The organism is Kitasatospora sp. NPDC059795 (assembly GCF_042732175.1).
GTDB lineage: Bacteria > Actinomycetota > Actinomycetes > Streptomycetales > Streptomycetaceae > Kitasatospora.
This window is the reverse complement of the sequence record NZ_JBHWID010000013.1, coordinates 1-55281: the sequence shown is the minus strand read 5'-3', so window position 1 is coordinate 55281 and position 55281 is coordinate 1. Positions and strand designations below refer to the sequence as shown.

General features: G+C 72.4%; 52 protein-coding genes, 3 pseudogenes and 1 riboswitch (1 of these 56 only partly in view). Of the genes and pseudogenes, 19 read left to right on the top strand and 36 right to left on the bottom strand.

What is annotated here, in order from left to right:
- From ACFV4P_RS24915 to ACFV4P_RS24880, 8 genes are all read right to left on the bottom strand, one after another.
- Window positions 1–829 carry the 5' portion of an ABC transporter permease gene (locus tag ACFV4P_RS24915; RefSeq protein ID WP_380474641.1) on the bottom strand. It extends 68 nt beyond the left edge of the window, so only the first 829 of its 897 coding nucleotides appear in the window; the start codon lies at window positions 827–829; its stop codon lies off the left edge, out of view.
- Window positions 826–1887 (bottom strand): ABC transporter ATP-binding protein, encoded by a 1062-nt coding sequence (locus ACFV4P_RS24910; RefSeq protein WP_380474639.1) that lies wholly within the window; start codon window positions 1885–1887, stop codon window positions 826–828. Before ACFV4P_RS24910 ends, ACFV4P_RS24915 begins: the two co-directional genes overlap by 4 nt.
- Before the next feature lie 154 nt (window positions 1888–2041).
- A complete protein-coding gene (locus ACFV4P_RS24905; protein ID WP_380474637.1) occupies window positions 2042–3031 on the bottom strand; it encodes a hypothetical protein in 990 nt (329 codons plus the stop codon).
- On the bottom strand, window positions 3028–3909 hold the full coding sequence (locus ACFV4P_RS24900) for a hypothetical protein (RefSeq protein WP_380474635.1): 882 nt from the start codon (window positions 3907–3909) through the stop codon (window positions 3028–3030). The genes ACFV4P_RS24905 and ACFV4P_RS24900 overlap by 4 nt, the downstream gene beginning before the upstream one ends.
- Window positions 3906–4796: a hypothetical protein gene (locus tag ACFV4P_RS24895; RefSeq protein ID WP_380474633.1), complete on the bottom strand. Its 891-nt coding sequence runs from the start codon at window positions 4794–4796 to the stop codon at window positions 3906–3908. Before ACFV4P_RS24895 ends, ACFV4P_RS24900 begins: the two co-directional genes overlap by 4 nt.
- Before the next feature lie 34 nt (window positions 4797–4830).
- Window positions 4831–5772 (bottom strand): hypothetical protein, encoded by a 942-nt coding sequence (locus ACFV4P_RS24890; RefSeq protein ID WP_380474631.1) that lies wholly within the window; start codon window positions 5770–5772, stop codon window positions 4831–4833.
- A gap of 199 nt (window positions 5773–5971) precedes the next feature.
- Window positions 5972–7363: a hypothetical protein gene (locus tag ACFV4P_RS24885; protein WP_380474630.1), complete on the bottom strand. Its 1392-nt coding sequence runs from the start codon at window positions 7361–7363 to the stop codon at window positions 5972–5974.
- Window positions 7364–7474: 111 nt separating this feature from the next.
- Entirely contained in the window at window positions 7475–8362 is an 888-nt protein-coding gene (locus tag ACFV4P_RS24880) for an LLM class flavin-dependent oxidoreductase (RefSeq protein ID WP_380474628.1), read from the bottom strand.
- 63 nt (window positions 8363–8425) lie between these two features.
- Here ACFV4P_RS24880 and ACFV4P_RS24875 point away from each other — a divergent pair, with 63 nt between their 5' ends.
- Window positions 8426–8674, top strand: coding sequence for a hypothetical protein (locus tag ACFV4P_RS24875; protein WP_380474626.1), 249 nt, complete (start codon window positions 8426–8428; stop codon window positions 8672–8674).
- Window positions 8671–9072, top strand: coding sequence for a DNA-binding protein (locus tag ACFV4P_RS24870; RefSeq protein WP_380474625.1), 402 nt, complete (start codon window positions 8671–8673; stop codon window positions 9070–9072). Before ACFV4P_RS24875 ends, ACFV4P_RS24870 begins: the two co-directional genes overlap by 4 nt.
- Before the next feature lie 52 nt (window positions 9073–9124).
- Here the strand turns inward: ACFV4P_RS24870 and ACFV4P_RS24865 are convergent.
- From ACFV4P_RS24865 to ACFV4P_RS24845, 5 genes and pseudogenes are all read right to left on the bottom strand, one after another.
- Window positions 9125–9361 (bottom strand): annotated as a pseudogene (locus ACFV4P_RS24865) (LLM class flavin-dependent oxidoreductase); the annotation flags it as partial.
- A gap of 191 nt (window positions 9362–9552) precedes the next feature.
- The gene (locus tag ACFV4P_RS24860) at window positions 9553–10788 is read right to left on the bottom strand and encodes an ABC transporter permease (RefSeq protein ID WP_380474623.1); all 1236 of its coding nucleotides are present in this window, start codon (window positions 10786–10788) and stop codon (window positions 9553–9555) included.
- The gene (locus ACFV4P_RS24855) at window positions 10785–11513 is read right to left on the bottom strand and encodes an ABC transporter ATP-binding protein (protein ID WP_380474621.1); all 729 of its coding nucleotides are present in this window, start codon (window positions 11511–11513) and stop codon (window positions 10785–10787) included. Before ACFV4P_RS24855 ends, ACFV4P_RS24860 begins: the two co-directional genes overlap by 4 nt.
- Entirely contained in the window at window positions 11510–12721 is a 1212-nt protein-coding gene (locus ACFV4P_RS24850; protein WP_380474619.1) for a peptidoglycan-binding protein, read from the bottom strand. Before ACFV4P_RS24850 ends, ACFV4P_RS24855 begins: the two co-directional genes overlap by 4 nt.
- Window positions 12721–13317, bottom strand: a complete 597-nt coding sequence (locus ACFV4P_RS24845) for a hypothetical protein (protein ID WP_380474617.1) — start codon at window positions 13315–13317, stop codon at window positions 12721–12723. The genes ACFV4P_RS24850 and ACFV4P_RS24845 overlap by 1 nt, the downstream gene beginning before the upstream one ends.
- 220 nt (window positions 13318–13537) lie before the next feature.
- Between ACFV4P_RS24845 and ACFV4P_RS24840 the strand changes: the two genes are divergently transcribed.
- The 3 genes and pseudogenes from ACFV4P_RS24840 to ACFV4P_RS24830 form a co-directional block, all read left to right on the top strand.
- A complete protein-coding gene (locus tag ACFV4P_RS24840; protein WP_380474615.1) occupies window positions 13538–14191 on the top strand; it encodes a response regulator transcription factor in 654 nt (217 codons plus the stop codon).
- Between the two features lie 62 nt (window positions 14192–14253).
- On the top strand, window positions 14254–15429 hold the full coding sequence (locus ACFV4P_RS24835; protein WP_380474613.1) for a sensor histidine kinase: 1176 nt from the start codon (window positions 14254–14256) through the stop codon (window positions 15427–15429).
- Window positions 15430–15492: 63 nt separating this feature from the next.
- Window positions 15493–15699: pseudogene (locus tag ACFV4P_RS24830) on the top strand (LLM class flavin-dependent oxidoreductase); the annotation flags it as partial.
- Window positions 15700–15742: 43 nt separating this feature from the next.
- Here the strand turns inward: ACFV4P_RS24830 and ACFV4P_RS24825 are convergent.
- Window positions 15743–16057, bottom strand: a complete 315-nt coding sequence (locus ACFV4P_RS24825) for an RHS repeat domain-containing protein (RefSeq protein WP_380474940.1) — start codon at window positions 16055–16057, stop codon at window positions 15743–15745.
- Between the two features lie 116 nt (window positions 16058–16173).
- On the bottom strand, window positions 16174–16587 hold the full coding sequence (locus tag ACFV4P_RS24820) for a DUF4232 domain-containing protein (RefSeq protein ID WP_380474611.1): 414 nt from the start codon (window positions 16585–16587) through the stop codon (window positions 16174–16176).
- On the opposite strand from ACFV4P_RS24820, the gene ACFV4P_RS24815 reads away from it, so the two are divergent.
- From ACFV4P_RS24815 to ACFV4P_RS24805, 3 genes are all read left to right on the top strand, one after another.
- Window positions 16574–16921, top strand: a complete 348-nt coding sequence (locus tag ACFV4P_RS24815) for a hypothetical protein (protein ID WP_380474609.1) — start codon at window positions 16574–16576, stop codon at window positions 16919–16921. The genes ACFV4P_RS24820 and ACFV4P_RS24815 overlap by 14 nt on opposite strands.
- 225 nt (window positions 16922–17146) lie before the next feature.
- Window positions 17147–18376, top strand: a complete 1230-nt coding sequence (locus tag ACFV4P_RS24810) for a hypothetical protein (RefSeq protein ID WP_380474607.1) — start codon at window positions 17147–17149, stop codon at window positions 18374–18376.
- A 174-nt stretch (window positions 18377–18550) separates the two neighbouring features.
- Entirely contained in the window at window positions 18551–19618 is a 1068-nt protein-coding gene (locus tag ACFV4P_RS24805; RefSeq protein WP_380474605.1) for a ParB-like protein, read from the top strand.
- Window positions 19619–19684: 66 nt separating this feature from the next.
- Here the strand turns inward: ACFV4P_RS24805 and ACFV4P_RS24800 are convergent, their stop codons facing one another.
- Window positions 19685–20554: a LamG domain-containing protein gene (locus tag ACFV4P_RS24800; protein WP_380474603.1), complete on the bottom strand. Its 870-nt coding sequence runs from the start codon at window positions 20552–20554 to the stop codon at window positions 19685–19687.
- Between the two features lie 435 nt (window positions 20555–20989).
- On the opposite strand from ACFV4P_RS24800, the gene ACFV4P_RS24795 reads away from it, so the two are divergent.
- The 3 genes from ACFV4P_RS24795 (at window position 20990) to ACFV4P_RS24785 (ending at window position 23287) form a co-directional block, all read left to right on the top strand.
- On the top strand, window positions 20990–21406 hold the full coding sequence (locus ACFV4P_RS24795) for a hypothetical protein (RefSeq protein ID WP_380474602.1): 417 nt from the start codon (window positions 20990–20992) through the stop codon (window positions 21404–21406).
- An 80-nt stretch (window positions 21407–21486) separates the two neighbouring features.
- The gene (locus ACFV4P_RS24790; protein WP_380474600.1) at window positions 21487–22398 is read left to right on the top strand and encodes a hypothetical protein; all 912 of its coding nucleotides are present in this window, start codon (window positions 21487–21489) and stop codon (window positions 22396–22398) included.
- Between the two features lie 76 nt (window positions 22399–22474).
- Window positions 22475–23287, top strand: coding sequence for an HAD family hydrolase (locus tag ACFV4P_RS24785; RefSeq protein ID WP_380474598.1), 813 nt, complete (start codon window positions 22475–22477; stop codon window positions 23285–23287).
- Window positions 23288–23294: 7 nt separating this feature from the next.
- On the opposite strand, the gene ACFV4P_RS24780 is transcribed toward ACFV4P_RS24785, so the two are convergent.
- The 13 genes and pseudogenes from ACFV4P_RS24780 to hisC form a co-directional block, all read right to left on the bottom strand.
- Window positions 23295–25076 (bottom strand): GAF domain-containing sensor histidine kinase, encoded by a 1782-nt coding sequence (locus ACFV4P_RS24780; protein ID WP_380474596.1) that lies wholly within the window; start codon window positions 25074–25076, stop codon window positions 23295–23297.
- Between the two features lie 96 nt (window positions 25077–25172).
- A complete protein-coding gene (gene cydD / locus ACFV4P_RS24775) occupies window positions 25173–28610 on the bottom strand; it encodes a thiol reductant ABC exporter subunit CydD (protein WP_380474938.1) in 3438 nt (1145 codons plus the stop codon).
- A 35-nt stretch (window positions 28611–28645) separates the two neighbouring features.
- Window positions 28646–29650, bottom strand: coding sequence for a cytochrome d ubiquinol oxidase subunit II (cydB, locus tag ACFV4P_RS24770; RefSeq protein ID WP_073818015.1), 1005 nt, complete (start codon window positions 29648–29650; stop codon window positions 28646–28648).
- Window positions 29651–29661: 11 nt separating this feature from the next.
- On the bottom strand, window positions 29662–31203 hold the full coding sequence (locus ACFV4P_RS24765) for a cytochrome ubiquinol oxidase subunit I (protein WP_380474594.1): 1542 nt from the start codon (window positions 31201–31203) through the stop codon (window positions 29662–29664).
- A 271-nt stretch (window positions 31204–31474) separates the two neighbouring features.
- The gene (locus tag ACFV4P_RS24760) at window positions 31475–32938 is read right to left on the bottom strand and encodes a sensor histidine kinase (protein WP_380474592.1); all 1464 of its coding nucleotides are present in this window, start codon (window positions 32936–32938) and stop codon (window positions 31475–31477) included.
- Window position 32939: 1 nt separating this feature from the next.
- Window positions 32940–33701 (bottom strand): response regulator transcription factor, encoded by a 762-nt coding sequence (locus tag ACFV4P_RS24755; RefSeq protein WP_380474590.1) that lies wholly within the window; start codon window positions 33699–33701, stop codon window positions 32940–32942.
- 152 nt (window positions 33702–33853) lie between these two features.
- Window positions 33854–34462, bottom strand: a complete 609-nt coding sequence (locus ACFV4P_RS24750) for a hypothetical protein (RefSeq protein ID WP_380474588.1) — start codon at window positions 34460–34462, stop codon at window positions 33854–33856.
- Window positions 34463–34475: 13 nt separating this feature from the next.
- Window positions 34476–35678, bottom strand: coding sequence for an ABC transporter permease (locus tag ACFV4P_RS24745; RefSeq protein ID WP_380474586.1), 1203 nt, complete (start codon window positions 35676–35678; stop codon window positions 34476–34478).
- Window positions 35675–36448 (bottom strand): ABC transporter ATP-binding protein, encoded by a 774-nt coding sequence (locus tag ACFV4P_RS24740; protein WP_380474584.1) that lies wholly within the window; start codon window positions 36446–36448, stop codon window positions 35675–35677. Before ACFV4P_RS24740 ends, ACFV4P_RS24745 begins: the two co-directional genes overlap by 4 nt.
- A complete protein-coding gene (locus tag ACFV4P_RS24735) occupies window positions 36445–37860 on the bottom strand; it encodes an efflux RND transporter periplasmic adaptor subunit (RefSeq protein WP_380474582.1) in 1416 nt (471 codons plus the stop codon). Before ACFV4P_RS24735 ends, ACFV4P_RS24740 begins: the two co-directional genes overlap by 4 nt.
- 179 nt (window positions 37861–38039) lie before the next feature.
- A pseudogene (locus ACFV4P_RS24730) lies at window positions 38040–38159 on the bottom strand (PT domain-containing protein); the annotation flags it as partial.
- A gap of 16 nt (window positions 38160–38175) precedes the next feature.
- Window positions 38176–39465: a TrpB-like pyridoxal phosphate-dependent enzyme gene (locus ACFV4P_RS24725; protein ID WP_380474580.1), complete on the bottom strand. Its 1290-nt coding sequence runs from the start codon at window positions 39463–39465 to the stop codon at window positions 38176–38178.
- Window positions 39466–39560: 95 nt separating this feature from the next.
- On the bottom strand, window positions 39561–40637 hold the full coding sequence (hisC, locus tag ACFV4P_RS24720; RefSeq protein WP_380474578.1) for a histidinol-phosphate transaminase: 1077 nt from the start codon (window positions 40635–40637) through the stop codon (window positions 39561–39563).
- A 288-nt stretch (window positions 40638–40925) separates the two neighbouring features.
- Between hisC and ACFV4P_RS24715 the strand changes: the two genes are divergently transcribed.
- The 3 genes from ACFV4P_RS24715 to ACFV4P_RS24705 all read left to right on the top strand — a co-directional run bounded on the left by ACFV4P_RS24715 (window position 40926) and on the right by ACFV4P_RS24705 (window position 44442).
- Window positions 40926–42083, top strand: coding sequence for a LacI family DNA-binding transcriptional regulator (locus ACFV4P_RS24715; RefSeq protein ID WP_073818037.1), 1158 nt, complete (start codon window positions 40926–40928; stop codon window positions 42081–42083).
- A 147-nt stretch (window positions 42084–42230) separates the two neighbouring features.
- Window positions 42231–43379, top strand: a complete 1149-nt coding sequence (locus tag ACFV4P_RS24710; protein WP_380474576.1) for a metallophosphoesterase — start codon at window positions 42231–42233, stop codon at window positions 43377–43379.
- A 139-nt stretch (window positions 43380–43518) separates the two neighbouring features.
- Window positions 43519–44442, top strand: coding sequence for a hypothetical protein (locus ACFV4P_RS24705; RefSeq protein ID WP_380474574.1), 924 nt, complete (start codon window positions 43519–43521; stop codon window positions 44440–44442).
- A 24-nt stretch (window positions 44443–44466) separates the two neighbouring features.
- Here the strand turns inward: ACFV4P_RS24705 and ACFV4P_RS24700 are convergent, their stop codons facing one another.
- From ACFV4P_RS24700 to ACFV4P_RS24685, 4 genes are all read right to left on the bottom strand, one after another.
- Window positions 44467–45696: a M20 family metallopeptidase gene (locus ACFV4P_RS24700; protein WP_380474572.1), complete on the bottom strand. Its 1230-nt coding sequence runs from the start codon at window positions 45694–45696 to the stop codon at window positions 44467–44469.
- Between the two features lie 182 nt (window positions 45697–45878).
- A complete protein-coding gene (locus ACFV4P_RS24695; protein WP_380474571.1) occupies window positions 45879–46325 on the bottom strand; it encodes a type II toxin-antitoxin system VapC family toxin in 447 nt (148 codons plus the stop codon).
- Window positions 46315–46542 carry an AbrB/MazE/SpoVT family DNA-binding domain-containing protein gene (locus tag ACFV4P_RS24690; protein WP_380474569.1) on the bottom strand — a complete coding sequence of 76 codons (228 nt, stop codon included), beginning with the start codon at window positions 46540–46542 and terminating at the stop codon, window positions 46315–46317. The genes ACFV4P_RS24695 and ACFV4P_RS24690 overlap by 11 nt, the downstream gene beginning before the upstream one ends.
- Before the next feature lie 57 nt (window positions 46543–46599).
- The gene (locus ACFV4P_RS24685) at window positions 46600–47043 is read right to left on the bottom strand and encodes a hypothetical protein (protein WP_380474567.1); all 444 of its coding nucleotides are present in this window, start codon (window positions 47041–47043) and stop codon (window positions 46600–46602) included.
- Window positions 47044–47191: 148 nt separating this feature from the next.
- Here ACFV4P_RS24685 and ACFV4P_RS24680 point away from each other — a divergent pair, with 148 nt between their 5' ends.
- Both ACFV4P_RS24680 and ACFV4P_RS24675 read left to right on the top strand, forming a co-directional pair.
- On the top strand, window positions 47192–48421 hold the full coding sequence (locus ACFV4P_RS24680) for a sensor histidine kinase (protein ID WP_380474565.1): 1230 nt from the start codon (window positions 47192–47194) through the stop codon (window positions 48419–48421).
- The gene (locus ACFV4P_RS24675; protein WP_380474564.1) at window positions 48406–49053 is read left to right on the top strand and encodes a LuxR C-terminal-related transcriptional regulator; all 648 of its coding nucleotides are present in this window, start codon (window positions 48406–48408) and stop codon (window positions 49051–49053) included. The genes ACFV4P_RS24680 and ACFV4P_RS24675 overlap by 16 nt, the downstream gene beginning before the upstream one ends.
- 62 nt (window positions 49054–49115) lie before the next feature.
- Here the strand turns inward: ACFV4P_RS24675 and ACFV4P_RS24670 are convergent, their stop codons facing one another.
- Entirely contained in the window at window positions 49116–49541 is a 426-nt protein-coding gene (locus tag ACFV4P_RS24670) for a hypothetical protein (protein ID WP_380474562.1), read from the bottom strand.
- A gap of 137 nt (window positions 49542–49678) precedes the next feature.
- Window positions 49679–50464, bottom strand: a complete 786-nt coding sequence (locus tag ACFV4P_RS24665) for a DUF6585 family protein (protein ID WP_380474560.1) — start codon at window positions 50462–50464, stop codon at window positions 49679–49681.
- A 140-nt stretch (window positions 50465–50604) separates the two neighbouring features.
- On the opposite strand from ACFV4P_RS24665, the gene ACFV4P_RS24660 reads away from it, so the two are divergent.
- Window positions 50605–51027, top strand: coding sequence for a nuclear transport factor 2 family protein (locus tag ACFV4P_RS24660; RefSeq protein ID WP_380474558.1), 423 nt, complete (start codon window positions 50605–50607; stop codon window positions 51025–51027).
- Between the two features lie 75 nt (window positions 51028–51102).
- On the opposite strand, the gene thiC is transcribed toward ACFV4P_RS24660, so the two are convergent.
- Window positions 51103–52884 carry a phosphomethylpyrimidine synthase ThiC gene (gene thiC, locus ACFV4P_RS24655; protein WP_380474556.1) on the bottom strand — a complete coding sequence of 594 codons (1782 nt, stop codon included), beginning with the start codon at window positions 52882–52884 and terminating at the stop codon, window positions 51103–51105.
- A riboswitch (TPP riboswitch) is annotated at window positions 52880–53013 on the bottom strand. (Overlaps the previous gene by 5 nt.)
- A gap of 148 nt (window positions 53014–53161) precedes the next feature.
- On the opposite strand from thiC, the gene ACFV4P_RS24650 reads away from it, so the two are divergent.
- Both ACFV4P_RS24650 and ACFV4P_RS24645 read left to right on the top strand, forming a co-directional pair.
- Entirely contained in the window at window positions 53162–53362 is a 201-nt protein-coding gene (locus ACFV4P_RS24650; RefSeq protein WP_073818087.1) for a hypothetical protein, read from the top strand.
- 186 nt (window positions 53363–53548) lie between these two features.
- Window positions 53549–55033 (top strand): flotillin family protein, encoded by a 1485-nt coding sequence (locus ACFV4P_RS24645; protein ID WP_380474554.1) that lies wholly within the window; start codon window positions 53549–53551, stop codon window positions 55031–55033.
- Window positions 55034–55281: the final 248 nt, after the last annotated feature.

Genomic DNA, 55281 nt, shown 5'->3' with positions numbered 1-55281 from the left:
CGTACACCAGCACGCCGGTGGTGCCGGGGGCGAGCATCTTGTCGAAGTTGTCGCCGCCGGTGCCGAAGACCTTGTTGACCAGACCCTCGATGGTGCGGGTCGGCGAGATCAGCTCGGCCCAGTGCGAGGACTCGGACGGGACGGAGCTGAAGCCGCCGGTCAGCCCGCGGACGATCTGCGCGAGCCCGCTGGTGATCATCAGGCCGCCCATGATGGCGGCGACGCCGAAGCCGCGACGCGGGGTGACGGCGGCGATCGCGAGGCCCAGCGCGGAGTACAGCAGCGCGTACAGGACGGCGGCGACCAGGCCGTAGCAGAGGTGGGCCAGGTTGTCGCCGAACGGGAAGCTGTTGAGCATCGCGCCGAGGAACAGCACCAGCAGCGGCAGCGTCAGGAGGATCATCAGCGCGCTGAACATGGAGGCGAACTTGGCAGCCACGTAGTCGCCGCGGCTGGCCGGCCGGGAGAAGTACAGCGGCACGACGTGGTGGCGCAGGTCGCGGGACATCAGCACGGGGGCCTGCGCGGCCAGGAAGATCTGCGCCAGGACGCCGAAGTACGACAGGTACTCGGTGTAGTCCATCGGCATCTGCTTCAGACCGGCGAACGCCACGATGGCGATGATCGCCAGCGTCGGGAGGACCAGTCCGCCGAACAGCAGGAACGGCAGCACCTTGGACTTGCCGGAGCGGCCGAGGCCGAACGCGGCGCGCAGGCCCTGCACGTACAGCGAACGGGTGGCGTAGCGGCGGCCCAACCGGGGCCCGGTGTACGGGCGGTAGCCGATGTCGTGGATGACACCGCGATGGGACTGGGCGGGGGTGGTCATGCCTGCTCGCCTCCTGCCGGCACGGCCGCGGCCTGCTGCTCGTGCTCCTCGTGCTCCTCGCCGGTCCCGCCGTGCTCGCCGTTTCCGCCGTCGCCGTGCTGGTCGTTCGCGTCGTTCTCGTCGTTCTCGTCGAGGCGGGTGCTGAAGATCTCGGCGACCCGGTGGCGGCGCTGCTCCAGCCGGATCAGGCCGAGGCCGAGGTCGTCCACGGTGTCGCGGACGGTGTCATAGGTGTCGTCGCCGGCGAGTTCCACCAGCAGGATGCGGCTGCCGTCGGCGCGCACCCGCAGCCCGGCGGCGGTCAGGCGCTCGCGCAGCACCGTCTCGGAGTCGAAGGCCCGGTCGGTGGGGTGGTCGGTGACCTCGACCGCGAGCAGCTGGGTGGCCTGGGTGAACGAGGCGGTGGAGGAGGACCGCAGCAGCTTGCCGCCGTCGATCACCACCAGGTGGTCGCAGGTGCGCTCCAGCTCGCCCAGCAGGTGGGTGGTGACCAGCACCGAGATGCCGAAGTCGGTGTGGACGCGGCGGATCAGGCCGAGCATCTCGTCCCGGCCGACCGGGTCGAGGCCGTTGGTCGGCTCGTCCAGCAGCACCAACTGCGGGTCGTGGACCAGGGCTTGGGCGAGCTTCACGCGCTGCTTCATGCCGGTCGAGTAGCCGCCCATCGGGCGGTAGCGCTCCTCGTACAGGCCGACGTGGCGCAGCGTGTCGGCGGTGCGCTCGCGGGCGGCGGCGGCGGGCAGGCCGGACATCCGGGCCATGTGCACCACGAACTCGGTGGCGGACACGTCCGGTGGCAGGCAGTCGTGCTCGGGCATGTAGCCGACCCGTTCGCGGATCTCCGCGCCCTGGGTGGCGATGTCCAGGCCGAGCACCTGGCCGGTGCCTTCGGTGGCCGGGGACAGCCCGAGCAGAATCTTGATGAGAGTGGACTTGCCCGCGCCGTTCGCTCCGACCAGTCCGACCACGCCGGGCTGCACTTCCACGGTGAGCCGGTCGAGGGCGGTGACCCGGGGGAACCTCTTGCTGAGGCCGTCCGTCTTGATGACTGTGGACACGGTCTCAAGTTAGCCCCGGCCGCCCGGGCGCGTAATGAGCTGAGCGGCCGATGTTCAGTCAGCCCACGGGATGACGCTCCGGCCCCACCCCCTAGGGGTACCGGGGGCGGGGCCGGCCGGTCGATCCGTCAACTCATCTCTGCGGCAAGGTCGTTCAGGCCAGCAGGCTGCTCTGCAGCAGCACCACCTGGTGGAACGCCTGGCTCGGGACGCCGTGCGGGTTGGTCATCTGGACCAGCGCGACCACGTCGCCGCACTGCACCCAGCCGAGCCGTCCGGTGGCCACGCCGCCGGCCTCCGCGTCAGAGAGCCGCACGTTGACCTGGCCGAGCGCCACCGCGTACTTGCCGTCGACGTCGGTGTGCGAGTTCTCGATGTCCTTGGTGGCGGGCATCAGGCTCACCGACCCGAAGAAGCGGCTGGCCTCGTCCTGCGAGCCGAAGTGGATCAGCCGCAGCTCGGTGCGGGTGCCGTCCTTGGTGGTCCAGCCCTGGGCGGCCGCACCCCGGCAGGCATCGCTGATCAGCCACTGGCCGTACGACTCGTCCTTGGCCAGCATCATGTCCAGGTCGCACGGCATCCATCGGCCCGCCACCGGCGGCAGGCTCGCGGGCGCACTCGCGGAGGCGCTGCCGGACGCGCTCGCCGACTCGGACGCGCTCGGGCTCGCGGACGGCGACGCCGACCCGGCGGCGCTCGGGGCGGCGGACGGGCCGGTGCCGACGGCGCCCTTGGGCAGCGGCAGCAGCAGCCCCCGCAGGTCGGCGGCGTGCGTCTTGATCTTGTACTCGGCCGGGGCCGAGGCACCCGCCGGCAGCGGCGGCAGCGTCAACTCCGGGAAGGTGTACCGGCCGTCGTTCGGCGTGGCCAGGCCGGGCAGGTCGGTGCGGTCCGGCAGGGTCACCGCGACGGCGGTGGCCGCGCCGGTCACCAGCGTCAGCAGCAGCGCGGCGCCGACCTGCCAGGCCCGCTTGCGGTCCGGCTTCGGGGCCGCGACGGCGTCACCGGCCGCTTCGGGGGCCGTTTCGGGGGCCGTGTCCGGGTCGGTCGGGTCGGCCGACCCGGTGGGCTCGACGGGCTCGACGGGCTCGACGGGCTCGACGGGCTCGGACGGCTCGGGGTTCGGGGTGATGTCGGTGCTCATGCGGAGGCTCCCGGGACGGCCAGTCGTTCGAGTTGCTGACGGAACAGGTCGACGACCTTGTTCTGGTCGAGGGGCGCGACCCCGGCGACCTCCATCTGCACCAGCATGTCGCCCACGCCGGCGTAGCACTGCAGGTAGTCGAGCTGGTCGCCCGCCTTCAGCGTCGGCAGCGCGCAGTGCGCCTCACCGTGTCCGGCGACGCCCGGGCCCACCCGGTACAACTCGTTGTCGGTGTACCACTTGCCCCACGAGCTGTTCTCCGCGGCCACCGCCTGCTGGTTGAACTGGCTCAGCAGCAGCGTGATCACGGTCTGGTTGTCCAGGGTGACCATGCTGCGCGCGCCGATGCCCTGGATGTGCAGCGAGGACAGCGCGCTCTCGGCGTCCTTCCGGTACTTCTCCGGAACGTCGGCGAGGGTCTCCTTCAGCGCCTTGTCCAGGTCCGCGTCGCGCAGCTCGTTGTCGTTGCCGATCGACTTGTAGTCCGGGCCCAGGTGGTAGCCGGACGGCAGCGGCAGCAGCAGGTCGCGCAGGCTGCCGAAGTGGTTGCCGTTGGACTTCGCACCGAACTCGTGGGCCGGGGTCGCCGACGGCGCGGGGGCCGCCGCCACCGGGGCGTCGGTCTCCTTGTAGTGGACCTTGATGATCGCCTCGCCGATGCCGACGCCGACCAGCGCCGCCACGACCACCGCGGCGACCGCCTTCAGCGCGGTACGACGCGGTTTCACGGCCGGAGCCTCGGCAGCCTCGCCGGCTGCGGCGGTCCCGACGGTTTCGGCGGTCCCGACGGTTTCGGGGGCCGCGGTCTCGACGTTCGGGGTCTTGACCTCGGGCTGCTGCGCGGTGGCAGCGGGCTCGGGGGATTCGATGTCGGTCACGCGATCCGCTCCCACTGTCGCTTGGCGATGTCCTCCAGCTGGGACCGGTCCACCTGGTTGTTCTTGGAGAACACCTCGATGCTCATCAGCACGGTGCCCTTCCGGGCCAGCGCCCCGGCCCAGTAGTACTGCTCATTGCTGCGCGCGTACTTGGAGGGCTTGTTGGAGACCATCAGCAGGCTGTCGCTGTTGCCCGGGATCTTCGAGAGGTCCAGGTCGGAGCGGCGCGGCAGCATCGCGCCGGCCACCTTGTTCACGTTCTCGGGCATGTACTGGATCAGGTTGACCCGGTACTTCACGTTGTTGCTGGACCAACTGACCTGCGCCGCCCGGCGGAAGCCGTTGGACAGCAGGTCGTTCATCTCCCAGGCGCTGTCGCCGAAGGTCTCCGAGATGTCGGCGGCGGTCAGCCAGCCGTCACCGTCGCCGTCGTTCTCGTCGGTGGTGTTGTCCGGACGCTTGATCAGCAGGTCACGCAGGTCGCCGTCGATGTTCAGCGGCTGCGGGCCCGAAGCGGCCAGCGCCTTGGCGTCGATCCGCTCGGCCGAGTAGGTCAGCTTCGGCGCGGCCAGCTTCGGCAGCGGCGTCGCCGGACGGGAGGCCTGGATGCCGTAGCCGACCACCCCGCCGATCACCGGACCGGCCACCACGGCGGTCAGGAACAGCGCGGTCGCCCCGAACTTCCGCTTCTTGCGGGCGGGTTCCTGCTCCTCGCCCCCCGCGAGCAGCTCGACCTGCCCGAAGGCCTCGGGCGACTCGCTCGGCACTTCGGCGGAACCGGGGGCGGGGACGGGTGCAGGGGCGACGGGCGGGGCTGTCGTCGGGGGTTCGGACGGCACGGCGGCGGCCGCCCCGGGCTCTGCGGCGCCCGTGGACTCGGTGCTCAACTGGTACTCCTGGAAGAAGAGTTCGGGACGGCCGTCAGCCGTTGGTGAGGCGGTCGCGCTCGCGCTTCATGGCGTCGAAGAGCAGCGCCCTGTCGGGGTCGCCCTGCACCTCGACGGTGATCTCGTAGACCACGTCGCCGACCACGCCGATACCGATCAGCGCACCGGTGTACGCCTGCTCCTTGGGCTTGAAGATGTAGCCCCTGGCGTTCGACACGCCGTCGATGTCGAACGCGTCCTTGCTGAAGGTGGTGTGGTCCGCGAAGCCCTGCGCGCGGTCGGTGCGGCTGAAGCGCTTGAGTTCCGTGCGCACCTCGGTCTTGCCGTCCCGGAGCCGGTAGGTGCGGCCGGCGGCGTCCTTGAAGCCCCAGGAGTCCAGCACCGACTTGATGTCGGTGTCGTCGCCGTACTGCGCCTGGAGGTCGTCCATGCTCAGCATCGCGCCGTCCGGCGAGCCGTACGGGTCGGCGCTGTCCGGCACCGGCAGCAGGAAGTAGCGCAGGTCACCGCTGTGCTTGCCGCCGGAGACGCTGCCCTGCAGCGTGCTGGCCGGGCGCGGCACCACGGTCGCGGACGGGGGCGCGCTGGGCGACGGGCTGGGCGAGGCGCTGGCGCTCGCACTGGCACTGGCACTGGCCGAGGCGCTCGCAGTGGGTGCCGGGGCGGCGGCCACCGTGCCCTTCCGGTCGGGCTTGCCGACCGCGACGGTGACGGCCGCGCTGGTCGCGGTCACCGCGAGCAGGCCGGCCACCGCGAGCGCCACGCCGGCCGCCCGGGGCAGCCCGCCGCGGCCTGCGGCGGGCTGCTTGGTGAGGGCCTGCTCGACGTCGACCTGCTCGGGGCCGGTCTGCTCGGTGAGCGTCTGCTCAGGGTCGGCCGGGGTAGGGACGGGCGACGGGTTGGGCTCGGTGGCCGCCGGCCGGTCGGCAGGCTCGGCGGCCGACTCCTGACCAGGGGTCGGTTCGGAAACGGACAAGGGTCTCCCCCCAGAGTGCGCATGGACGACCGCATGGCACCACGGGCCGTCCCCCCGGTCGGCCCGAACGCCGGTGTCACCATGCGGTGCACGAATTATGGGAGTCCTGTGAGCCCGTCAACAACACGATAGGGCTGCCGATTTGCCGCAATCCAGAGCCAATCGGACAGCCCGTGACCGAACCGCAACCGGGACCGGATCAGCTCGTGGCCGAGTCATCCTTCGTGGACGGAGCAGGCTGCTCCGACGGGGCATCGGCGGGCGTTGCGACCGCCTCCTCGGGCGCGCGCTGCGCGGGCGGCACGGGCGGCTGCGCGGGCGGCACGGGCGGCTGCGCGGGCGGCACGGGCGGCTGTCCGGGCACCGCCGGAGCCGGCTGCGCGGGCGCGGCGGGCTGAGCGCTCGGCGCGGGCTGAGCGGCCGGCGCGGGCTGAGCGGCCGGCGCGGCGGGGTCGGCCAGCCGGATGCCGGCAGCCTCCGCGAGGGCGATGTCGAGGCGCTCGTTGCGAATCCGGCGGTCGATGTACATCACGCCGTTGGCGAGCGCCCCGAGCGGCGCCGTGGCCGTGCTGAACAGCAGCATGAGCAGCGAACCGACCAGCACCAGGGCGGTCAGCGCACCGCTGCCGGGCAGCGTGACGGGCTGCTGCAGGTCGGAGTCGTTGATGACGACGGTCGGCATCATGCCGCCGAGCACGATCCCGAGCGGGGCCATCACGATGTTGGCCGCGATCCGGCCGGCGAGCGCCACCACCACGGTCAGCAGCAGGCTGCGCCACCAGTTGCCCTGGTTGAGCCGCCAGGCGCGGCGGATGCCGCCGACCGGCGTGGTCTCCTCCAGCACCAGCACCGGCACCTGCAGGGTCAGTCGGACGGTGACGTAGCAGAAGACGACCATGACGACCGGGATCATCAGGAAGTCCAGCAGCAGCAGCGCGGGGTTGTCGAGCCACACCCCGAGGGCGAACGGGACGCCGATCGCCGCGAGGTAGAAGACCATCATCGGCAGGTACACCATGGCCTGCGACAGCACCGCCGGCCACAGCCGGGGCCGCATCTCCTTCCAGGCCCGACCGACCGTGATCGGACGGCCGAGCGTCGCGGCCCGCAGCACCACCGCGGACAGCGGGGCGGCGATCATGAACTGGGCGAGCAGCACCAGTCCGAGCACCAGGCCCAGCAGCAGCACCGGGCTCATCACGTCCCACAGCTGCCCGGCGGTGACGTCCGCCTCGTCGGCCGGCAGCCGGTCGAGCGCGTCGCGCAGGTCGCCCACGAGCATCAGCGAGACCAGCACCACCGGCACCGCGCCGATGCCCGCGACCGTCAGCAGCGGCAGGTACAGCGCCTTGAAGCCGCGACGGAGGGTGTCGAACACGGCGCTGAACATCTCGCCGAACGACAGCGGACGCAGCGGAATCACGCCGGGCTTCGGCGCGACCGGCGCGGCCCCCCACGGGCCCTGCCCCCACCCGCCGACTCCCGGGCCGGGCTGCCCGTACCCCGGCCAGTGACCCTGGCCGGGAGGCTGCTGCCCCTGCCCCCACTGCCCGCCGGGCCGCTGCCCGGACCCGCCGATGTCCCCGCTCATCCGTACCCCTCCTGAGGCCACCGCCCCGGGACTGCCCCGGGACTCCGACGAGCCTAGGGCTCGCCACCCACCGTCCCGGCGGCGACCCCCGTCACGTTCGGTGACGATCAGTCAGCCCAGCTGGCTCAGGCCCTCGGTGGCGATCTCCTCGAAAACGGCCAGGTCGCTTGCGAAGATCGAGTCCGGCACCGGCCAGTGCACCACCAGCTCGGTGACACCCAGTTCGCGGTACGTCCCCGCCCAGTCGACGAACGCGCCCAACGACTCCAACGGCTTCTCCGCCGTCGAACCCTGCAGCAGCAGCTTCTCCAACTCGCCGACGTCCCGGCCTCGTTGCTCGCACGCCGCAGTCAGCTTCTCGATCTGCTGCGCGATCACGCCGGGCGCCTGCTCCACCGGCACGTCCGCAGGCCCCTTCGGGTCGCCGTACGTCACCCAGCCCTGCCCGAACTCCGCCGCCAGCCGCAGCCCGCGCGGGCCGGTCGCCGCCACGTAGAACGGCAGCCGGGGCCGCTGTACACAGCCCGGGATGTTCCGCGCCTCCACCGCCGAGTAGTACTCGCCCTCCCGCGTCGTCGCGTCCTCCCGCAGCAACTCGTCCAGCAGCGGCAGGAATTCGCCCAACCGGTCGGCCCGCTCCTTCGGCGACCACGCCTCCTGCCCCATCGCCGTCGCGTCGAACCCCGTCCCGCCGGCCCCGATCCCCAGCGTCACCCGCCCGCCGGACACGTCGTCCAGCGTGATCAGGTCCTTCGCCAACGTCACCGGATGCCGGAAGTTCGGCGAGGTCACCAGCGTCCCCAGCCGCATCCGCTCGGTCGCACACGCCGCCGCCGTCAACGTCGACACCGACCCGAACCACGGCTCGTCCCGAAAGCTCCGCCAGCTCAGGTGGTCGTACGTATAAGCCGCATGGAACCCCAGCTCCTCGGCCCGCCGCCAGATCTTCTGCCCCTCGCCCCACCGGTGGATGGGGAGGATCACCGTGCTCAGTCGCATACGGGCGACCCTACGGCGGCGAAAGCCCGACAGACTCATGCATACTCGCAGTATGCTTGCCTCATGGCGGCTACCACGCGCATCACGGTCACCCTGCCCACTGAGCAGGTGGCCGAGCTGAAGAAGCTCACGGACAACATCTCCGGCTACGTCGCCGAGGCGGTGGCCCGACAGATCAGGCACCAGTTGCTCGGCGAGGAAATCCGCCAGTACGAGGAAGAGCACGGCGCGTTCACGGAAGAGGAGCTCGCTGCCGCGCACGCGAGGATCTTCGGCGCGTCCGAGCCGGGCAGCGGAGCGGCTGCCGCGTGAGTGCGCGGATCGAGACTGTGGTGCTGGACTCCCAGGGAATGTCTGCCTGGATCTCACAGGACCGGGAGGTGCTCGCGATGATCAAGGCTCTTCACTCGATGGGGGCCGGCCTGGTCGTTGGTGCCAACACCATCGTGGAGATCTCACATGCCAAGGCGAACACCGCCCGACTGAACTGGGTGCTCTCGCAGGTCAGGATCGAGCCCGTGACCGAGCATGCGGCCAGGGCCTCCGCGACGCTTCTCAAGCAGGCTGGTCTGCATGGACACAAGTACGCCATCGACGCAACCATCGCCGAGATGGCGCTCCGCCAGCCAGGTCCGGTGGCCATGTTGACCTCGGACGTCGACGACATGGCGAAGCTCTGCGGCTCCCACGTCCAACTCATCGCGCTCTGAGCCGACGACGGGCTGGGGCATTCATGGCCCGCTTTTCCACAGGTCAGCGCGCGATGGGTGAGTGAGGCTCGACCGAGGTCACCAACGTCCCCAACCGCATCCGCTCGGTCGCACACGCCGCCGCCGTCAACGTCGGCACCGACCCGAACCACGGCTCGTCCCGAAAGCTCCGCCAGCTCAGGTGGTCGTACGCATAAGCCGCATGGAACCCCAGCTCCTCGGCCCGCCGCCAGATCTTCTGCCCCTCGCCCCACCGGTGGACGGGGAGGATCACTGTGCTGAGACGCATGTCATCGACCCTAGTCCGGCCCCGTGGTCGTCGCGGTGGCCGTCGGCCGCTTCACCAGTGCCGAGGGCTGTCGGCCCCGGATCGGGTTGGCTGCCGGCTCCGGGGCCGGCCGGGTGTCCGACTTCGGCTGCCCAGCCATTCGGCCCGCACCACAGTGGCTGCGGGCCGGACGGCTGATCGGGCGTGCGGCGTCAGCCGGTGGCCAGTGCCTCGGTCGGGGTGAGCCTGGCCGCGCGGCCTGCCGGGTACAGGCCCGCGATCGCGCCGACCACTGCGGAGGCTCCGACCGCCGCCGCCAGCGCGCTGGTGGGGATGTCGAGCGGCCAGTCCTTGGCGGCCGCGTATCCGTAGGTGGACAGTCCGCCGAGTGCTGCGCCCGCTATGCCACCGAGTCCGGCGAGAGTGACCGCCTCGGTGAGGAACTGCATGCGGATCTGGCCCCGATGGGCGCCGAGCGCGCGGCGCAGGCCGATCTCCTGGCGGCGTTCCAGGACCGCGATCACCATCGTGTTGGCGACGCCGACGCCACCGACCAGCAGCGCGACCGCGCCCAGGCCGAGCAGCAGCGCGTTGAAGGTGTCCTTCGCGGCCAACTGCGCTGCCAGCGCGTCGGAGGGACGGCTGACCTTGACCTCGTTGGGCGCGCCCGGGTCGACCGTGGGAGCCAGCACGTCGCGGACGTCTTCGACGGCTGATTCGGTGGTGCGCGTGTAGACGGTGGTCGGATGCCCGTCGAAGCCCAGGTATGCCATTGCGGCTTCCCAGCCGACCAGCGCCGCCGTGTCGAGTTCTTCGGCCAGCGGCACCGGGTCGAGGATGCCGATCACGGTGAACCAGCGTTCGCCCAGCCATACCTGACCGCCCGGTGCCTCTGCCGCGAGCCGTTTCGCGGCCTTGCTGCCGAGCACCACGGCCGGGTACCTGTCGGTCGCGGGGTCCAGGAACCGGCCGCTGCGCAGCTTGCCGCCGATGGTGCCGAGCAGGTCGTCGCGGGCGGCGAGGACCGCGATGCCGCCGGTGATGGTGGTCGGGATCCGGTCGTTGCGCCGGACGGTGGCGGAGGTGTTGCCGGTGGCGGTCGCCGACAGGACCGGGCCGATCCGCTCGACCATCGCGTCCGCGTCGGGCGGCAGCGCCGCCTTGTCGCCCATGAAGTTCTGGCCCGGACCGACGGTCAGCAGATTGGTGCCCAGCTTGGCGATCTGGTCGGCGAGCCTGGCCTGGCTGGACGTGCTGATGCCGACGATCGTGACCATCGCGGCAACACCGATCGCGATGCCGAGTGCGGACAGGAAAGCACGCAGTTTGCGGCCGCGCAGGCCCGACAGGCCGACGGACAGGACATCCCGCGGCCGAAGCCGCGCCGGGCTGGGCAGCGGGCGCCTGGACTGTGCGGTCCCAGTCGACTCCCGCGGAACGGCGGTCATGTGGCCGCCCCGGCGGCGGTGTCCTCGCGGATCCGACCGTCCAGGATGCGTACCCGGCGGGGCAGGGTGTCGGCGAGCTGCGGGTCGTGGGTGATGACCGCGATCGTGGTGCCCTGTGCGTTGAGGTCGCGCAGCAGTTGGACCACCGCCGCCCCGGAGACCGAGTCCAGCGCGCCGGTCGGTTCGTCGGCGAGCACGATCTCGGGCCTGGACACCACCGCGCGGGCGATCGCGACGCGCTGCCGCTCACCGCCGGACAGCTCGTGCGGGTGGTGGCCCAGCCGGTGTCCGAGACCGACCTGTACGAGGGCTTCGGCGGCGCGTTCGCGACGCTTGGAGTGGCCGATGCCGTGGTACAGCAGCCCGGTCGCCACATTGCCGAGCGCGGTCAGGTGCGGGGAGAGGAAGAACTGCTGGAACACGAAGCCGATCCAGCGGGCCCGGACCGCCGACATGCGGCGGTCCGACAGCTTGGCGATGTCGTGGCCGAGTACTTCGACGCTGCCCGCGGTCGGCCGGTCCAGGGTGCCCATCAGGTTGAGCAGCGTGGACTTGCCGGACCCCGACGGGCCGACGATGGCCAGGAGTTCGCCCTGTCGGATCGTCAAGGAGGCGTTGTCAAGGGCGGTCAGGCCGCCGGGATATGTCTTGGACGCCGCGTGCAGCTCGATCACCGGTTCGCCGCGCACCGTCCGGGCCGTGGCGTTCGCGAATGGGCGGGTCATGAACCGGGCACCCGCACTTTCTGGTCCTTGGCGAGGCCCTCGCCGGTGATCTCGACGCGGCCGTTCGCGAACAGGCCCGGCTCCACTCCGACCAGGCGTTTGTTGCCTGTGCCGTCGACGACCTCGACGGCGTACCCGCCCTCGGCCAGCGCCACGAGGGCGTTGACGGGTACCGACAGGACTCCCTTACGGCTTTGGCTGGTGAACCCGACGGTGACCGGCGCGCTGTCGAGGGTGCCGGCTTCCTCGGGCGTGTCGAGCGTGACGACGACCTTGATCGTCGGCGTGCCGCCACCGCCCGGGCCGCCGTTCTGGTTCTCGCCCTTCTCGGCGACGGTGCCGATCGAGCTGATCGTGCCGGTGGTGGCCTTGCCGCCGGGCAGTCTGACCGTCAGTTTGTCTCCCTGCTTGGCCAGCGTCTGCTTGTCGATCGGCAGCGGCACGGTGACCTGGCGACCGGTGCCGGAGACTTCGGCGACCTCGCCCTGCGCGGGTGCGCCGATCGAGGCCTTGACCGAGGCCACCCGAACGGCGGCCGGTTGCACGACCACGGCCGAGGGGTCGACCCGGCCGGTCTGCGGAACTCCCCGGGACTTCTGCCAGCGCTTGACCGCGGCAGTGGTCCCGTCAGTGAACTTGTCGTCGACCCGGAGGTCCTTGCCGAAGCCGAGCGCGACGAGGTTCCACTTGAGCAGCCGCACGTCCACGCCGTCGGTCACCCCTTTGGACAGTGCCCGCCACAGCGGCGCTTCGCCGTAGAACAGCGTCACCGGACGGCCGTTGACCTGGTACGCCGACTCGCCCTGCTTGACGGTGTCGCCGACTTTGGGCAGCTGGGTGAAGATCCGGGTACCACCGTCCTGGTCGTCCTCGTTCTGCTTCCTGTCGTCCTTGGACGGGCCGCCGGGCGGCTTGCCGCCACTCAGTGGCGGGGGTGTGGCTCCGTTGTCCGGCTGGTTCCGGTTCTGCCCGGGGTCGGGAGCCTGTGCGTAGATGCTTCCGGTCGCCGCGTAGCCGAGGGTGCCGCCGACGTCGGCGGTGACCGTCAGGTCGCCCTGCACGATCGGCGCGGTCGCGCCGGCCTGGTCCTTGGCCGTGGCGGTGACCTTGTCCTTGCCGTCCGGTACGAGGACCAGCGCGCCGCCCACGCCGAGCGCGAGCACCACCGTGACTCCGACGATCACGGCGGTGCGGGTACGCCTGCCCATCAGCCGCCCACCGTCGCAGACGTGTTGCCGCCCGCAGGGGCGCACGCCCTGAACGCCTCCTCGAACTTGCCCCGGTCCGCGCCCGACGGGACCGGCGCCGTACCGGCCTGGTCGTCGCCCGGATTGGGGTCGGGGGCGTCGACTCCGTGCTCGCGCAGGCACTTGGCCATCTTCAGTTGCTGCTCGCGCTGCTCGGTCTTCTGCTTCTCGGTGAGCACACCGCCGTTGGGGAGCCACTTGCGGCACGCGTTGCCGGCGTCCTCCATCTTCTTCAGCTCCACGCCGTCGGAGCCCGCCGGTACCGACAGCGCGGGTCCGGCCTGCATGCTGCCGTCCGGGCCGGGGTCCGGCATGTCCACGCCGCGCTCGCGCATGCAGCCCGCGTACTTGACCATGTCGCCCTGCTCGCCGGCCGCCGCCTCGGGTGGCGCGCTGGAGGGGATCTTCCTGTCGCCGAGCGAGGCGACCTTGTGGCTCTTGTCCGAGCCGCCCGAGGAGCACGCGGACAGCATGAGGACCGAGCTGAGCGCCAGTGCGGAGGTCCCGGCCACCGCTCTGCCGATCCGGGCGCGGTGTCGTGTGGGAGGGTTGCGCATCAGAGGGTCCCCTCTCGACGGGGCGGCCCGTCGCCGCCCGGCATGAGGCAGGTCTACGCGCCCGCGGGTTGGGACCGGGTTCGCACGGCCCTAACCCGGAGCTAACCGGGTACGGCGCAGCCTGGTCGGGGCCGGCCGAGGGCGACGCGACGCCGCCACGGGGTGTCCACCGTGGCCCGGAATCCACCGCAGAACAACACGCGAAGGGGGTCGGACCCGGATGAAGGTACTCATCGTCGAAGACGAGGAGGAAATGGCGGACCTGCTGGCCGAAGGACTGCGGCGACAGGGCCTCTCCGTCGACGTCGCCCGCGACGGCGTGCAGGCGCTGGAACACGCGGCCGCCGCGGCGTACGACGTCGTGGTCCTGGACCGCGACCTGCCCGTCCTGCACGGCGACGCGGTGTGCCGGACCCTGAACGCCACCCGGCACCCCGCGCGCATCCTCATGCTGACCGCGTCAGGGTCCCTCGCCGAGCGTGTCGAGGGACTCAACCTCGGCGCTGACGACTACTTGGCGAAGCCCTTCGCGTACACCGAACTCATCGCCCGCATCCATGCGTTGTCCCGGCGGGGCAGCGGCTCGCAGCGCACGGTCCTGGAGCGCCGCGGTGTCGTCCTGGACATCCACCGGCACCTCGCCGAACGCGACGGGCGCCTGCTGCGGCTCAGCCCGAAAGAGATGATCATCCTCGAACTGCTGCTCGCCGCGAAAGGTGGCGTCGTCACCCATGGGGACCTGCTCGACGAGGCGTGGGAGGAGGCCGTCGACCCCCGCAGCACCGTGGTCAAGGTCGCGATCCACGGACTGCGCCGCAAACTCGGCGACCCACCGCTGATCGAGGCCGTACCAGGTATCGGATACCGGCTGTGAACGGGCCCGCGAAAGGACGGGGAGATCGGCGGCCGGGCCTGCGGATCCGGACCCGGTTGGCGATGCTGCACGCGGGACTGTTCCTGGCGTGCGGCGCGGTGCTGCTGTTCGTGCAGTACCTCGCGGTCAACCGGATCCTGGGAGACCGCTCCGTCGTCATCACCGGGACCCCGGTTCCAGCGCAGGCCGCCGAGACCGGAATGAGCCAGACGGCCTCCACCCAGTCATACGTCGAGGGACTGGCCCCCGCGCAGAACGCATCGGTCATGCAGGCCGCGGAGGCGCGGTTCGTCGACTTCAAGAGCCTGGTCCTGGACTCCCTCCTCAGCCAGTCGCTGATCACCCTGGCGATCCTCGCGGTGGTCTCCGCCAGCCTGGGCTGGTGGACTGCCGGGCGTTCTCTCGCGCGGTTGCACAAGGTCACCGGCGCCGCGCGACGCATCTCCGAGCAGAACCTGCACGACAGGCTGGCCCTGGTCGGCCCCGACGACGAGATCAAGGAACTCGGCGACACCATCGACGCGATGCTGGTACGCCTGGAGCGGTCCTTCGACGCGAACCGCCGCTTCGCCGCCAACGCCTCGCACGAGCTGCGCACCCCGCTCGCGCTCCAGCGCACCTCCCTGGAGATTCCGCTCGCCGAGGGGCGGGTTCCCGACGACCTCAAGCCCTCGATCGAGCGCGCGCTGCGAGCGACCGCGCGCAGCGACAGGCTGGTCGCCGGCCTGCTGCTGCTCGCCAGCGGCCAGCAGGGTCCGCAGAGCTCTCAGGCCACCGACCTCGCGGACCTGGCCGCCGACGCGGTAGACCTCTACCGCGCTCAGGCCGCCGCTGCGGGCATCACCGTCACCACCGACCTGGACCACGCCCCGACCTCGGGCGACCCGGTTCTGCTCGGCCAGGTCGCGGCCAACCTGGTCCAGAACGCGGTCCGCCACAACGTGCTCGACCGCGAGGGCGACGTCCGGGTGAGCACGGGACGCGTCGCAGGCGGAGCGGAGCTGCGCGTGGACAACACCGGCCCAACCGTCGACCCGACCAATGTCGAGCACCTGTTCGAGCCATTCCATCGCGGTGAGGCCGCGCGACTGTCCACCGGAAGGCCCGGCTCGGGGCTCGGCCTGTCGATCGTCCGCGCGGTGGTCGAGAGCCACGGCGGCACGGTCGTTGCCGGTGCCAGGGCGACCGGCGGCCTGAGAGTGACCGTGTTCCTACCGGAGGGCTCCGGGAGCGAGTAGGAACGGATGGCGCTCCCTGGGGAAGGAGGCACCGACACGCGTGGCACTCTCACCCAGCCAAGGCTGGTGACGTCACCGAACTTCCGGCATCCGGTGACGTTGGTGAAGGAGCTGATCACGCTGGACGACGTGTCCGGTGGGCGGGTGACTCCGGGGATCGGGGTCGGCGGGATGGGGTTCGACGCGACGGCGATGGGCCAGGAGGCGTGGTCGCCGAAGGAGCGCGCGGACCGGTTCGGGGAGTTCCTACCGCTGCTGGACGAGCTGCTGCGCACCGCCCCTCGCCCCACCGGCGCGCGGCCCAGCGGCGATGTCAGCTTCGTGGCGGGTCGGTGTAGATGGTCTCGCTCTGCGTGATGGGATGCAGGCCGCGGTAGTCCCAGCTGAGCGTGTGCGGGCCGGGGAGATAGCCGGCGTGGGTGGTCTGTTCGGCGAGGGTGGGACCGTCCCACGTGAAATGGGTCTGCTCCTCGACCGCGATGCCGTCGACGCCCAACCGCTGCTTGGTGATGCGCCGTCGGAACGGATCGTAGAGGTAGCGCCAGCGGCGGCCGTCCGGAGTGGTGACGTCGGCGAGACGGTCCTCCGCGTCCCAGGAGTAGCGCCAGGTCTCGGGCTTCTTCGACAGTCGGGACCTCTACCGGAGGGTGATGCGGCCGGCGGCGTCACCCACCCGAGCGACCCGAGCCTCGGTCGCGCCCGCTGATCGATGATCGGTGCGCGGGCGCGCGCTTGGCGTCCTGGTCAGCCCCGGCCGGTCGTGAAGGGGTCGACGTTGAGGTCGCCGCAGACGTTGAGGGTGCCGTTGTCGACGCCGCCGGTCACGGCCACCTGCGTCTGCTGGGTGGTGTTCGGCAGGATGATCGAGACCTTGGAGCCGGCCACCGCGCACACGTAGCGGCCGGAGGAGCTGGCCTGGCCGTTCACGTCGCTGTAGAGCAGGTTTGCGGTGGCCTGCGCGCCCGGGGCCAGCGTCACGGGGGTGGTTGAGCCGCCCTGGTGGCGCACGGCGTCGATCGGGGAGGACTTGCCCTGGTCGTCGGCGAGTTGGACGCCGGGGAAGCCGGTGAGGGTGCAGCTGCGGCCGGAGGTGTTGGTCGCGTGGATGGTCGCCAGGGCGGGCTGCTGCTCGGAGGCGCGGGCCGTGGGGCCGGTCACGCTGAGCTTCACGTCGGCGGTGGTGCAGTGCTTGCTGTCGGCGGCCGTGCCGGAGGCGCCGGTCCCGCTGCCCGGCGTCGAACCCGACGTGCCCGAGGTCGCGCCGGTGCTCGAACTCGCCGTGCCCGTCGTTCCGGACGTGGCCGAAGCCGGCGCCGAGGACGCGGGGCCCGCCGCCGAGGACGAGCCGGTGCCCGACCCGCTGCTGCAGGCGGTCAGCGCGAGGCCGGCGGTCAGCGTGGCGGCAGCGGCGGCGATCAGGCGTGTTGCAGTGCGCATGGTGTGTGCCCCCAGAGGGCAGGGCTTCCTGCCGTTCGATGTCTCTTGTTCGTGACCCTTCAGCACCAGTTGTATCGCACGAAGATCCACAGCTTCATTCGTCGGATGTCACAGCCGTGCCACAGCGGCGAGGCGGCGTGATCGGGTCGGTGGTCGTACGCGTGGGCGACACGCACTCGTTTCGGCGATACGCGATCGTTCCGGTGCACCTTCGGACCATTTGCGCAGCGGTGCCGCAGCGTCGGCTAGCGTGCAGCCGTGAAAGAGCGGGAGGGCTCGCATGACTGTCGTGGTACGGAACGAGGACGAGGCGTCGCTGCGAGGCCTGATCGAGCGCTGCGCCGAACTGAAGGGCGAGCTGGTCGAGTTCGCCCAGAGCGCGCGGTTCGACCCGTGGCTGACCCCGCTCCTGCTGGACGCGGCAGGACCTGAGCGACGGCTGGACGAGGACGAGGCGGTCCGAATCATCGATCACTTCATCCTCCGGTACCCCCTGCCGGGCGGCACGACCGTGGTGGACCAATTCATGGCTGGACGGCGGGACTTGACCGAGGCCGACCGGGCGATGCTGCTCGGCTGGCACGACCCGGTCGAGGGCGTCTTCGAGATCCGGCGCAAGGACGGGGACGCCGTCGTCCTGCTGAACCTGGTCGACGACCTGGAGTACCGCACGTACTCGAACGTCGGGCCGGCGGCCTTCCGCAGAACGTCCAAGGGAAGCTTCCTCGTTGCTTGCCTGGTGCCCGTTCACTCGGCCGACGGGGCCTGGCTGATCTCCGGCGCGATGTCGCACTACCCGAGGTCCAGCGCCACCGAGATCGCCCGGGCCGCGCTCCAACTGGCCACCAGCCACCCCGAGCTGGTCTTCCGCAACCCCGAGAAGATCGAGCAGGAGTGGGAGTCGATGCGGGAGGACCGGGCCGCGTTCATCGAGTTCTGCGGCAGCGACGAACTGGTCCTTTCCCCGGCCGAGGCCGAGGACCGGCTCAATGCCTACTACCGGCACCGGCAGGAGGCCGCCGTCGCCGAGCATCCCGACCGCACCCGGGGCAGGCGGCTGCCCGGCCTGGCCTTCCCGGCCTTCGAACTGCCGGAAGAACTCGCGGAATCGGACACCGTCGGCGTCATCTACGACGAGGTCGACGGGCTCAACTTCTACGCCGACTACGGGATGCTGCGGGACCTCTTCGCCGACCCGGCCCTCCCGGGCCGCAGGCAGCACCAGGACCTGCTGCGTGTGTACCTGCGCGAGGAGTCGATCGCGCCGCTGCCGATCCGCCGGCTGGCCGCCGCCCACCCGGAGACCGTCGACACGGTGTTCCGGAAGCTGCTGCGGAAGCCCGGATTCACCTGGGACGAGCACGGCGAGGAGCTACTGCGCCGACGCAAGCCCCGGTACTACGAGAACGAGCCCCGCCCCGGCGTCTCCGTGATCGGCGAGCGCCTCGGCGAACTCGCCGCGGGCGGCCGACAGCCGAGGTTCACCAGGGCACGGCGCGATCACCCATAGGGCTTCCTCCTCGGACACGAGTCCGGCCGCGCGAGGTCGAACACGAGTCCGGCCGCACGAGGCCGGCGGGGAACGTTCATTCGCGTTCTCCGGGGGGTCATGGCGGTGATGCCGGGTGTTGGCCGGGCGCTGGGACGCTCGCGGGCACATCCAGCCATGTTCGCGGGGAGTGTCATGCGATTCCGAGTCCCGTCCGCAGTGCCGCTGTTGGCGGTCGGTGCGGCCCTGGTCAGTGTTGCGGCAACGGCGCCGAGTGCGGTGGCCGCGCCCGGCGCGCCGGGGCAGCGTCCGTCGTTCTGCGGGCACGACAACCGGCACACGCCGTTCGCCGGGTACCTGTGCGCCAAGCCCGGGGAGCTGTTGGACGTGCGGATCGGGGACGTCCACCCGACCCAGCCGTCGCTGGGCTACGACGAGGTGTACTACAAGCTCGGCCGGTACACGCTCGGCAAGGACGCGGTCAACAAGAAGTTCAGCGACTGGTGCGAGGCGGACGGCCGGATCGAGGCGGTCGCCGTGCAGCCGAACGCGCGGCTGGACGTCCCGTCCTCGTTCACCTGCACGCTGCCGGTCGGCGGGGAGACCGCGGACAGCGAGGCCGCGATGAAGACCGTGGTGATCGGCCCGGGCGGCGAGCCGTTCCTGACCGACGGTCACCACACGCTGACCTCGTTCTACGAGACCCCGGACGGCGGCGCGAACCTGCATGTGCGGCTGAAGGTGCTGGCGAACCTGAGCACGCTGACCCAGAAGGACTTCTGGGCGCAGATGCAGGCCAACAAGTGGGTGTACCTGAGCGACCCGCAGGGCAGGCCGGTGAAGATCAACAAGCTGCCGACCTCGGTCGGGCTGGCCAACTTCCAGGACGACACGTACCGCAGCCTGCTCTACTTCGGCCGCGACATCGGCTACACCCAGAACTCGGTGCCGTTCCAGGAGTTCTACTGGGGCAGCTGGCTCCGGGACGCCAAGCCGGTCGACCTGTCCGGCTGGAACCGCTCGGACCCGACCAGCTACCTGGCCGCCGTGAAGAGCACCACCCAGACGATGGCCGCGCTGCCGAAGAGCACCGTGATCGGCAGCGGCTTCACCGCCGCCGACCTGGGCGCGCTGGACCAGTGGAACGCCGGGAAGGCCGCCAACAAGGGCGAGTTCGACAAGCTGAGCAAGCCGTACTCGGACGCCAAGCCGGGCAAGCTGGCGTACGCGCTGGAGTACCGGAAGGTCAACGGCCTGGGCTGAGACCGTAGTTGACGCACGGAAGGGGGCCGGCGGACGTCCGCCGGCCCCCTTCGCATGCCTGGCCCCTCAGGAGCCGAGCAGGTTCGCGGCCGGCGTCTCGGCGGACTTGCCGGTGGCGGCCTTGGAGACCTGGTCGGCCGTCAGCGCCTTCTTCCAGACCTGGACGCCGGTGATCGAGCCGTTCCAGGCGTCCGCCCACTGCGACTTGTAGCGGGCCCGGCCGAGCTCCAGCGGGCCGGTGCCGTGGACGATCGACGGCGCGGCGGTGGTCTGGGCGAGGGTGCCGTCCACGTACAGCGAGATGCTCTTGGCCTTGGCGTTGTAGACGCCGGTCAGGGTGGTCCACTGGCCGGTGGCGGCGGTCGCGGTGGAGACCGCCAGCGCGCTCTTGCCGGCCTCGTTGGCGGTCTGCACCTTGAAGACCCAGCGGTTCTTGTTGGTCCCGGCGTCCTCGCGGCCCAGGTAGAAGGAGAAGAACTGTTCGCTGTTCTGCGACAGCGCCGCCTTGGACGCGCTCGCGGCGTCGTTGCGGACCACCGCGGAGACGGTGAAGTCCTTCGTGGTGTCGACGGACGCGTCGGCGGCCTCGGCGTAGCCGTCGCCGCTGCCGACCAGGTGCAGCGCCTTGCCGTCGCGGCCGTCGGCGGCGCCCACCTTCGCGGCGGTGCCGAGCTTCAGCCCGGGCACCGTGGCGGCGTCCGCGGCCGCGTCGCCCTTGCCGCCCTGGCCCCCCTGGGCGGCGTTGGCGTTCGCGGACTGCTTGGCGGACGGTGCGGCGCCGACCTGCGCGGCCTTGGGCGTGGCCGGACCGTCGCCCTTGTCCTGCACCATCACCGCGACGGCGACCATCGCGCCGGCCGTCACCAGACCGGTGGCCACGGCGGTGATGCGGACGGTCCGCTTGCGGCGTTCCTCCCGCGCGTCGGCCTCCGCCATCGTCCGCCAGTACGCCGCTTCCGCTCCCCCGACCACCGGCTCTCTGGTCGCGCCCGCGTTCCCCGCTGCCCGCCTGCCAGCCACGTTCTCCCCGATCCGTACGCCTGCTTGTCGGCGGAACTCTAGGTGGCCCGGTTCGAACACGCGAACCGGAATGCCCCGCAGCACTCCACCCCGAGCACCGTAACGGCGCTCGGGGCGGAGGAAGTTGACCCGATTTCGATCAGGGGCGGTGGCACCGGGCACGGCGGTGGCGGCAAGGACGGCGAGGCGGGTGCGGCGACGGTGGACGGACATCGGCCGCTCCCCCGGAACTGATGCCTGCGGGTGGTGGTCGCGGCGCGTGCTCGGGTGCGTTCCGCTCGGCCCGGCGAGGGCCGTTGAGGGAATTCCGCCGTCCGTGCACGGATACGGGGTGGGGGTATGGTTGCCCGGATGGAACGGACGGGGCGGGCAGGTGATCCCGCCGGGCGGACGGTCGCCCGGTGGGCGGTGCTGTGCGCCCTGCTGCTCGGGCTGTTCCTGATGCACGGGAGCCCGGCGAGCGCCGCCGGCTGTCACCGGACGACGGAGCCCCCGGCCGTCGCCCACCACGCGGCGGCGCACGCCGACGAGGGGAGCGCCCGGGCCGCCGCTCGTGCGCCGGGCGCGCACGAGGGTGCGGCCGTCGACTGCCTCGCCACCCCGGCCCGCGACCGGCTGCCGCACACCGCCCCGCCCGCCGCCGTGCCGTGGAGCCACCCGGGGCCCGTTGCGGCCGGCCCGCTCCACGCGACCGCTGCCGAGGGCGGCCGGGCGCCGCCGGACGGCGGGTGGGACCTGCTGCTCCGGGTCTGCGTCGCCCGCAGGTGAGAACGCCACCCGGCCGCCCCGTCGAGGGCCGCCGGGCGCCGCGTCCTGCCCGCGAACCGCGCACCTTGGAGCGAACTCCGATGACCCGCACCACCACGACCACCCGCCGTACCCTGCTCACCGCCGCGGCCGCCGCCGCGCTCGCCCTCACGCTGGCCGCCTGCGGCAGCGACCCGATGCCCGGCATGGACCACGGCGCCGCGCCCTCCGCCACCGCCGCCGACCACGACATGCCCGGCATGAGCCACGGCCCGGACGGCATGGCGGGCATGCCCGGCATGGACCACGGCGCGAACGGGCTCGCCGCCGAACAGGGCGGCTACCGCCTGGAGGGCAGCCTCGCCGACACCGAGTACCGGTTCACCGTGACCGGCCCGGACGGCAAGGTGCTCACCGAGTACCAGCCCGAGCAGACCAAGGAGATGCACTTCTACGCGATCCGCTCCGACCTGTCCGGCTTCCAGCACCTGCACCCGACGCGCTCCGCCGACGGCACCTGGACGGCCCCGCTGGCCGCCCTGCAGCCCGGCGAGTGGCGGATGTACGCCTCGTTCGTCCCCGGCGCGGGCAGCGGCAAGGGCACTGGCCTGGTGCTCAGCCGCACCGCCACCGTGGCCGGGCAGGCCGATCCGGTACCGCTGCCGGCGGCCGCGACCAGCACCACCGTCGACGGATACACCGTGACGGTGGCCGGTGCGCCGAAGGCCGGCGCGGCCGGGGAGCTGACCGTCACCGTCGCCAAGGACGGCAGGCCCGTCACCGACCTGGAGCCCTACCTGGAGACGTACGCGCACCTCACCGCCTTCCACGCCGGCGACCAGGCGTTCGCCCACCTCCACCCGGAGGGCGCGGCCGCCACCGGGGCCGGCGGCGGCCCGACCCTGGCGTTCCACGCCGAACTGCCGAAGCCCGGCGACTGGCGGCTGTTCCTCCAGTTCCGGACCGGCGGCACCCTGCACACCGCGGCGATCACCCTGAACGTCGCCGCCTGACCGCCCCGGGCCCGCCCCGAACCCGCCCCGACCCGGGTCGGGGCGGGTTCTCGCACGAGTGCGCGAAGATGGACGGATGACCGCCTCCCCGCGCCCCCGCCTGATCGCCACCGACCTCGACGGCACCCTGCTGTGCCCCGGCGGGACGGTCTCCACCCGGACGGCGGCCGCGCTGGCCGCCGCCGAGGCAGCCGGGGTGCAGGTGGTCTTCGTCACCGGCCGCCCGCCGCGCTGGATGCGCCACCTGGGCCCGCACATCGGCGGCCACGGCGTGGCGATCTGTTCCAACGGCGGCGCGGTGGTCGACGTCCGGCGCGGCGAACTGCTGGAGAGCAGCCCGCTGGACCTCGCCGACACGCTCGCCGTGGTGGACCGGCTGCGCGCCGAACTCCCCGACACCGCCTTCGCGTTCGAGTTCCCGGAGGGCTTCGCGCGGGAACCCGGGTACACCGTCTTCATGGGCGAGTCCGACAACGACCACCCGGTCGGCCCGGCCGCCGAACTCCTCGCCTCCGGCCGCGTGAACGGCCTGTTCAAGTTGCTCGGCAAGCACCCCGACCTCTCCCCCGACGAGTTCCTCGACCGCGCCCGCGCCGTCGTCGGCCCCCTCGCCGAAGTCACCCGCTCCAGCCCCATCCCGCTGATCGAGATCAGCGCCCCGGGCGTCACCAAGGCCAGCAGCCTCGCCCGCTGGTGCGCCCAGCACGGCATCGACGCCGCCGAGGTCGTCGCCTTCGGCGACATGCCCAACGACCTCGACATGCTCGCCTGGGCCGGCCAGTCCTACGCCGTCGCCAACGCCCACCCCCTCGTCCTCGCCTCCGTCACCCGCCACACCGTCAGCAACGCGCACGACGGCGTCGCCGCCGTCATCGAAACCCTGCTCTGACGGCTCGTCACAGCCGGGCCGTCCAACGGACCCGGGTGCCCTTGGCGTGGGGGCCGGGTTCGTGCCAGGCGTCGCCGCCGAGGGCTTCGGCGCGGCGGGTGAGGTTGCGGAGGCCGGAGCGGCGACCGTTGGCGGGGATGCCGGTGCCGTCGTCGGTGACGGTGAGCAGGACGCCGGGAAGGCCGGGGCAGCTGGGGCCGGGGGCGACGGGGCGGCCGTCGGGGCCGAGGTGGACGGTGGCGTCGACCTCGACGGAGACCCGCGAGGCGCGGGCGTGGCGGGCGGTGTTGGAGAGCATCTCCCGCAGTGCGGCGAGGAGTTGGCGGGAGGCCTGTTCGCCGACCAGGCTCTCCACCGGGCCGGTGAAGGTGATGGAGGGCCGGAAGCCGAGGGCCGCCGCGGCCTGGCTTCCCTCGCGCAGGACGCGGGTGCGCAGGGTGTCGGGTTCGTCGTCGGTGTCGCCGTGCTGGAGGGCGTAGATGGTGGTGCGGACTTCCTGAATGGTGGCGTCGAGTTCGTCGACGGCCTGCCCGATGCGTTCCTTCACCTCGGGGACGACGGCCCGGCGGGCGGCGGACTCCAGCATCATGCCGGTGGCGAAGAGGCGTTGGATGACCAGGTCGTGCAGGTCGCGGGCGATCCGGTCGCGGTCCTGGAAGACCGCCAGGCGCTGCTGGTTGAGCTGGTACTCGGCGAGTCGCAGGGCCAGCGCGGCCTGCGAGGCGAAGGTCTGGGCGAGTTGCCGTTCGGTGCCGGTGAAGGGCGCGGTGCCGGCTTCGCGCCAGACGCAGAGCGCGCCCAGCACCCGGCCCGCGGAGACCATCGGCACGGCCAGGCAGGGCCCGAACTCCCGTGCCAACCGGTCGAACTGACTGTCCGTGGCCGCTTCGGACGCGGCCGTCGGATCACCCTGGTGGACGGGTTCGCCGGCCAGCAGTCGAGGGGCGAGGCCGTGTTCGGGGAGCAGTTCGCCGGTGAGGTAGTCGGCGCGTTCCCCGGAGGCGTACGCGACCCGCATCCGGTCCTCGCCGGCCGGCAGCAGGACCATGCCGAGCGCGCCCTCGGCGAGTTCGCGGACCTGTTCGGCGGCGACGGTCAGCGCGATCCGCGCCTCGTCGGTGGAGAGCAGCGAGGTGGTGACGGCGGCCGCGGCGGTGATCCAGCGTTCGCGGCGCCGGCCCTCCTCGTACAGCCGGGAGTTCTCGATCGCGACGCCCGCGGCGGCGGCCAGCGCCAGCACCACCTGCTCGTCCTCGGGGGTGAACGCGCCGCCGCCCTGCTTCTCGGTCAGGTAGAGGTTGCCGAACACCTCGCCGCGGACCCGGATCGGCACGCCCAGGAAGGACACCATCGGCGGGTGCGCGGGCGGGAAGCCGACCGAGCGCGGGTCGGTGGAGAGGTCGGTCAGCCGCAGCGGCCGCGGGTCGTCGATGAGCGCGCCGAGGATGCCGCGTCCGGTGGGCAGCCGGCCGATCCGGCGGGCGGTGGCGTCGTCGACGCCGATGTGGATGAAGTCGGACAGGCCGCTGCCGTGCGGGTTGACCACGCCGAGCGCGGCGTACCGGGCGTCGACCAGTTCGGCGGCGCCGGAGGCGATCCGCTGCAGGGTGGTGTGCGGGTCGAGGTTGGCGCCGACCGAGACCACGGCCTCCAGCAGGCGCTGCATCCGGTCGGCCACCGCGGCGGCGGACTGCAGCCGTTCGGAGACCTCGGTGACCAGGGTGTCGAGCCCGAGCGAGGAGATCTCGGGAATGCGCGGTGGACCGTTCTCGGCGGCCGGCTGATCCATGCCACCAGTGTGCCCGTTCGTCCCTGTTCGTCCGGTATTCGGGTCAGCGCAATGTCGGACCTGTCGGACCGGCCTGCCGGACGGGAAATCCTCCGTTCAGGCGGCCACCCGGTGGTGCTCGCCGGTCCGTTCGCGGGCCAGCATCGCGGCCAGCCGGCCGTCGGGCCGGTCCGCCAGTTCCGACCAGGGGCCGCGTTCGACCACCCGGCCGTCGTCCAGCACCAGCACCTCGTCGACGCTGCTGTCGTCGAGGCCGGCCAGCCGGTGGGTGATCAGCAGGGTGGTGCGGCCCTCGGTGGCGGCCAGCAGGTCGACGGTGAGGGCGTCGGCGGTGGCCACGTCGAGGTGTTCGGCGGGCTCGTCCAGCACCAGGACGGGGAAGTCGGCGAGCAGTGCGCGGGCCAGCGCGAGGCGCTGGCGCTGGCCGCCGGAGAGCCGGGCGCCGTGTTCGCCGACCATGGTGTCCAGGCCGTCGGGGAGGCCGTCCACCCAGTCGAGCAGGCGGGCCCGGGCGAGCGCGGCGCGCAGCTGCGTCTCGTCGGCGTCGGGGCGGGCCAGGCGGAGGTTCTCCCGCACCGAGCTGTCGAAGACGTGCGCGTCCTGCGCGCACAGGCCGATCACCCGGCGGACGTCCTCGCCCGCGAGCTCGCGGGTGTCCAGGGCGCCGGCGAGCCGCACGGAGCCGCCGGCCGGGTCGAGGAAGCGCAGCAGCACGTGCGCGAGCGTGGTCTTGCCGGAGCCGGACGGGCCGACCACCGCGACCCGCCGGCCGGGCCGCAGTTCCAGGTCGACGCCGCGCAGCGCGGCGCGCGCCGACCCCGGCCAGCGGGCCGTCAAGTCACTGACCACCACCGGAAGTTGGGTCTCGGGAAGCGGCGCGGGCGAGGCGGGTTCGGCCACCGGCAGCGGGGTGTCGAGCACCTCGTCGAGGCGTTCCCGGGAGGCCCGGGCACGTTCCCGGAAGCGCACCGCGGTGGGCATCCCGGCGACCGCCTCGAACGCGGCGAGCGGCGTCAGCACCACGACGGCCAGGCAGACGCCCGGCAGCGCGCCGGACGCGACGCCCCGCACGCCGACGGCCGCGGCGGCCACCACGGTGAGGCCGGAGACCAGCGCGACCAGGCCCGCGGAGAGCGCGCCGGACGCGGCGGAGCGCCCGGCCAGCCGGGTCAGCGCGGCGTCGGCGCCGCGGGTGGCGCGCAGCCGGTCCGGGAGGGCCCCGGCGACGGTCAGTTCGGCGGTGCCGGTCAGGGTGTCGAGGACGGCGGTGGCCAGTTCGCCCTTGGCGGGGGCGTGCCGGCGTTCGGTGCGGCCGGAGATCAGGCGTTCCAGCGCGGGGACGGCGGCCCCGGCGAGCAGCAGGCCGACGGCGAGCACCAGTCCGGCGAGCGGCAGGAACGCGGCGAGCGCGGCGGAGGCGGCCAGCGACACCACGGCGGCGGTCGCGGCGGGCAGCCGCCAGCGCAGGTGGAAGTCCTGCACGGCGTCCACGTCGGCGACCAGCCGGGACAGCAGGTCGCCGCGCCGGAACTGGGGGAGTCCGGCGGGGGCGAGCTGTTCGAGGCGGCGGTAGACGGCGGTGCGGATCCCGCCGAGGGCCTTCAGCACGGCGTCGTGCGAGACCAGCCGCTCGGCGTAGCGGAACACGCTGCGGCCGATGCCGAACGCCCGGACCGAGGTGACGGCCACCATCAGGTACAGCACGGGCGGCATCTGCGAGGCCCGGGAGATCAGCCAGCCGGAGGTGCCCATCAGTGCGACGGCGCAGCCGAGGGCGAGCGAGCCGAGCAGCACGGCGGGCCACAGCCGGGGCTTCGTGGCGGCGGCGGGCGCCGGCCCGGCCGTCGCGGTGTCCGCGGCGCGCGGCGCGGGCCCGGTCCCGGCGGGCCCCGGAGCGGGGAGCGCCGCAGGAGCGGGGCCGGCCGCCGCGCCGGGCAGCCGCACGTGGTGGTCGGCGAGGCCGATCAGCGCGGGCCGGTGGGTGATCAGCAGCACCGTCCGGTCGAGTCGGCCGAGGGTCTCCAGCAGCGCGGCCTCGGTGACGGGGTCGAGGTGCGCGGTGGGTTCGTCCAGTACCAGCAGCGGCCGGTCGGCGAGCAGCGCGCGGGCGAGGGCGAGGCGCTGGCGCTGGCCGGCGGACAGGCCGTGGCCGTTCTCGGCGAGCCGGGTGCCGGGGTCGGCGAAGTCGACCTGGGCGGCGGCGAGCGCGGCGGCGAGTTCGGTGTCGGTGGCGTCGGGCCGGGCGAGCCGGACGTTCTCGGCGACGGTGCCGGCGAACAGGTGGGGGTGCTGCGGGACCCAGGCGATCCGGGCGTGCCAGCTGGCGAGGTCGGTGTCGGCGAGCGGCTGGTCGCCGATCAGCACGTGTCCGGCATCCGGTCGGACGAAGCCGAGCAGGACGTTCACCAGGGTGGTCTTGCCGGCGCCACTGGGCCCGGTGACCACGGTGGTGCGCCCGGCGGGGACGACCAGCGACACGTCGTGCAGGGCGTCCTCGGCGCGGCCTTCGTGGCGGACCGTCAGGCCCTCGATCCGGATGTCGGCGCCGGCCACCGGCGGGGCGGGGCGGCGGCCGCCCTCGGGCAGCGGGGTCTCCAGCACCTCGAAGATCTTCCCGGCGGCGGCCAGGCCCTCGGCGCTGGAGTGGTAGAGCGCGCCGACCTGGCGCAGCGGCAGGTAGACCTCGGGGGCGAGGACCAGCACCAGCAGGCCGGTCTCCAGGTCGAGGGAGCCGCCCACCAGCCGGAAGCCGATGGAGACGGCGACCAGGGCGACGGAGAGGGTGGAGAGCAGTTCCAGCGCGAAGGAGGAGACGAAGGCGAGCCGCAGGGTGCGCATGGTGGCGCGGCGGTAGTCCTCGGTGATCCGGCCGATGGCGGCGGCCTGGGCCTTGGCGCGGCCGAAGACCTTGAGGGTGGGCAGTCCGGCGACCACGTCGAGGAAGTGGTGGGAGAGCCGGGACAGGCCGGCGAACTGGCGGTCGGTGCGGGCCTGGGTGGCGTAGCCGATGAGGATCATGAACAGCGGGATCAGCGGCAGCGTCACGCAGATGATCGCGGCGGACTCCCAGTCGGCGCCGAGGATCCGGGCGAGCACGACGAGGGGGACGACGACGGCGAGGGCCAGTTGCGGCAGGTAGCGGGCGAAGTAGTCGTCGAGGGCGTCGACGCCGCGGGTGGCGAGGGTGGCCAGGTCGCCGGTGCGGCGGCCGGTGAGGTAGCCGGGGCCGAGCGCGGTGGCGTGGTCGAGCAGTCGGCGGCGCAGCGTGGACTTGACGGTGGCGACCGAGCGGTGCGCGGTGAGTTCGGTCAGCCAGGCGACCAGCGCCCGGCCGAGGGTGACGGCGGCGAGGCCGAGCAGCGGCCCCCACAGCGGGGACTGGCCGCGCTGGAACGCGCGGACCACCAGGTCGGCGATCAGTGCGGCCTGCGCGACCAGCAGGGCCGCGCCCACCCCGCCGAGGATCACGGATCCGGCGAGGAAGGCGCGGGTGGTGCGGGCGTAGGCCAGCAGCCGCGGGTCGATCGGGCGCATCCGCTGCCGGCTGTCCATCAGAGGTCGCTCCTGGCTCAGTGGTGGGCGGCGGGAATGTTCTGGACGCCGATCCGGCGGCGGAAGACCCAGTACGTCCAGCCCTGGTAGAGCAGCACGAGCGGGGTGAAGACCAGCGCGACGACGGTCATCACCTTGAGCGTGTAGCCCGAGGACGAGGAGTTGGTGACGGTCAGCGACCAGTCCGGGTTCAGGGTGGACGGCATCACGTCGGGGAACAGCGACAGGAACAGCATGCCGACGGCGGCGACGATGGTCAGACCGCTGAAGCCGAACGCCCAGCCCTCGCGGCCGGCCTGGTTGGCGCCGAGCGCCGCGACCAGGGCGAGCACCGCGACGATCAGTGCGGCCAGGCTCCAGTGGTTGCCGGAGTCGATCTGGGTCCAGATCAGGAAGGCCGCCGCGAGCAGCGCCAGGACCAGGCCGAGCACGGTGGCCTGGACGCGGGCCCGGTGCCGGATGTCGCCGCTGGTCTTCAGGGCGGCGAACACCGCGCCGTGGAAGGTGAACAGCACCAGGGTGGTGAGTCCGCCGAGCAGCGCGTACGGGTTGAGCAGGTCCCAGAGGGTGCCGACGTAGTTCTTGTCCTGGTCGATGGCGACGCCGCGCACGATGTTGGCGAAGGCGACGCCCCACAGGAAGGACGGCAGCAGGGAGGTCCAGAAGATGGCGAGTTCCCAGTTGCGCTGCCAGCGCCGGCTCTCGCGCTGGTGCCGGTACTCGAAGGAGACGCCGCGGACGATCAGGCAGACCAGGATGGCCAGCAGCGGGATGAAGAAGCCGCTGAACAGGGTGGCGTACCAGTCGGGGAAGGCCGCGAAGGTGGCGCCGCCGGCGGTGAGCAGCCACACCTCGTTGCCGTCCCAGACCGGGCCGATGGTGTTGATCAGGACGCGGCGTTCGGCGGTGTTGCGGGCCAGCAGCCGGGTGAGGATGCCGATGCCGAAGTCGAAGCCTTCGAGGAAGAAGTATCCGATCCACAGGACGGCGATCAGGATGAACCAGAGGTCGTGCAGGTGCATGTGATCCGTCCTCAGTACGCGAAGGCGAGCGGCTGGTCGGCGTCCTCGTCGTCCGAGGGGCCGCGCAGGGTCGGGTCCTTGGCGGGCGGCTTCTCGTCGGTGTTCGGGCCGGCGGCGGCGTACTTGGTGAGCAGCCCGACCTCGATCACGGCGAGGATCGCGTACAGGGCGGTCAGGGTGACCAGGCCGAACACCTGGGTGCCGATGGTGACGTTGGGGGAGACCGCGTCCCGGGTGCGCATCAGGCCGAACACCACCCAGGGCTGGCGGCCCATCTCGGTGAAGATCCAGCCGAAGCTGTTGGCGAGCAGCGGGAAGCCCATGGTGAAGATGCCGATCCGCCAGCTCCACCGGGTGAAGAAGACGTTCATCTCACGGTTCTTGGTGAGCATCAGCTTCGGCGGCTCGTCCTCGCCGGTGCGGTGTTCGGGGGCCAGCCAGAACCTGCGGCGGGTGGTCCACAGGCCGATCAGCGCGGCGACGAAGGACGTCATGCCGAAGCCGATCATCAGCCGGAATCCCCAGTAGGTGACGAAGATGTTGGGGATGTAGTCGGTGGGCTGCCCGCCGTGCTGGGCGACCTCGGCGGCGGCGATGTCGTTGATGCCGGGCACTTCGGACGAGAAGTCGTTGTGCGCGAGGAAGGACAGTATTCCGGGGATCTCCAGGGCGACCGAGTTGTGGCCCTTGGAGACGTCGCCGACGGCGAACACCGAGAACGGGGCGGGGGCCTGGGTCTCCCAGAGGGCTTCGGCGGCGGCCATCTTCATCGGCTGCTGCTCGAACATCACCTTGCCGAGGGTGTCGCCGCTGATCGCGGTGCCGAGGCCGGCGACCACGGCGATGGCCAGGCCGACCCGGAGCGAGGTGCGCATCGCGGCGGTCTTGCGCTTGTCGGGCTGCTTGCCCTGCTTGGCGCGCCACAGGTGGAAGCTGGCGATGCCGACCACGAAGGCCGCGCCGGTGAGGAAGGCGGCGGTGAGCGTGTGGAAGACCTGCACCAGGGTGGTGTTCTGGGTCAGCACCCGGACGATGTCGGTGAGTTGGGCCTTGCCGGTGACGGGGTCGATCCGGTAGCCGACCGGGTGCTGCATCCAGGAGTTGGCGGCCAGGATGAAGTACGCGGACAGCGCCGTGCCGATCGCGACCATCCAGATGCAGGCGAGGTGGATCTTCTTCGGCAGCCTGTCCCAGCCGAAGATCCACAGGCCGATGAAGGTCGACTCGAAGAAGAAGGCGATCAGCGCCTCCATCGCCAGCGGGGCGCCGAACACGTCGCCGACGAAGCGGGAGTAGTCGGACCAGTTCATGCCGAACTGGAACTCCTGGACGATGCCGGTGACCACGCCCATGGCGATGTTGATCAGGAAGAGCTTGCCCCAGAACTTGGTGGCGTGGAAGTACTTCTCCTTGTCCGTGCGCACCCAGGCCGTCTGCAGACCGGCGACGATCGAGGCCAGGCTGATCGTCAGCGGGACGAAGAGGAAGTGGTAGACGGTGGTGATGCCGAACTGCCATCGCGAGATGGTCTCGTGAGCGACTGCTAGGTCCACTGCGCCCTCTCTCACAGGATGTGCATAACGGACAAAAAGCATATTTAGCACGGGGTCGTGCCGAACCTGCCCAAGCTTGTCCGCTTGCGAACGTGAACACGTTCACAAGAGCAGTATCCATGATGCTTATCAGTGCATTCGCACGGGGGGGGTGACTGCGACAGTCAGATGATCCGACGCCCGCTCGACCGCTCGCAAGCCGCCGCCGGGGACCCGTCGCTGTACCGAACGGCGCTTGACAGTGACCTCGCTGACTGGGCATCAGCCCAGGTCAGTGCTGGTGCGGCAGGCTCATCCTGAAGGCCGCGCCGTCGCCCGGGGCGGTGCGCAGGCTCAGCTCGCCGCCGTGCGCGGACACCAGCGCCGAGGCGATCGCCAGGCCCAGGCCCGCTCCCCCGCCCTCGCCGGCCCGGCGGGTTCGGGAGGCGTCCACCCGGTAGAAGCGTTCGAACACCAGTGCCGCCTGCTCCTCCGTCATGCCGGGGCCCAGGTCGGCCACCTCCAGCAGGCAGCTGCCGTCCACCCGGCCCACCCCGATCCGCACCGCGGTGCCCGGCGGGGTGTGCTTGACCGCGTTGCCCACCAGGTTGGTCACCACCTGGCGCAGCCGGGCCTCGTCGCCGAGCACCGGCGCGGGCTGCGGGGCGCCCTCGCCGTGCGGGCCGGTCAGCGACACCGGGCGGCCGGGGTCCAGCGCGGTCAGGTCGTGCAGGGCGTCGGCGGCCAGCGTCCGCAGGTCCATCGGGGCGAGGTTCAGCGGGCGTTCCTCGTCCAGCCGGGCCAGCATCAGCAGGTCCTCGACCAGGCCGCCCATCCGGACCGCCTCGGACTCGATCCGGTCCATCGCCCGGTCGACGTCGTCCAGCGCGCCCATCCGGTGCAGTTCGGCGAAGCCGCGGATGCCCGCCAGCGGGGTGCGCAGCTCGTGCGAGGCGTCGGCGACGAAGCGGCGCATCCGGCGTTCGGAGGCGGCCCGGTCGGCGAAGGCCGTCTCGATGTCGGTGAGCATCCGGTTCAGCGCCGCGGACAGCCGGCCCACCTCGGTGCGGGCGGGCAGCTCCGGCATCCGGTGCGACAGGTCGCCGTCGGCTATCCGCTGCGCGCCGGCCTCCAGTTGGCGCAGCGGCCGCAGCCCGGCCCGCACCGCGAGGGCCCCGAGGCCGGCCAGGCCCACCAGCAGCGCGCCGCCGATGGTGAAGAAGGTGGTGCGCAGGTGCTTGATGGTGGACTGCACGTCGTCCAGCGGCACCGCGACCTGCACGTACCGCGGCGAGCCGAAGTCGGTGGCGACGGTGCGCTGCAGCGGCAGCACCAGGGAGCGCCACTCGCTGCCGCGCGGCACCTTCGCGGTGAACGGCTCGGTCTCCCACCTGGCCAGCGCGGCGGCGGTCAGCACGGGCAGCTGCGGGGCCGGTTCGGAGTCGGTCAGCGGCTGGCGCAGCACCGACAGCACGGAGCCGTCCGCGGCCAGGTAGCGCACCACGTACTCGCTGGGCAGCGCCTGGCCGGTGCGGCGGCTCAGCGTCTGCGGGCTGAACACCGACACCGGGGGCTGCTGACGGGTCGGCGCGCGCCGCGACAGCGGCTCGGCGTAGCGCTCCAGCTGCTGGTCGGCCCGCTCGACCAGTTGGCCGCGGACGACGCCGAGGACCAGCGTGTCGCTGACCACCAGTCCGGTGGTGACCAGCAGCAGCGCCAGCACCAGCAGTCGGACCCGCAGCGAGAAGCGCGCCATCTCAGCTGTTCGGCGGGCGGCGCAGCGCGTAGCCGATGCCGCGCACGGTGTGGATCAGCTTGGGGCCGTGCGCCGGGCCGGAGTCGAGCTTGCGGCGCAGGTAGGAGATGTACGACTCGACAATGGACAGGTCGCCGCCGAAGTCGTACGCCCACACGTGGTCGAGGATCTGCGCCTTGGAGACCACCCGGCCGACGTTGGCCATCAGGTAGTGCAGCAGCTTGAACTCGGTGGGGGAGAGCGAGACCGGGACGCCGCCGCGGGTGACCTCGTGGGCGGTCGGGTCGAGGGTGAGGTCGGCCACCACCAGGCGGCCGTCGTCGGCGGGGCCGCCGGCCCGGCGCAGGATCGCCCGGATCCGGGCGATCAGCTCCTCCAGGCTGAACGGCTTGGTGACGTAGTCGTCGGCGCCGACGGCCAGGCCCTGGACCTTGTCGCCGGTGCCGTCCTTGGCGGTCAGGAACAGCACCGGGACGTGCTCGGGGCTGCCCGGCCACTGGGTCTGGTCGCGCAGCCGCTGGACGACGGTGAAGCCGTCCAGGTCGGGCAGCATCACGTCGAGCACCACCAGGTCGGGGCGCTCGGCGGCGACGGCGTCCAGCGCCTCCTGACCGGTGGCGGCGGACGCCACCCGGAAGCCGGAGAACCGCAGGCTGGCAGACAGCAGTTCGCGGATGTTGGGCTCGTCGTCGACCACCAGCAGGAAGGGTTCACCGCCTGCCGGGGTCGCCGCCGACGGGCTCGACTGCACTACGCCTGACACGATCTGCTCCGCCTCCCGGGCGAGGACGAAAGGGCCGGCCCGGGAGGTCTCCGGGACGGTCGGACGAGGTCTGTCGGGCGCACCCGACGGAACATCGTCAGACAGAACCCTAGCCCGGGCAGGCTACGCCAAATGAATGAAGATCGGCTCGATCAGCCGGTCGGGCCCGCACCGGTGCCGGCGCCGCCGCCCTGGCCGCCGCCGCGGCCGCCGAAGCCGCCCGCGCCGCCCTCGGTGAGCTGGGTGGCGCTGTAGGAGCCGTCGGCGCCCTTGCTGCCCGTCACCGTGACGCTCTGGCCGGGCTGGAGGTCGCCGACCTTGCCCTCCTTGGTGGTGGTGACCTTGGTGGAGTCGCCGGTGGTGACCTTGACGGTGTTCCCGTTGGCGTCGGTCAGGTAGACGGTGTCGCCGTCCACCGACTTGACGGTGCCGCGGGTGAAACCGCCGCCGCCGGGGAACTGGCCGCCGCCCTGCTGGCCGTTCTGACCGCCGCCGTAGCCGCCCTGGCCGGTGCCGCGGCGGCCACTCTGCTGGCCGTTCTGCCCGCCGGGGTACTGGCCGCCGGAGGCGCGGGTGCCGCCGTTGGTCGGCCCGTTGTCCTTCTGGTACCAGACGCCGCCCGCGAAGGACAGCACGGCGATCAGGCCGCCGGCCAGCGCCAGGGTGGGCCAGGGGAGCTTGCGGCGGGGCGGCGCGGCCAGCTCGGCGGTGATGTCGCGGGCGTCCGGCGCGGTGGCCAGCAGCTCCTGCTCGTCCGACATGAAAGGGCTCCTTCTACTCGTGCCGGAGGGCGTCGATGGGGCGCAGCGAGGCGGCCCGGTTGGCGGGGTAGCTGCCGAAGAACAGGCCGATGGCGACGGCGATGGCGAACGCGCCGAGCACCGACTCGGGGATGACCACGGGTTTGATGCCGACCACCGAGAAGTGCGTGCCGACGATTCCGGCGAGCACGCCGAGGCCGGCGCCGATCACGGACAGCAGGGTGGACTCGGCGAGGAACTGGCCGAGGATGACGGCGCGGGGCGCGCCGAGCGCCTTGCGGATGCCGATCTCCCTGGTCCGCTCGGTGACGGTGACCAGCATGATGTTGGTGATGCCGATGCCGCCGACCAGCAGCGAGATCGCGGCGACCGCGCCGAGCAGCACCGTGAAGGTCCTGGTGGTGGACTCGCGGGCGCTGAGCAGCGAGGTCTGGTTGCTGATCCGGAAGTCGACCTTGGCGGGGTCCTTGAGGGCGTGGGTGCCCATCAGGATCCGGGTGATGTCGGACTGCGCCTCGGTGGTGGTGTCGGCGGAGGACGCCTGCACCAGGATCTGGTTGACCGAGCCGAAGCCGGTGAACGCGTTCTGCACGGTCGGCAGCGGGGCGATCACCACGTCGTCGGGGTCGTTGAAGCCGGTGGAGCCCTTGGCGGTGAGCACGCCGGTGACGGTGAACGGGGTGCCGCCGATGGTGATCCTCTTGCCGATCGGGTCCTCGGCGGCGAACAGCTCCTTGGCGGTGGTCGAACCGAGCACGGCGACCTTGCGGGAGTTGAGCACGTCGTCGGCGGAGAAGTAGTCGCCCTCGGCGATCTTCTGGTTGGCGGTCTCGAAGTACGCCGGGTAGGTGCCGACGATCTGGCCGGGCTGGTACGAGATGTTGCCGTACAGCGCGGTGCCGCTGGTGGTGACCACCGGGGCGACGGACTTGACGGCCGGGGCGTCGGTGGCCGAGGCGAGTGCCTTGGCGTCCTCCACGGTGAGCTTCTTGGCGGCGGTGGCGGAGCCGCGGGAGGCCGCGGAGGAGACGGTCAGCGAGTTGGTGCCGAGCGAGGTGATGGACTCCTTCACCGCCACCGAGGAGCCGTTGCCGACGGCGAGCAGCAGGATCACCGAGGCGACGCCGATCAGCACGCCGAGCATGGTGAGGGCGGAGCGGACCTTGTTGGCGGCCAGGCCGCCGACCGCGAAGCGGATCATCTGCCAGGCGATCACGCGACCACCTCCGCGGCCAGGGCCGGGGGCGGTGCGTCGACCGGGGCCTGCCGGACGTCGGAGACGATCGCGCCGTCGACCAGCCGGACGACCCGCTTGGCGTGCCGGGCCACCTCGTCCTCGTGGGTGATCATCACGACGGTGCGGCCGCGCGCGTTGAGGCCGTCGATGAGGCCCAGCACCTCCTCGGTGGAGCGGCTGTCGAGGTTGCCGGTGGGCTCGTCGGCGAGCAGCATCGCGGGGGCGGTGACCAGGGCGCGGGCCACCGCGACGCGCTGCTGCTGGCCGCCGGAGAGCTGGTTGGGCTTGTGGCCGGCCCGGTCGGCGAGGCCGACCAGGGTGAGCGCGGCCATCGCCCGGCGGCGGCGTTCGGCGGCCCGGACGCCCGCGTAGGCGAGCGGCAGTTCGACCTGGGCGAGCGCGGTGGTGCGCGGGACCAGGTTGAACGACTGGAACACGAAGCCGATCCTGCGGTTGCGCACCAGGGCAAGCTGGCCCTCGTCGAGGTGGCCGACGTCGGTGCCGTCCAGCAGGTAGCGGCCGGCGGTGGGCACGTCCAGGCAGCCGAGGATGTTCATCAGGGTGGACTTGCCGGAACCGGAGGAGCCCATCACGGCCACGTAGTCGCCCTCGGCGACGTCCAGGTCGACGCCGTGCGGAGTGCCGTCCGGGCCGTCGGGGCCGCGCAGGGCGTGCACGACGGCGTCGCCGTGGCCGTAGGACTTGGTGACCCGGCGGATCTGGATCACCGGGGGCTTGCCGGCGCTCATCCGCGCGAACCCCCGCCGCCGTTGCCGCCGCCGCTGCGGCTGCCGCCGGTGCCGCCACCGCCGAAGCCGCCCGCCGCACCGCCGCCCAGGCCGCCGGCGCCGCCCGTGCCGGGGAACTGGCCGGACGGGAAGCCGTTGCCGGTGCCCGCGGTGGTGGCGGTCAGTTCGACCTTCTCGCCCTCGGTGAGGCCGTCGGTGACCTGCGCGGTGGTGTCGCCCTCGATGCCGACGCCCACCTGCACGCGTTCGGTGCTGCCGTCCTCGTGCACCACGGTCGCGGTGCGGGTGGAGCCGGTGCCCTGGAGGGCCGCGGTGGGCACCGACAGGGCGTTCTCGGCGGAGCCGGTGACCACCGAGATGGTGGCGCTCAGCCCGGTGCGCAGCGCGGAGGTGTCGCCGCCGATCTGCAGCGTCGCGCCGTACTGCACGGCGCCGTTGGTGGAGCTGGACGGCAGCGAGCTGACCGAGAGCACGGTGGCGTCGAGCTTGGTGTCGGACTGCGCGTTCAGGGTGACGGTGGCGGTCTGGCCCTTCTTCAGCTTCAGCGAGTCCAGCTCGGAGAAGTTCGCGGTGACCTCCATCCCGGAGGGGTTGGTCAGCACGATGAACCCGGTCGGGGTGGTGCTCGAACTGCCGCTTCCGGTAATGGACTTGGCGGCCGTCGAGGAGCCGCTGCCGGAGCCGGACGATCCGCTGCCGGAGCCGGAGACGGTGTCGCCGGCCTTGGCGGAGACCGAGGCGACGGTGCCGTCGGTGGTGGCGGTCAGGGTGGTGCCGGTCAGTGCGGCCTTGGCGTTGGTCAGCGTGGTCTGCGCGTTGTCGACCTGCTGCTGGGCCTGGGCGACCTGCGCCTGGTCGACCTTCACGGTGGTCGTGGTGGTCGGCTGCGGGGTGCTCGCGGCGGCGGACCCGCCGGAGCTGCCGCGGCTGCCCGAACCTCCTCCGGCCGAACCGCCGCTGCCCGAACCGCCGCTGCCGGAGCCCGAGTTGGACGAGCCGGGGACGGTCGTGGTGACCGTCTCGCCGGCCTCGGCCTTGTTCAGGTTGGCCTGGGCGGCGGTCAGCGCGGACTGCGCCTGGTCGACCTGCTGCTGGGCGGTGGTGGTGTCGACGGTGGCGAGCACCTGGCCCTTCTTCACCGTGTCGCCGACCGCGACCTTCACGGCGGTCAGCCGGCCGCCGGTGGTGAAGTCCTGCCCGGCGTCGGAGGGCGAGAACAGCGTGCCCGATCCGGACACGGTGGCCTGGACCGTGCCCTTGGCGACCGTGGCCGTACGGACCTTGGAGCCGGTGGCGGCCTTGCCGGTCCCGCCGTCCAGGGTGGTGTACGCCAGCGCGGCCCCGCCCAGCAGGGCCACGCCGAGCGCGGAGTTGACGAGGACGGCACCACGCCGTCGCGGAAGCACCTTCATGGCGCAGAAGCATCGCCTTGGGCTCTTGCGCCGCCCTGTGCGGATGCTGGACGCCCGCTGGGACCAGCGATCCGGACGAATCGGCACGCACCGCCCGCCGGTGGGCCGCCGCAAAACCGGCGGACCACCAGCTCTTGACCGGGCTCCCAGAATCCTCCCAGCGAAGTCCCGTCGCGGGTTCACCCGCCCGGTGCGCCAGTCGGTGCGTCAGTCGGCGCGTCAGTCGGCGCGTCAGTCGGCGCGTCAGTCGGCGCGTCAGTCGGCGCGTCAGTCGGCGCGTCAGTCGGTGCGTCAGTCGGTGCGTCAGTCGGCGCGTCAGTCGGTCAGCTTCCCGGCGAAGTGGTCGAGGTAGGCCTGCATGTCGAAGTTCCCGTGCCCGGAGAGCGCGAACACGATCGCCTTCGACTCGCCGGACTCCCGGCAGGCCAGCGCCTCGTCGATCGCCACCCGCACCGCGTGGGTGGACTCCGGGGCGGGGACGATGCCCTCGGTGCGGGCGAAGGTCACGCCGGCCTCGAAGCAGGCGGTCTGCGGCACCGCGACCGCCTCCACCAGGCCGAGCTCCTTGAGGTGGCTGACGATCGGCGACATGCCGTGGTAGCGCAGCCCGCCGGCGTGCATCGCGGGCGGGGTGAAGGCGTGCCCGAGGGTGTGCATCTTCAGCAGCGGGGTGGTGCCGGCGCTGTCGCCGAAGTCGTACTCGTAGCGGCCCTGCGTCAGGGTGGGGCAGGACGCGGGCTCCACGGCGACCGCCCGGACGGCCCGGCGGCCCGCCAACTGCTCGCCGAGGAACGGGAAGGCGAGCCCGCCGAAGTTGGAGCCGCCGCCGGCCGCGCCGATCACCACGTCCGGGTAGTCGTCGATCCGGGCGAACTGGGCGATCGCCTCCTGCCCGATCACGGTCTGGTGCAGCAGCACGTGGTTCAGCACCGAGCCGAGCGCGTACTTGGCGCTGCCCCCGGCGGCCGCCAGGGACTCCACGGCCTCGGCGATCGCCAGCCCGAGGCTGCCGGGCGTCGCCGGGTCCTCGGCGAGCGCGGCCCGGCCGGCGGCGGTCAGTTCGGACGGGGAGGCGTGCACCCGGGCGCCGTAGGTCTCCATCAGGGCCCGCCGGTAGGGCTTCTGGTCGTAGGAGACCCGGACCATGAAGACCTCGCAGTCCAGCTCCAGGAACGAGCAGGCCAGGCCGAGCGCGCTGCCCCACTGCCCGGCGCCGGTCTCGGTGATCAGCCGGGTCACGCCGGCCCGCTTGTTGTAGTACGCCTGCGCGAGCGCGGTGTTGAGCTTGTGCGAGCCGGTCGGGTTGCCGCCCTCGTACTTGTAGTAGATCCGGGCGGGGGTGCCGAGGGCGCGCTCCAGGCGTTCGGCGCGGACCAGCGGGGCGGGGCGCCAGCGGCGGTACAGGTCGAGGACCGCGCCGGGGATGTCGACCTCGCGGGGGCCGCCGAGTTCCTGGGCGGCGAGTTCGGCGGGGAACAGCGGGGCGAGGTCCTCCGCGGTGACCGGTTCCTTGGTGCCGGGGTGCAGCATCGGCGGGACCGGCTCGGGCAGGTCCGGAAGGATGTTGTACCAGGTGGTGGGCGTGGAATCGGTGTGCTGGCTCAACGGGCTCTCCCCTGCGGTGCGATCGCTGCCGCGGGAGTCCTTCCACGCCGAGGGGGCGGGCAACCGTGCTGCCCGCCCCCCTTCTTGACGCAGTGTCAGATCTCCTTGCGGAACGCCTCCGCGGCGCCCAGGAACAGGTCGTTGCCCTGCACCTCGCCGATCGAGACGCGCACGCCCTCGCCGGGGAACGGGCGGACCACCACGCCGGCCTCGGCGCACGCGGCGGCGAAGTCCAGGGTGCGCTCGCCGAGCCGCAGCCAGACGAAGTTGGCCTCGGAGGGGACCACCGTCCAGCCCTGGGCGCGCAGCGCCGCGGTCACCCGGGTGCGCTCGCCGACCAGCGCCTCGACCCGCTCCAGCAGGGCGTCCTCGGCACGCAGCGAGGCGACCGCGGCGTCCTGGGCGAGCTGGCTGACGCCGAACGGGACGGCGGTCTTGCGCAGCGCGGTGGCCACCTGCTCGTGGCCGACGGCGAAGCCGACCCGCAGGCCGGCCAGGCCGTACGCCTTGGAGAAGGTGCGCAGCACGCAGACGTTGGGGCGGTCGCGGTACAGCTCGATGCCGTCCGGGACGTCCTCGTCGCGGATGAACTCGCGGTAGGCCTCGTCGAGGACGATCAGGATGTGCGACGGCACGGCGTCCAGGAAGCGGACGAGTTCCTCGCGGTGCAGGGCGGCGCCGGTCGGGTTGTTGGGGTTGCAGACGAAGATCAGCCGGGTCCGGTCGGTGATCGCGGCGAGCATCGCGTCGAGGTCGTGGGCCTCGTCGGCGGTGAGCGGGACGGGCACCGGGGTGGCGCCGGCGATCTGGGTGATGATCGGGTAGGCCTCGAACGAGCGCCAGGCGAACATCACTTCGTCGCCCTCGCCGGCGGTGGCGAGCACCAGGGACTGCGCGACGCCGACCGAGCCGGTGCCGGTGGCGATGTGCTCGGCGGGGACGCCGAAGCGCTGCGCGAGTTCGGCGGTGAGCGCGCCGACCCCCATGTCCGGGTAGCGGTTGAAGTCGCCGGCGGCGGCGACCGCGGCCTCCAGCACGCCGGGCAGCGGCGGGTAGGGGTTCTCGTTGGAGGAGAGCTTGTAGGAGTCCGCGCCGGCGGGCTTCCCGGGCTTGTAGCTGGGGATGTCGTCCAGGCTCGGCCGCAGGCGCGGGCCGTGCTCACGCTGAACCACGGGGTTCTCCGTTTCTCTTCATCGGCGGCGGGTGCCGATCGGAACCCGGTCGGGTGCCGTGAACGATACCGACCGCCCCTCACCCGTGCGGGTGAGATGCTCGTCCGGGTTACGGGTGCAGATCAGTCATTCTGCCGGGTTCCTTTGGCACATGTCAGAGGTAATGAGCCTGGAAAACCGCAGCTGTCGAAGGGTGCACCGGCAGGACGTCCATGGAGAAACGTATCTTCGACGTTCAGTAGCGAACCGGTCACAGAACGCCGCGATGCGCCATACGATCGGTCCGCCATGACAGCAGCAGCCAATCAGAACGGTCGCCGAGCCACCGCCTCACGGCGCCTGGAACGGGCAGGCATCCGGGACGTCGCGGCGGCCGCCGGAGTCTCCATCACCACGGTCTCGGACGCCCTCAACGGCAAGGGTCGCCTCCCCGACGAGACCCGCAGCCGGGTGCGCGAGGTCGCCGAGCGCCTCGGCTACCGGCCGTCCGCCGCCGCGCGGACGTTGCGCACCGGCCGGTCCGGCCTGATCGGACTGACCGTCACCACGTACGGCGAAGAGCCGTTCACCTTCACCGAGTTCGCCTACTTCGCGGAGATGGCGCGGGCCGCCACCAGCGCCGCGCTGGGCCGCGGGTACGCCCTGGTGGTGCTGCCCGCGTCGTCCCGGCACGACGTGTGGAGCAACATCGCGCTGGACGGCACGGTGGTGATCGATCCGCCCGACCAGGACCCGCTGGTGACCGAGCTGTACCGGTCCGGTGTGCCGGTGGTCTCCGACGGCAAACCGGGCAACTGCCCGGTCACCGCCTGGGTGGACAACGACCACGAGGCGGCGGTGCTCGGCATCCTGGAGCACCTGAGCGAGGCCGGCGCCCGCCGGATCGGCCTGCTCACCGGCACCTCCACCGACACCTACACCCGGCTCTCCACCGAGGCGTACCTCGCCTGGTGCGACCGGGTCGGCCAGGAGCCGGTGTACGAGGCGTACCCGGCCCACGACCCGGCCGCCGGGGCGGTCGCCGCCGACCGGCTGCTGGCCCGCCCGGACCGGCCCGACGCGGTGTACGGGCTGTTCGACCCGAACGGCACCGACCTGCTGGCCGCCGCCCGCCGCTACGGCCTGCGGGTCCCCGACGACCTTCTGCTGGTGTGCTGTTCGGAGTCCGACGTGTACGCCAACACCGAACCTCCCATCACCACACTGTCGCTGAAACCCCGTCGGATCGGCACCACGGTGGTCAACCTGTTGATCGACGCGATCGAAGGAGTCGACGCGGGGTCGGGATCGGTGCCCGGGCGGCTGTTCCCGCCGCGCTACCGCACCGCGGGGACGGGCCCGCCGCCCGGCACCCTGATGCCCACCGAACTGATCGTGCGGGCCTCCTCGCAGCGCCGCAGCCCGCGCACCACGGTCAGTCCGCCCCGTCCGCCGGGCGAGGTGTGAGCGTGTGCCGCCCGTGCCCGCCACTGGTCCGGACCACCTCGGACCGGGGCAGACCGGGCGGCCGATCCACCGCCCGACGGGTCGACGGGGAAAACGAGTACCGACCAGGTGAGGACGGCGGGAGAGTGCGCTTCCTATGATGGGCAAATGACACCCGAGGACCTCTTCCGCGAACCCGAGCACCCGCACTCGGGCATCCGCTCCCGCCAGGACCTCGACGTGCTCCCCCAAGGCTCCTGGTTCGAGCCGGCCGAACCCGCCGGCTACCAGTACGAGGACACCCACAGCACCTACGGCGGCGCCCACTACCTGGAGCAGCACTGGGCCCCCGCCGGGCAGTTCGACGACAGCGCGCCCGTGCCCGGGCACTACGCGCCCACCATGGCGGCCCCGCACGAGGACCCGCCGACCATCGAACTCGGCCCGCCGATCGAGCCGGCGCCCGCCGTCGAGGTGCACTTCCCGTACCCGCAGCCCGAACCCGGCGAGGGCCCCGGCCCGCTGTTCGTCATCGGCGACGTGCACGGCTACCTCGACGAACTGCTCGCCGCGCTGCACCAGCAGGGCCTGATCGACGCCGACGGCCACTGGTCGGCCGGCCGCTCCCGGGTGTGGTTCCTCGGCGACTTCACCGACCGCGGCCCGGACGGCATCGGCGTCATCGACCTGGTGATGCAGCTGGCCGCCGAGGCGGCCGCGGCCGGCGGCTACTGCCGCGCCCTGATGGGCAATCACGAACTGCTGTTCCTGGGCGCCGCCCGCTACGGCGACGAGGCCGTCCAGTCCACCGCCGGCACCGCCTCGTTCCTGGCCGCCTGGCGGCTCAACGGCGGCCAGCAGCACGACCTGGAGCGCCTGCAGCCGCACCACATCAGCTGGCTGTCCCGGCTGCCCGCGATGGCGCTGGAGGACGGCCACCTGCTGCTGCACTCCGACACCACCGCGTACCTGGAGTACGGCGAGACCATCGCCGACGTCAACGACGCCGTGCACGCGCTGCTCGCCGACGAGGGCATCGACGAATGGTGGGACGCCTTCCGCAAGTTCACCAAGCGGTTCGCGTTCCGCGGCCAGGCCGGCACCATGGCCGCGCAGGAGCTGCTCGCCATGTACGGCGGCTACCGGGTGGTGCACGGCCACAGCCCGATCCCGTACCTGACGGGCGACCACCCGGAGGACGGCACCCCGCCGCACGTGCCCGGCCCGTACATCTACGCCGACGAGCTGGCCATCGCGATGGACGGCGGCGTCACCATGGACGGCCGACTGCTGGTCGCCCGACTGCCGCTCAACTGACCGAGTCCTCGATCAACTGCTCGACGACGCAAGGGAACTGAGCGACCCGAAGTTCCGGAAAGAGCCTGTCGGCGCGCTCCCGCGCGCCCCTACCATCGAGGTCTGCGACCTTTCGTCCACCTCGCGGAACGGGGTACCCATGAGCCACCCGCCGCGCCTGCTCGCCGAGGACCGCGCCGACTTCGCCCGGCTGCTCGACGAAGCGTTGCGCGACCCCGCCGTCCGGCAGGCCCTGGCCGCGCCCGGCGCGCACCTCACCGCCGAACAGCTGCACACCAGGGCACTCGCCGACGCCGACACCGTCGCCGCGCCGGCCGCCCCCGAGTACGTCCGCTACCTGGAGCTGCGCACCGCGCTCGCCGAACGCCCGAACGGAACACCGCCGCCCGGTGCCGGGCTGTTCCCGGTGCTGACGGTGCTGACCCCGGTGCTGGCCGGGTCGGCCGGGCTGGCGCTGCTGATCCTGGGCTGGCTGCTGCGGGTCGCCGCACCCGGTCTGGCGCTCGGCCGGTCCACCGTCACCGCCGGGCTGCTCGCGCTGGCCATCGCCGCCGCCGCGCTGCTGATCGGCGGTGCCGGTCTGGTCCTCACCGCGCGCCGGGACGCCTCCCGCACGCCCGTCGCCGACCTGCCGCAGCCCGTCGAACTGGCCGAGGCCCGGACCGTCTGGCACGCCGCGCTGCGCGAACGCGCCCTGCTGCCCTGGCTGCTCGCCGACCATGCCGCCGCGCCCGGCACCGCCGTCCCGCGCCCCCGCACCGCCCCGCCGGACCTGCACAGCCCCGGCTTCAGCCGCGCCGGGTACGCGGGCCCGGGGTTCACCAGCCCGGGCGGCTCGGCCCGCCCGTCCGGGTTCACCGGCCCCGGGCACAGCAGCCCGGACTTCACCAGCCCCGGCCCCGAAGGCCTCACCGACGACCAAGGGCGCAAGCGCAAGGACGGCCCCCGCTTCACCGGACCCGGCCCCGAAGGCCACCCCGACTACGCCGCACCGGACTTCACCAGCCCCGGCCCGGAGGGCATCACCGACCCGGAGGGCCACCCGCGGCGGGACGGCGACTGACCGCGCCGCCCCGCGGGTGGATGCTCAGCCGGTCGCCGTCCGGCCGAGGGCCAGGGCGGCGAGCAGGGCGGCCGCGTCGGGAAGCACCGAGTCGTCGAAGCAGGCCTGCGGGGAGTGGTTGTAGGGCGCGGTGAACGGGTCGGTGCCGGGCGGGCACGCGCCGACCATCACGTACCCGATCGGGACGTGCTCGGCCAGCATGCCGAAGTCCTCCGAGCCGGTCACCGGGTGCGGCATCTCGACATACCGGTCGGGGCCGAGCAGGTGGCGGGCGGTCTGTTCGGCGTACGCCGCCTCGGCCGGATCGTTGACCGTCACCGGGTAGCCGGGCCGCACCACCACGTCGACCTGGCAGCCGTGCGCCTCACCGATGCCGCGCACCAGCCGGCCGGCCCGCTCCAGCACCCGTTCCCGGGCGGCGGGGGAGAACGAGCGGACGGTGGCGACGAACTCGGCCCGGTCGGGGACGACGTTCTCGACGGTGCCGGCGTGGAAGGCGCCGACGGTGAGCACCACCGGGTCGAAGGCGTCGAACTGCCGGGTGACCATGGTCTGCAGCGCCAGCACCGCCTCGCAGGCGACCGGCACCGGGTCGAGGGCGAGGTGCGGACTGGAGCCGTGGCCGCCGCGGCCGCGGACCACCACCCGCAGCGTGTCGCTGGCGGCCATGATCGGGCCGGGCCGGCCGGCGACGTACCCGGCGGGCAGCTGCGCGGCGGTGACGTGCAGCGCGTACGCGGCGACCACCCGCTCCCCGGCGGCGTCCAGCACACCGTCCTCGATCATCAGGCCGGCCCCGCCGGAGCCCTCCTCGCCGGGCTGGAACATCAGCACCACGCTGCCGGCCAGTCGGTCGCGCCGATCGGCGAGCAGCCGGGCCGCGCCGACCAGCGCGGCGGCGTGCAGGTCGTGGCCGCAGGCGTGCATCGCGCCGGGCACCTCGGAGGCGTACGGCAGGCCGGTCTCCTCCTGGACGGGCAGCGCGTCCAGGTCGGCACGCAGCAGCACGGCCGGGCCGGGGCGGGCGCCGCGCAGCACGGCGGTGACGGAGGTCAGCCGCTCGCCGAGGGCGATCTCCAGCGGCAGGCCGTCCAGCGCGGCCAGCAGCCGGGCCCGGGTGCGCGGCAGGTCGAGGCCGATCTCCGGGTGCCGGTGCAGGTCGCGGCGGAGTTCGACCAGGTCGGTCCGGAGCGCGGCGGCGGCGCGACGCAGCTCGTCGGGGGTGGAGCGGTCGGTGTGGACGTCGGTCGACACGGGTGCGCCTCCAGCGTGGTCGGGGAGCGGACGGTCTCCCGCATCCTGACCCGGCGACGCCCCGCCGACGCCCGCGACGCACGGATCAACCGCGCCCGACCCGTTCGGCGGCCCCGGCTGCACCGTCCAGGTCGTCTCCGCCCCGGTCGTCCAACGGCTCACCCACGGGGACCGGCCCCGCGTCAGGGGCAGATCAGGCTCACGGTCGGAAAGTACGTCCGATAGCGGGTGGCGTCCCTGGTGAGCAGTCGGTGGCCCCGCACCGCGGCATGTGCCCCGATGTAGAAGTCCGGCAGCGGGGCGGCTTTCTGCCCGCCGCGCCGCCGGTACTGGAGGAACGCCTTGCCGGCGAGGAAGCCCGCCTCGTAGGGCAGCGGCTCGCGTCCGAACGCCTCGGCCGGGAGCACCTCGTCGAGCTCCTCGATCGCACCGAAGGCCACCGAGACCTCGGCGTAGACGATCGGATTGATCACCACCTGGCCCTCGTCCTGGGCCGCGGCGAGCGCGGACTCGGACCAGTCCGCCCAGGTGGGGTCGTTCGTCATCAAGTCCAGCAGCACGCACGAATCCACCAGCGTCACCGGCCGGCTCCGCTCACGGCCCACCAGCGTCAAGCGGCTACTCGCCACGCAACAGCTCCATGATCTGGTCGGTGGACATCCCGCCGGTGGCGGTGCCCCTCATTCGCCGGGCCAGTCGCTCCCCCCGCGTTCCGCCGTCCGCCCGGCGCACTATCCGCAGAATGCCGTCCTCCTCGACGACATCCACTTCGTCCCCGGGGTGGAGACCGCACTTCTCGCGAAGCTCCGCCGGGATGGTGACCTGCCCTTTGCTGTTCACCCGCATCGCGCGCTCCTACGTATCCCGTATGACGCCTACCACGTAATACTAGCCGCGCCCCGGTCAGCGCGGGGTCGAGTGGGTGGTGCGGAGGGGCGGGGTGCGGGTGAGGAGGGTGGCGCAGAGGGCGGGGAGGACGGTGGCGGTCTGGGCGGCGGTGTACCAGAGGGGGCAGATGCCGGGGATCAGGTCGACGGCGACGACGGCGATCGGCATGACGAGGGTGACGGTGCGGAGGCGGTCGAAGGCGCGGCGCGAGCCGGTCGCGGCCGCGGTGGCCTGGCGGTGCAGCAGCACGGCGACCAGCGGGAGCAGCACGGCCCGCACCCACATGAAGGTGTTCGCCTGGTGGCCGGTGGCCGCCACCGCCGCGACGGCGGCGAGGGTGGCGACGGCGAGCGCGCCGTGGAGCGCGACGGCCGTCCGTACGGTGGCGAAGGCCCGCTGCACGGCGGGCGAGGCGAGCACGGCGGGGTCGGCGCTGCTGTTCTGCGTCTGCGAGGTCATGTCGTCGACGCTAGGGAGCGGCCGTCCGCCCGGGTATCCGTCCAGGCCCACACCGGGGTGGGGCCAGGCCCACTCCTGCCCGTGGCGGGGTCCGCCGGGGCGGGGCGCGGTGCACAGTGGTGGCACCGGACGGAGTCGAGGGGGAGTCATGGGGCGGGCGTGGGCGTGGGCGGCGGGCGTCGGCGTGGGGTTCGTACGGGCGTGCGCCGTCGCGGGGCTCGCGCTGGCGGTGCCGGCGGTGTGGGCGGGTGCGGTGGCGCTGGGGGTGCACTGGGGGCCGGCCAACCCGTGGTCGTGGCTGCTGCCGGTGGTGCTGGTGGTCGCGGGGACGCTCGCGCTGTGCCGCCCGGTGTGCGCGGGGGTGCGGCTGCTGGTGGCCCGGTGGACCGGCATCGTCCTGCCGCCCGGGTACCGGCAGGCGCCGCCGGTGGTCCAACTGTCCACCGGCTTCTGGTGGAACGGCTTCGGCTACGAGCGCACCCGGCGCGACGCGCTGATGGACCAGCGCCTGCGGATCCGCCGGCAGGACCCGGCGAACCGGCGCGACCTGCGCTTCGTCGCCGTCCTCCCGTTCACGGCGGGCCTGCCCGCGGCGGCGCCCCCGGTCGCCCTGGCCGTGGCCGTCGTGGACCGCAGCGTCCTCGCCGGGCTGCTCGCCGTCGTCTGCTCCCCGTTCGCGTGGCGGCCCGTCGTCCCGGTGGCTCGGCGGTTCCTGCGGCCGTCCACGGCGATGGCGCTGGCCGAGCGGGTCGCCGAACTCACCGCGCAGCGGGCGGACGCCACCGTCGCGCAGGCCGCCGAGATCCGTCGCATCGAACGGGACCTGCACGACGGCGCGCAGGCCCGGCTGGTCGCGCTCGGCCTCTCGCTGGCCACCGCGCAGCGGCTGCTGGACCGGGACCCGGAGCAGGCCAGGTCGCTGATCCGGGACGCGCAGGCGGGGGCCACCGCCTCGCTGGCCGAACTGCGGGAGCTGGTCCGGGGGATCAGCCCGCCGGTGCTGACCGAGCGCGGCCTGCTGGACGCGGTGCGCGCCCTCGCGCTGGACCTCCCGCTGCCGGTGGACGTGGCCGCCGAGGGCCCGCTGCGGGCGGACGCGCCGGTCGAGTCGGCCGTCTACTTCGGGGTCGCGGAGCTGCTGACCAACGCCGTCCGCCACGCGGGCGCGACCCGGGCCGGGGTGACGCTCCGTCAGGACGAGTACGGGGTGAGCGCCGAGGTGGTGGACGACGGCCGGGGCGGGCTGGTGGAACGCCCGGACGGCGGGCTGGCGGGGCTGCGCCGCCGGGTCGACGCGTTCGGCGGTACGTTGACGATCGTCAGCCCGGCGGGCGGGCCGACCCGAGTCAGGATGGCGGTGCCGTGCGCATTCTCGTAGCCGAGGACCTGTACCTGCTGCGCGACGGCATGGTGCGTCTGCTGGAGGCCTGCGGTCACCAGGTGGTCGCCACCACCGCCACCGGCCCCGACACCCTGGACGCCCTGCTGACGTGGCGCCCGGACGTGTCCGTCGTCGACGTCCGGATGCCGCCCACCCAGTCCGACGAGGGGCTGCGTGCCGCGCTGGCCGCCCGCGCCCGGGTGCCGGGTCTGCCGATCCTGGTCCTCTCCCAGCACGTCGAGCAGCTCTACGCCCGGGAGTTGCTCGCCGACGGCTCCGGCGGCATCGGCTACCTGCTCAAGGAGAGCGTCTTCGACGCCGACCAGTTCCTGGACGCCCTGGAGCGCGTCGCCGCCGGCGGCACCGCGATGGACCCGGCGGTCATCGCCCGGCTGCTCACCGCCACCCCGGTCGGCCGGGGCCTCGACCGGCTCACCGAACGCGAGCACTCGGTGCTGGGCCTGATGGCCGAGGGCCTCTCCAACCAGGCGATCGGCCGCCGGCTGTTCCTCAGCGAGAGCGCGATCGGCAAGTACACCACCACGATGTTCGGCAAGCTCGGCATCCCCGACGACACCGACACCAACCGTCGCGTCCGCGCCGTCCTGACCTACCTCAACCGGCCCTGACCGGCCGGAACGGGCGTCGGCCCCCACCGCCGCAGCGGTGGGGGCCGACGTATTTCTACGCGTTACTTCTTCGGGGTCAGGCAGAGAACGAACTTGTCGCTGCCCAACTGCTGGGCGAGCGCGTCGAACTCGTCGCCGCAGGCGTGGGTGTCGAAGGTGTTGTCGATGACCTTCTCGACCGTGTGGGTGGCCTTGCTGTCGTCGCAGCCGACGGTGTCGACCTTCGGGTCGTTGTCGCTGCCGGTGACGGAGACGCACTGGCCGACCTTGGCGTGCACCGGCTTGTCGGTCATCGCGTCGCGGACGGCGAACTTGACCACGGCGATGACGATGATCACGACCAGGATGCCGAGGCCGGAGATCAGCTTCTTGCCCAGGGTCTTCTTGGGCGCCGCGGCGGCGGCCTGCGCGGCCTGGCCGTACTCGAAGGGAGCCGGGCCGCCGGCCTCGGGAGCGGGCGGGGTCTGGGGAGGCTGCGGGCTGCTCATGAGTTCCCTCTGGAGTGGGTCAGGTCGAACGTGCTCGCGAACCTTATCCAGATCCGATTTGGTTTCTATCCGACATATCAGCCAAATCGGATGGCCGTCATTCAAGCGAGATGTAAAGAATTGACAAACCCTCAGGGTCAATGACCCGGGGACGTTCCGGCACCGGCCGATCCGCGCATTTCGTCCACCACCGCGAGAAACACGAAGAAGTTCGGAATCCTGTGCACCGGGGTGTTCGACCAGCCGAACAGCTTCCCGGCCTTCGACACGAACACCGTGCCGTCCTTGACCTCGATCCGCTCGACCTCGGGCCACGCCAGCGACCCGCTCCGGGCGTTCGCCACGCCGCCCGCGTTGACCGCGATGTCGCCGAACCGGACCGTCCCGCCGCGCCTCACCACGTCGAGCACGCCCGGGAGTTGGGACCGGGTGATCTCGTGCTGGAAGGCCGCGCCCCAGACCACCGGGTCGGCATAGAAGCCGGTCAGCTCGACCGAGGTGCCGTCCGGCCGGTACAGCGTGTACAGATAGGTGGTGACGGTGTGGAACCCGTTCACGTACCGCCGGGTGATCTGCTGCAGCACCGCCGCGTCGTCCCACCGGAATGCCACCGGCCGGCCGGCCCGGTCGCCCGCCACCACCCCGTGCTCGAAGCAGTGGATGCGCTTCGCGCCCTGCTTCTTGTTCAGGTTCGGGACCTGCGTCAGCCGCCAGATGAAGATCAGCCCGGGCAGCACGAACAGCGCCAGCCCCACCAGGCACATGACGATCAGTCCGGTCATCGCCGCACCGCTCAACCGCTTGGGCCCGAACGAAGCCCGGAGCTCCCCGAGCCCCTCGCTCGCCGCCGGCGCCGCCACCTCGTCGGGAACCTGCTCCGGCACCGGCGGTGCCTGGACGTCCTGCATCCGGATCTCTCTCATCACGAAGAAACCGCAGGTCGTCCCGGCGGCGGCACGGATCGTACTGCCTCCGCCCCGGCCCGCGCGGACCGCACTCCCCCGGGGTGACAAGGTCCGAAACCCGCCAGTGGCGCGGCCCGCGCCCGCCTAGCCTCGCGACCATGCCCCGACACAGCCGCGACATCGTCCAGCACGCCTGGAAGGCCTTCGCCAGCCACGACCCGGAGCGGATCGCCGCCGTCCTCACCGAGGACGCCGAGTGGCTGGCCCCGGCGGGCAACGCGACGGCCGTCGCACTGGACTGCCCGAGCCACCTGATCGGCCGCCGGGCGATCGCCCGCTTCCTCGCCGAGGACTTCCCCCGCCTGTTCGTCCGGGACGTCGCCGTCGCCTTCCACGCCGTCCACGCGGACGGCGACCGCGTCGTCGTCGAGGAGACCATGACCGCGACACTCGCCGACGGCAACCACTACGCCAACGACTACTGCCTGGTCTTCGAACTCCGCGACGGCCTGATCCACCGCGTCCGCGAGTACATGGACACCGCCCGCGGCCACCGCGCGATCTTCGGCGACCGGCCCTGACCGCCGACCCCGCCCCGCACTGCACTGCACTGCGGCCGGACTGCGGCCGGGCCGGGGCGGGGTCAGCGGGACGCGTCAGTCGACCAGCGGCAGGTAGACCTTGCTGCCGTGGGCCGCGAACTCGGCGGACTTCTCGGCCATCCCTGCCTCGACGGTGGCGGCGAGGTCGGCGCCGTGTTCGTCGCGGATCTGCTGACTGATCTTCATGGAGCAGAACTTGGGGCCGCACATGGAGCAGAAGTGCGCGGTCTTGGCGGGTTCGGCGGGGAGGGTCTCGTCGTGGAAGGCGCGGGCGGTCTCCGGGTCGAGGGCCAGGTTGAACTGGTCCTCCCAGCGGAACTCGAAGCGGGCGTCGGAGAGTGCGTCGTCCCAGGCCTGCGCGCCGGGGTGGCCCTTGGCGAGGTCGGCGGCGTGGGCGGCGATCTTGTAGGTGATGACGCCGGTCTTCACGTCGTCGCGGTTCGGCAGCCCCAGGTGTTCCTTGGGGGTGACGTAGCAGAGCATCGCGGTGCCCCACCAGGCGATCATCGCGGCGCCGATGCCGGAGGTGATGTGGTCGTAGCCGGGCGCGACGTCGGTGGTGAGCGGGCCGAGCGTGTAGAACGGGGCCTCGTCGCAGATCTCCTTCTGCAGGTCCATGTTCTCGCGGATCTTGTGCATCGGGACGTGCCCGGGGCCCTCGATCATCACCTGGACGTCCTTGGCGCGGGCGATCCGCCCGAGCTCGCCGAGGGTGGTGAGTTCGGCGAACTGCGCCTCGTCGTTGGCGTCGGCGATGGAGCCGGGCCGCAGGCCGTCGCCGAGCGAGAAGGTGACGTCGTAGGCGCGCAGCAGGTCGCAGAGTTCCTCGAAGTGCGTGTAGAGGAAGTTCTCCTGATGGTGCGCCAGGCACCAGGCCGCCATGATGGAGCCGCCGCGCGAGACGATGCCGGTCTTGCGGCGGGCGGTGAGCGGCACGTACCGGAGCAGCACGCCGGCGTGCACGGTCATGTAGTCGACGCCCTGCTCGCACTGTTCGACGACGGTGTCCCGGTAGACCTCCCAGCTGAGGTCCTCGGCCCGGCCGTCGACCTTCTCCAGCGCCTGGTAGAGCGGGACGGTGCCGATCGGGACGGGGGAGTTGCGCAGGATCCACTCGCGGGTGGTGTGGATGTTGCGGCCGGTGGAGAGGTCCATGACGGTGTCGGCGCCCCAGCGGGTGGCCCAGGTCATCTTCTCCACCTCCTCCTCGATGGAGGAGGTGACGGCGGAGTTGCCGATGTTGGCGTTGATCTTCACCAGGAAGTCGGTGCCGATGATGGCCGGTTCGCTCTCGGGGTGGTTCACGTTGACCGGGATGACGGCCCGTCCGCGCGCCACCTGCTCGCGCACGAACTCCGGCTCCAGGCCTTCCCGGAGCGCCACGAACTCCATCTCGGGCGTGATCAACCCCTGCTTGGCGTACCCGAGTTGGGTAACGGCGAGGCCGTCCCTGGCGCGCAGCGGGCGGCGCGGGCGGCCGGGGAAGACGGCGTCCAGGTTGCGCAGGTCGCCGCCGCGGGGCGCGGTGTGCTTGATGCCGTCGTCCTCGGGCCGGGCCTCGCGGCCCTCGTACTCCTCGACGTCGCCGCGTTGGCGGATCCAGGCGTCGCGCAGGGCGGGCAGTCCGCGTCGGACGTCGGTGGCGTGATCGGGATCGGTGTACGGGCCGGAGGTGTCGTACAGCGGGACGGTGCGGCCGTCGGTCAGTTCGACCTCGCGGTAGGGGACCCGCAGGTCGGGGCGGCTGCCCTGGCGGTAGGCCTTGTGCCAGGCGGGGGTGGGGTACCCGCCGGCGGCCGAATCGCGGGCAGAGCTGTGCTCGGAAAAAACGGTCATCGGACCTTCAACTCCCTACGCCGGCATTACCCGGTCAGGTTCCTGCGGTCGGCGCAGCAGGTGGTTCGCGGATCCGCGTACCGTCAGCGCCCTCTCAGCCCGGTGCTCCGAGCTCCCGTTCCGCGCAGGCGTCGTCCGCCTGCGTTCGGTTCCTCACCGTAGGGCACGCGGCGGCACCGGTCCAGGGCGCATCGCCGGGCCCGCACCCGCACCGGCGTACAACTCCCGTGCGGGCCGGAACTGTTCACGCCTCGTCGGGAGTGGGAGAATCGTGCAGGTGATCGGACTGATGGGGCGGGTGACGGGGCGGATCGGCGCAGGCCTGGTCGGCGAGGTGATGGTGCACGTCCCGGAGCGGCTGGGCACCGAGGCGTTCCTGGCGTACCTCGCCACTCCGGGTGAGCCGCTGCAGTCGGGCACCATGGTCGTCGTGGTCGAATATCAGCCACCGCGCACCGTCTACGTCGAGCCGCTCTGATCACCTGTCGGACCGTCACAGGTGACCCCGCGCAACGGTTTCGAGACAGTGCGAGTTCCTCCCGGCTCAGCTCTTCCCCCGTGATCCGGAACGGCGGAGAATGCGGCTGCCACCGGCTTCCGCGCCAACCTGCACGGACCGAAGCGCAGTCACGGAACCGGTGTGCTCCGAAGGGGGAGATTGCCGATGCTGATCGGCATCGCGGGCAGCGCCGTCGCAGGCTTCGTTGCCCTGATCGTGCTCTTTAAGTTGATGTGGCGCGTGGCGGAACCCAACGAGGCGTTGGTGATCTCGGGTTCCAAGCACGGCGAGGGTCTGGGCTTCCGTGTGGTGACCGGCCGGGGCACCTTCGTGATCCCGGGCGTCCAGGCGGTGCGCCGGCTGTCGCTGGACCTCAACGAGGCCGCGCTGGACGTGGAGTGTGTGACGTCGCAGGGAATTCCCGTGCACGTCAAGGGGGTTGTGATCTTCAAGGTGGGCGACGACAACGCGTCGATCGCCAACGCCGCCCGGCGGTTCCTGGACCAGCAGAAGATGATGGGCCAGCGCGTGCACAACGTGTTCGCCGGTCACCTGCGGTCCATCGTCGGCGGGCTCACGGTCGAGGACATGATCCGCGACCGCGAGCGGCTCACCGGTGAGACCCGCTCCGCCTCGGGCATCGAGATGGAGAAGCTCGGCCTCATCATCGACTCGCTGCAGATCCAGGAGATCCTGGACCCGACCGGCTACATCACCAACCTGGCCGCGCCGCACGCCGCGGCCGTCCAGCGGGACGCCCGCATCGCCGCCGCCGAGGCGGACCGGCGGGCCACCGAGGCCGAGCAGGAGGCGTTCGCCCGCAAGGCCGAGGCAACGCGCAACTCCGGTATCCAGCAGGCCGGTTACCAGGCCGAGATGGACACCGCCGCGGCCCGCGCGCTGCAGGCCGGCCCGCTCGCGCAGGCCGCCGCCCGGCAGGAGGTCGTGGTCCAGGAGACCAAGGTCGCCGAGCTGGAGGCGCACCGCAAGGAGCAGCAGCTCCAGGCGGACGTCCGCAAGCCCGCCGACGCCCGCGCGTACGAGACCCGCACCAAGGCCGAGGCCGACCGCGACGCGCGGATCTCCGCCGCCGAGGCGCTGTCCCGGGAGACCGACCTGAAGACCGCCGCCGAGGCGAACCGGGTCAAGGTCGCCGCCGCCGCGGAGGCCGAGGCCACCCGGGCGCGCGGTCTGGCCGCGGCCGAGGCCACCCGGGCCACCGGTGAGGCGCAGGCCGCCGCCGAGGCCGCGAAGGGCCTGGCCGAGGCGGAGGCGTCCCGGGCCAAGGGTCTCGCCGAGGCCGAGGCCACCCGGGCCCAGGGCCTGGCCGAGGCCGAGGGCATCAAGGCCCGCGCCGCGGCGCTGGCCGAGAACCAGGAGGCGGTGGTCGCCCAGCAGCTCGCCGAGAACTGGCCGGCGATCGTCCGGGCCGGCGCGGACGCGTTCGGCAACGTCGAGCACATGGTGCTGCTGAACGGCGCCGAGGGCATGTCCGAGATGTTCGCCAAGGCGCTCACCATGGGCGGCACCGGCCTCGGTCTGGCCCGCCAGCTGCTCACCGCGATGTCCCCGGCCGCCGGCGGCGCGGAGCCCGCCAAGGCCGCCGCGACTCCGGCCCAGGTCATCCCGATCCAGGCCGACGCCGAGTAGGTCGCGCTCGGCACCACGCAGTCAGGTCCGCCCGGGCGAGGGAATCCCCTCCCCGGGCGGACCCGTGTGCGGCCTCCGCGAACCTCGGCACCGGTCGCAGGCCGGCGCCGGCCGGACAGGCGCTAGTGTCCTGCGTCGGTAGTTCGTCGTTACTTGTTGCATGACGTCTTCTGCGCGCGTGCCCGCTCCTCGTCGGGGACCGAAGTTGGAGCCCCTACTGCTGACCGATGAGGAGCGGGCGACCTTGG

Excerpts from the sequence above, each read along its gene's own strand:
- ACFV4P_RS24905 (WP_380474637.1), bottom strand. The coding sequence starts at position 3,031 with ATGAGCACCGACATCACCCCGAACCCCGAGCCGTCCGAGCCCGTCGAG.
- ACFV4P_RS24885 (WP_380474630.1), bottom strand. The coding sequence starts at position 7,363 with ATGAGCGGGGACATCGGCGGGTCCGGGCAGCGGCCCGGCGGGCAGTGG.
- ACFV4P_RS24880 (WP_380474628.1), bottom strand. The coding sequence starts at position 8,362 with ATGCGACTGAGCACGGTGATCCTCCCCATCCACCGGTGGGGCGAGGGG.
- ACFV4P_RS24875 (WP_380474626.1), top strand. The coding sequence starts at position 8,426 with ATGGCGGCTACCACGCGCATCACGGTCACCCTGCCCACTGAGCAGGTG.
- ACFV4P_RS24860 (WP_380474623.1), bottom strand. The coding sequence starts at position 10,788 with ATGACCGCCGTTCCGCGGGAGTCGACTGGGACCGCACAGTCCAGGCGC.
- ACFV4P_RS24855 (WP_380474621.1), bottom strand. The coding sequence starts at position 11,513 with ATGACCCGCCCATTCGCGAACGCCACGGCCCGGACGGTGCGCGGCGAA.
- ACFV4P_RS24850 (WP_380474619.1), bottom strand. The coding sequence starts at position 12,721 with ATGGGCAGGCGTACCCGCACCGCCGTGATCGTCGGAGTCACGGTGGTG.
- ACFV4P_RS24845 (WP_380474617.1), bottom strand. The coding sequence starts at position 13,317 with ATGCGCAACCCTCCCACACGACACCGCGCCCGGATCGGCAGAGCGGTG.
- ACFV4P_RS24840 (WP_380474615.1), top strand. The coding sequence starts at position 13,538 with ATGAAGGTACTCATCGTCGAAGACGAGGAGGAAATGGCGGACCTGCTG.
- ACFV4P_RS24835 (WP_380474613.1), top strand. The coding sequence starts at position 14,254 with ATGCTGCACGCGGGACTGTTCCTGGCGTGCGGCGCGGTGCTGCTGTTC.
- ACFV4P_RS24810 (WP_380474607.1), top strand. The coding sequence starts at position 17,147 with ATGACTGTCGTGGTACGGAACGAGGACGAGGCGTCGCTGCGAGGCCTG.
- ACFV4P_RS24805 (WP_380474605.1), top strand. The coding sequence starts at position 18,551 with ATGCGATTCCGAGTCCCGTCCGCAGTGCCGCTGTTGGCGGTCGGTGCG.
- ACFV4P_RS24800 (WP_380474603.1), bottom strand. The coding sequence starts at position 20,554 with ATGGCGGAGGCCGACGCGCGGGAGGAACGCCGCAAGCGGACCGTCCGC.
- ACFV4P_RS24795 (WP_380474602.1), top strand. The coding sequence starts at position 20,990 with ATGGAACGGACGGGGCGGGCAGGTGATCCCGCCGGGCGGACGGTCGCC.
- ACFV4P_RS24790 (WP_380474600.1), top strand. The coding sequence starts at position 21,487 with ATGACCCGCACCACCACGACCACCCGCCGTACCCTGCTCACCGCCGCG.
- ACFV4P_RS24785 (WP_380474598.1), top strand. The coding sequence starts at position 22,475 with ATGACCGCCTCCCCGCGCCCCCGCCTGATCGCCACCGACCTCGACGGC.
- ACFV4P_RS24780 (WP_380474596.1), bottom strand. The coding sequence starts at position 25,076 with ATGGATCAGCCGGCCGCCGAGAACGGTCCACCGCGCATTCCCGAGATC.
- cydD (WP_380474938.1), bottom strand. The coding sequence starts at position 28,610 with ATGCGCCCGATCGACCCGCGGCTGCTGGCCTACGCCCGCACCACCCGC.
- cydB (WP_073818015.1), bottom strand. The coding sequence starts at position 29,650 with ATGCACCTGCACGACCTCTGGTTCATCCTGATCGCCGTCCTGTGGATC.
- ACFV4P_RS24760 (WP_380474592.1), bottom strand. The coding sequence starts at position 32,938 with ATGGCGCGCTTCTCGCTGCGGGTCCGACTGCTGGTGCTGGCGCTGCTG.
- ACFV4P_RS24750 (WP_380474588.1), bottom strand. The coding sequence starts at position 34,462 with ATGTCGGACGAGCAGGAGCTGCTGGCCACCGCGCCGGACGCCCGCGAC.
- ACFV4P_RS24740 (WP_380474584.1), bottom strand. The coding sequence starts at position 36,448 with ATGAGCGCCGGCAAGCCCCCGGTGATCCAGATCCGCCGGGTCACCAAG.
- ACFV4P_RS24735 (WP_380474582.1), bottom strand. The coding sequence starts at position 37,860 with ATGAAGGTGCTTCCGCGACGGCGTGGTGCCGTCCTCGTCAACTCCGCG.
- ACFV4P_RS24715 (WP_073818037.1), top strand. The coding sequence starts at position 40,926 with ATGACAGCAGCAGCCAATCAGAACGGTCGCCGAGCCACCGCCTCACGG.
- ACFV4P_RS24710 (WP_380474576.1), top strand. The coding sequence starts at position 42,231 with ATGACACCCGAGGACCTCTTCCGCGAACCCGAGCACCCGCACTCGGGC.
- ACFV4P_RS24705 (WP_380474574.1), top strand. The coding sequence starts at position 43,519 with ATGAGCCACCCGCCGCGCCTGCTCGCCGAGGACCGCGCCGACTTCGCC.
- ACFV4P_RS24690 (WP_380474569.1), bottom strand. The coding sequence starts at position 46,542 with ATGCGGGTGAACAGCAAAGGGCAGGTCACCATCCCGGCGGAGCTTCGC.
- ACFV4P_RS24685 (WP_380474567.1), bottom strand. The coding sequence starts at position 47,043 with ATGACCTCGCAGACGCAGAACAGCAGCGCCGACCCCGCCGTGCTCGCC.
- ACFV4P_RS24680 (WP_380474565.1), top strand. The coding sequence starts at position 47,192 with ATGGGGCGGGCGTGGGCGTGGGCGGCGGGCGTCGGCGTGGGGTTCGTA.
- ACFV4P_RS24670 (WP_380474562.1), bottom strand. The coding sequence starts at position 49,541 with ATGAGCAGCCCGCAGCCTCCCCAGACCCCGCCCGCTCCCGAGGCCGGC.
- ACFV4P_RS24665 (WP_380474560.1), bottom strand. The coding sequence starts at position 50,464 with ATGAGAGAGATCCGGATGCAGGACGTCCAGGCACCGCCGGTGCCGGAG.
- ACFV4P_RS24660 (WP_380474558.1), top strand. The coding sequence starts at position 50,605 with ATGCCCCGACACAGCCGCGACATCGTCCAGCACGCCTGGAAGGCCTTC.
- thiC (WP_380474556.1), bottom strand. The coding sequence starts at position 52,884 with ATGACCGTTTTTTCCGAGCACAGCTCTGCCCGCGATTCGGCCGCCGGC.
- ACFV4P_RS24645 (WP_380474554.1), top strand. The coding sequence starts at position 53,549 with ATGCTGATCGGCATCGCGGGCAGCGCCGTCGCAGGCTTCGTTGCCCTG.